Source organism: Rothia gullae (assembly GCF_024294905.1).
Lineage (GTDB): Bacteria > Actinomycetota > Actinomycetes > Actinomycetales > Micrococcaceae > Rothia.
This window is the reverse complement of record NZ_JANCOC010000011.1, coordinates 4355-62025: the sequence shown is the minus strand read 5'-3', so window position 1 is coordinate 62025 and position 57671 is coordinate 4355. Positions and strand designations below refer to the sequence as shown.

Below are 57671 nucleotides of genomic sequence, written 5' to 3'. Positions count from 1 at the left end.
GTGGACTGTTCTGCGTTCGCGTGCGCCGTTCATGTACGACGAACTGGTTCAGGAGAGCTTCAACTTCTACGGCAAGACCCTTTCCGGTACTCAGCAGATTCGTGAGCGCTGGAAGCGCGGCGTGGGCGCAGTCGAGAAGGCTCTGGGTGAAGAGATTGGCCAGGAGTACGTGGCTGTGCACTTCCCGCCTTCGCATAAGGAGAAGATGCTGGTTCTGGTCGGCAACCTCCTGGAGGCGTACCGCGAGTCTATTGAGTCGCTGGACTGGATGACTGAGGCAACCCGTCAGAAAGCGCTGGAGAAGCTGTCGAAATTCGTCACCAAGATCGGTTACCCCGATAAGTGGCGTGACTTCTCCGCACTGGAGCTGGTGCCCGGTGACCTGTTTGAGAACCTGCGCCGTACCGGTGCGTTTGATGCTGACTGGCTGATTGCCCGTAAGGGTCAGCCGGTGGATAAGTCGGAGTGGCTGATGACTCCGCAGACCGTGAACGCGTACTACATGCCGCCGGCGAATGAGATTGTGTTCCCGGCAGCGATTCTGCAGCCGCCGTACTTCAACCCGGATGCTGACGATGCGGCAAACTACGGCAATATCGGCATGATTATTGGCCACGAAATTGGTCACGGTTTTGACGATCAGGGTTCCCGCTATGACGGTGACGGCAAGCTGGAGAGCTGGTGGACTGAGGAGGATTACGCGAAGTTCAAGGAGCGCACCTCCGCGCTGGTGGAGCAGTACAACGCGTACGTTCCGGTGGGTCTGGACCCGAAGTTCCACGTGAACGGTGAGCTGACTTTGGGCGAGAACATTGGCGACCTGGCTGGCATGTCGATTGCGTTGAAGGCGTACCGTCTGGCTTTGAAGAAGCAGGGCATTGAGTCGCTGGCTGACGCGCCGGTGATTGACGGTATGACCGGTATTCAGCGTTTCTTCTTCTCGAATGCTCGCGGCTGGTGCACGAAGTCCCGCCGGCAGCATGCTGAGGTGATGATTTCGGTGGATCCGCATTCGCCGGATGAGTTCCGTGTGAACGGTGTGGTGCGCAATATTGATGAGTTCTATGAGGCGTTTGGTGTCTCTGAGGGCGATGCACTGTACCTGGCTCCAGAGGAGCGCGTGCGCATCTGGTAGCACCCCGATAAGGGTATATGCTTTATTGCGTATACAAGAAAGGCGCCCGCCTCGTGGTTTCTAGCCACGGGGCGGGCGCCTTTTAGATGTAGAAGCTACACGCTTCTAGGCTGAAGTTTTTAGGAAGCAGAAGCCGAGGACGAAGAGGAATAAACACGCATACCGGTCAGCTTCCACGCACCGTTCTCGTAAACACCGTGCAGGGTGCGCTCCACCTCGGCCTTACGTTCCGATTCAGAGGGCGCTTCCTGCACGCGATCCTTACTTGCAATGAACTCGCCAGGATCCGAGGTCAGGCGGATATCCCAGTTGTAGGTGTCACCCTCACGTTCGGGCTGAGCGGAAAGCATGGTGATGGTGACAGCCGCGTCGTGCATCCAGGCTTCACCCTTAATCAGCTTCTCACTAATGGTGCCCTCTTCCGGCTCAATCAGGTTCTTCAGCTCGGACTTATCGAGTGCACATTCACGCAGCGGCTCAGTCTTACCGGTGCGCATGTAGTATTCCATGGCTGCGCCAAAGAACGCGATGGACTGATACAGGCCCTCCACGCTGTTCTCATTGACGACGGCAGGCTTCACGGGCACGGGTGCATTCTTAGAGGGCTCAGTGCGAGTTCCAGGCTGGTAGTCAGCAGGTTTGGAGGTGTAGCCCTCCAGGACTGCAACGCCAGAGTAGTCGCTACGTACACTCTTAGATGCGGATGCGGAAGCAGATGCGCTACCGGATGCGTTGCCGCTGGTTGCCTGGGGCTGAGCACCGCACGCTGCCAGGAGGGTTGCGCCACCGGCGGCTACAACCAGGCCGAGGGCGGATCGGCGGGTTACGTTCTTCATGGGTTCTCTCTATCTGTGGTGTATTTTCCGCACCGTGGTGCGGGTGATGCCTGCGGCATCTAACGGGAAGACGGCGCTACGTGAGTGTAGCGCCGTCTTCCAGTATATGTTGATTGGGCTTGGTATTCTTTTAGCCGCCGTAATAGTAGTAGTGGCTGTAGGAGCTGCCGTAGTAGTCGCTGATGACGATGCGGGTGCGACGGCCGTAACGGTCGGAGTAGTAGCGGTTGTAGGGGGTGCGGCGCACGGTGGGGCGGTAGGTGGTTGCCTGTGCGGGCTAGTCCACGTTTTTCCGGCAGAAAAATTGCGGAAATATTGGTTGAGAAACACGCCGGGCACGCACTCAATACGGGCTGAATCGCGGGCTACATGTCTACTTCGGCGAGGCCCGAAATCTTGCCGTAGCTGAAGTACCGGAGGGTAGAGCGGCGGTTCGCCCAGGTATCAATCTGGGCAATGTCGTCAGGGTTGCTCATGTCTGGCCAGCGCTCGTTTTCGATCCTGAATCGGGTCATTGCGAGGAGGGGGTAGCTGCCGAAAACGGGGCAGAATTCTGCGACCAGCTTGCCGGACTTTGTGTAGAAATGGAGGGAGTCTGCATATTCACGGTCGGTGTTGTTGTCGTATGAGACCGTGTTAATCGCGTTGAGCGGGAAAAAGACCGTATCGTTGCACGGCTCTCCCCTTTCGATTCCTTCGGGCGAGATTTTAGTGTAGGTACCGGCGGCGTTCCAGAAGAAGAACATAAAAAAGCCGATCATGCCGAGGCCAATAAAGTCGAATGCGAAGTGGAACCCTACGTCTTTCCATAGGTGAATGAGGAAGGCTCCTATTGAGAACGGGAGAATTACTAGGGCGTATAGAAGGATTTCGTAGCGGTTCGTTCGCATGACGTATACAGCTTCGGCGCGTAGCTTCTTTTCGCGGTGTCGGTTGAATTCGTATGTGACTACGGTGCGGAGGACCTTGTAAATCAGCAGGGAGTCAAGTGCGCCCCATATGAAAATCATGATGGTGTTGATCATGGTCGCTCACCAGCCTTTCTATCTATCGGTGACCGGCAACCTCCCAGCAACGGCGCGGAGGGTGAGGGTTCGTTCTCAGAGTAGCCGAGGAAATTGGGTGGTTGAGCACGGATTCGCGTTATCTGCGGAGTGGTTGCCGAGTCTTCACCGGAGCATTGCGTCGAGTTAACCTCCCGTCCAGATTGGGTGCGATAGGCTAAGGATGTGCCCGCCACCTCGCCGTAGCGAGCACGATTCACCAACCACTACCGCACAAGGACGTACACACCATGAGCGCTGTTGAAGATGGACTCCTCGGGGGACTCATCGTCGCCCTAATACCGGGCTACCGCATTAAGCTCGGCAAACCCACCCTAAACAAAAGGCAGAAAAGACCCATTGCGGCGTTTATTTTCTTCTGGCTTGTATCTATCCTTGGGTTTGTTGGTGCGCCGATATTTCTCTTTTCGACAGGGACACACGAAGGCCTCGCGGATGAGTCACAAGCGGGGGTGGTCATTGCCGCTTTCCTGATTGGTGTCTTAGGCATAGGCCTGCTGGGTGCCATACCTCTAAACCACTGCTACGCCTTCTACCTCGAACTATGCGAAGACTGTGTACGATGGCGAAACTGGCGATGGAAAGAACGAACCTTCACCTACCCTTCCATCACCTTCGCCCACGTGGAAAACAACGGCAAAAACGGGTTCCTACGCTTCGGCAGCACCGAAATGGGTAAACGCACCTGTAGCTTCGACCCCTACCAGTTCGACGCGACCATCCTCATGGCGCAGGTGCTGTACCGTGACGATCACGGACGCTGGGCGGAGGAGGACGGCCTGGATGTGATGAGTGTGGTGGGGATGTATGGTTCCTCGCGTGATATTTATGCCCAGTTTTATGACTTGTGTGAAACGAAGTATGTTGTTGGGCAGACGAAGAGTGAGCGTCAGAAGCGCCGCCGTAGGGCTGCTCGTAATGAGGCGCGCAGGCTGGAGCGTCAGCAGGCGCGTGAGGAGGCGCGCCGCGGAAAAGAATGAGTTAGTGAAGCTGTATATTTCTACGCTGGGAAGAGGTGATTCACCGTGAAAAATAATGTTTCGAAGAAAAGGAAGAGAGATTTGGTATGACCGTGAAGCCATCATATTTTGTGTAGGGGTTATCGCCGTATTTGGTTTTTTATATTTCATGACTCATTACAACTCGAATAATGACTCTGAAATATGCACTATCGAGTCGGTTGAAATTATTGAGCACGAGGACCCTTACGCAATCTTCGGTGTCTTTGAGACGGAAGAGTGCGGAACCATCACAATGCGGCACGCTCCCGATGGGGAACGTATCTACCCCTACCTCCAGAACTTCAAGACGGGCAAGAAATACAGGGCATATAAGTCTCTGCTGACCCGAAACGATGAATTCGACTTCAGCGTCCTCCGCTTTGAAGAGATCAAAGAGTAACCCCTCCCCCGCAGAAAGGATCCCACCGTGAGCTTTATCGGCGAATTTATTATCGGCTTTATTGGAGAGGCCATCGCGTCCTCACCCACACTGCAGCGAGTACTCCTGTGGATTCTGTTCTCTGCATCCGTGCTCCTCCTGTTTGTCCCCGTCATGACGGGCGAGTACGCGTGGAGTATCCTGGCTATCTCCACGATGCTGTTTTCCGTCGTGATGATTGACGGCACGCACAAGCACAGTGTGCACGATTCAAAGAACGGCGGCGCGTACCATTACTTTCTGCTGACGGTGGGCACGTTCTGCGTTGCCGCGATTGCTCTGCTCGCCGCTCTCTCCCTGGCGGGTGTCCCGCAGGTTGCCTCCACCCCGCAGGTGGACGGCATCAATTTCGCGCCTTGGTATGTGGCGGCGTCTGCGCTGGTTCTTCTGCTGTTCTTCTACAATGCTGCGCAGCCGAGCGACGAGGTCCCTAACCTGCACCGTATGGAGCGCATCAACCGGTATGTGCGCACCGTGGTGTTGGGTGTGAGTGCCCTGATGGTGTTCTTCTGCCTGGTTATTCCGGTGGCTTCTTTCGCTGTTGCCGGTTATGAGCCTGTGGGTGTTTCGGTGGTGCTGTGCCTGGTGCCGGTTTTCCTGATTTTTGTGCCCCGCACCCTGTTCAAGCTGTGGGCGGCGACTTTTGAGGAGGGTACTGCCGGGTATGGCGTGTTGCGTGGCTTCTGCGTAGCCCTGGTGGGTTTGGGTGGATGTTTGGCGGCGGTCCGTCTTGCCGTTGATGTTGTGCAGTCCGGTAGCGGGTTGTCGCTGGTGTATGTGGTGCCGGTGATTGCCTCGTACCTGCTGGTGAAGAGGTACCTGACCATGGGCGTCGCTATCCCCGAGAAGGATGACGAGGAGGACCCGGAGGCTGAACCTGCAGCCAGCTAAACTGTGGAACCCCGCGGGTTGAGGAGCCTTGTGCGCCAAAGCGCACAGTCTAGGATGATTCACGCACCGGGGTATCCTTGGGGACGGTACGCCACCTGCCGGTGGCCCACTTCCGGATATTCACCAACCACACGAAACGAGAACCCGTCATGCGCACTTTCCTGATTATTATCTGGGGCATCCTGGCCTTCATCTCGGTACCCGGGACACTCTACATCATTACCAACTATGAGATTCAGCGCTGGAAGGATATAGCACGCCGCCGCCAAGGCGCGTATATCCGACGAGTTAATCAGGCCGAGGCTCTTCTAACAATATTTACCCCTGGGTTCCCGTGTCTTGGTTTCTTTCTCCATCTTGTTGAGGAGGGGTCTCCAGGTTTTTGGTATGAACTGGGTGGGATACTTATGTCAATTATGTTCATGCTGTACGCCTGGTATGTCCATGTTGCCTATGTGAAGATTTCCCCTGAAGGTATTGAGCAGCGTATGTGGTCGGCGCGTACAACCGTGTACCCGGTCAACGCTATTGACGGAATCGAATACTATAAGGCACTTGCTGTAGATAGTCAGGACCTCGTCTCTTTCTATAGCAAGTCTGGGAAGTTGATTGCTGCTTTCTCTCCGATTATTCACAAGAATTATCGTCTGATGGCGATTGTGCGGTTCAGGATTGATAATGACCGCTGGCCTGATATGAATAATCCGAGTGATATTGCTCGGGTGGATGCTCTAGATAGTGGCCCTGATACAGTCCCGTACTTCAGGGAAAAGGAGAAAGTCACCGGCCTCGCCGACGTTGATATGTAGCACCGCATAGAGAAAGCCCCTGGGCTGAGAGATTAACGCTCAGCCCAGGGGCTTTCTGCATACCAGCGGCTACTCACCTGAGCACCGTCACCACCTGCTGGTGAATGGTCGCCTAGTCTTCACCCGAGCCTCGCACCGAGTTAACCTTCTGGTCGATTAGCCCATAGAGCATCATATTGCTTTATATTTCTGCTTATCAGAGCTTTCAAGCACATAGAGTATCCTTGGGGAAGGTACGTCACCTGCGGGTGGCGCGCTTCCGGATATTCACCAACCACACGGAACGAGAACCCGTCATGCGCATTTTCCTGACTATCTTCTGGGGTGTTGATGCGTTTGGTGCTCCCGTGGTGACCGTCGAGTCTTATGACCGTTTGGGTCGTCTGGTCCGTCAGCGCCGTGAGTTTGGTACTCAGATTCCGGAGTCTTTCCGCACCGCGTACATGGACGAGACTGGCGGCTATGAGCTGTCCTACGCTTACGACGCTGATGGTCTGCGCACTGAGTTTGCTTCTGCTGTTGAGGATGCTCAGGTGTGGCTGGGCCAGTGCCCGGAGTCTGTGGAACTTGAGGGCGTTACTTTGGTGCCGGTTTCGACGAGCGTGTTCTCGTATGACGGTAATGATTCGCGTCTTCTGCAGGTTTCTTCGGATGGTTCCGGCTCGTCGCTGACTTATGGTGCGGCTGGGTTTGTGAGCTCGGTGGCCTCGTGGGGTTCTGCTGACGATTCTGCTGTGTGCTTCTCGCTGTTGTGTGCTTCTGCTGATGGTCGTGTGCTTGCTGCTGGTGGTGCGTCTGTTGGTGTACCCGAGTTTGGTATACCCTCAACCGGCGCTAATGCTGGTTCTGTGGCTGGTTTTGATGCTTCGGTGATGCACCCGCTGGTGTGGGATGAGAATTTGTTTGTTCCGCGTGTGCTGGGTGTGGCTGGTTCGTCGTTGCCTTCTGTGGGCTCACTGGTTCCTGGTGCTGGTTCTGGTGCTGGTTTGTTGGATCCGTATGGTTGGGCTTCTTTGGGTGTTGTGGCGCCTGCTGTGCCGTCTGCTCAGGGCGCTTCTGCTACTGGTGGTGTGCCTGTGTTGCCGGATTTGTTGGTTGGTGTTTCTGCGGCTTCGGGTGTGGTGTTGGGTTCTTCTGGTTTTGAGGTGTTGGGTGCCCGCGTGGTGGATTCGCGTGTGGCTCGTTTTACGGCGCCTAATCCCCTGAGCGCACCGGTGGGTGCTGGTTGGGGTGCTGACCGGTTCTCGTTGGTGGGTGGTAACCCGGTTTTGTTGGTGGATCCGTGGGGTTTGTCGCCAGTGTCGGTGGAGGAGTATGAGAAGTATCGCGAGTCCTGTGCTGATAGGGGTGTGAATGGATGGCTGAATCGTAATTCAAATTGGATTCAGGCAGGTCTTACCGTGGTAGGTATAGTTGCATCTGCCGTTGCTTTCCTGTCCCTCGGACCTGTGGCTCTTATTGTCGCTGGAGTTGTTGCTGGCGCATCTCTTGCCGCGGCTTCCTCAATCTCAAGTAACCGAGATGAGAATGGCCGTGTGAACTGGGGCCGTGTTGGAATTGATGCGGCAATTGGTGGAGCTTTTGGTGCTATCGGTGGTGGTATTGCAGGGCAGGGTCGTAATATGATGGTTGCCCTGGGCCGCACCAAAGCTGTTGGTGCTCTAGAGCAAGCTGTAACCAGTGGATGGTCGAAGGGTGCGCAGGTATTCGCGACCAGGGCGAGCGTGCATGGAATTCCCGAGGTTGTAGCCAACTTTGTGGGTGGTTTTGAGAACCTTGCCCATGATGCTGTGAACGGCAAGATTGGTGATAAGGGGCAGTATTCTATTCGCGAGCATGTGGTTTCTACCGTCAGTGGTGGTATCTTTGGAGGTTTGTCCAATGCTGCTCCCCGTGCACTCGCTGGTTCGTTAGCTAAAAAGGCATCTCCAACCCTCATTTCGACGATGGAAAAAACATATCAAAAAACATATGATAGTGCGCGAAAAGTAAAGAATAAGATAACCCCTTATGTTCAAAAGATAAATAATGAAAAGATTACTAATGTATTTGATGTTACCTCTGAAAAAGTGAGTAACTTGATCAAAAAGAGTAAGGTTGATGAGCCGCGTCCTCTAATTCAGAGTGCTTTTGATACCTTAACTCCCGCTGTTTTGAAGACTAGCCAGGATCTCATTGAGACCTGGGGGAAAAAGGGAGAAATAGGTCTAACCGATATAATTTGGAGCGGCGCTAATGGTTTCAAGGTAGGTATTTCAGGGAGGAGTAAATATCATGAGGGGTCTTCCGTTAAAGACCCGCGCACCATTGCACAGCTTGGCATGAGCCATGATACGAGTTTGTCTCGGATTACGTATGTTCGTAACCCAGAGAAAAATAAAGCCCGGTTAGACCAGAAAAAGCAGGAGTTGGATCAAATTATGATGGAAATAGGTCGAGATAATGTATTTTTAAAGGGAAAGGATGAATTGAAAGATATGGCTTCTTATATTAAAGATCATCGAGAAGAAGTAGTTAATAACTCGGATAAATCTTTTTCTGAATTTATAGCTGGTTATCAAAATTCTAAGGGTGAGAAGTAAGTATATGTTGAATAGATTTATATCTGCAACTGTAACTAATGGTTCAATTGGTTTGGTGCGACCTAAAGGTTATATTCCTTTGGGTCAGCGGCAGAAAAAGCCGCTTTTGGCTGTCCTGGTTGCAGATTCTTTTGTTGTGATAATCTGCATTTTATTTCCTCTAACTTTTCCGGCTGAACACCCATTGGACTATATTCCTGCATATATTTTCATGAATATTATTGGTTTATTCTTCTGGTTCTTAGCCATAAATTCTCATGTTTTCTATGTCCAGCAGAATGAAACCTCCGTGAAATGGCGGAACTGGCGGTTAAAGACCCGCGAGTTCGACTACAGTAGCATCACCAAAATAAACATGCAGGTCAACAACAGAGGTGGCTATCTTGTCATCAATAGTAGCCAAATGGGTAAACGCTGGCTGGGGGTCAGCCCTGTCCTCTTTGACATTACCTATATCTACCAGATGATTCTCTTCCGTGAGCGTTACGGTGTTTGGCCACCTAAATATATACCGGAACTTTTCGTAGAGTTCGGTGACTATGAGGAGATGGATACCCTTATCAAAATCCTCTGCTACGCCCGCAAGTATGAGATTGGCTCGCTTGTTGGTAGGGAAGGATACCTGCCGATTCCGGAGCATCTGCAGCGCATCCTTGATGCCTCATCTAAATAGTGTCATTCAGATGTAGCACCGCATAGAGAAAGCCCCTGGGCTGAGGATTGTCTCTCAGCCCAGGGGTCTTCTGTATATCTAGGGTCAGCCAAGAAACTCAGGTGGATACGGGTCCAATCCCACCCGTTGATGAATGGTCGCCTAGTCTTCACCCGAGCCTTGCGCCTAGTTAACTTTCTAGTCGATTAGCCCATAGAGCATCATATTGCTCTATATTTCTGCTTATCATAGCTTTTATCTGCATAGAGTATCCTTGGGGAAGGTACGCCACCTGCCGGTGGCGCGCTTCCGGATATTCACCAACCACACGAAACGAGAACCCGTCATGCGTAGTTTCCTGACTGTCTTCTGGGGTGCCGTCGCTTTACCTACAACAGTTGCGACATTCTACGTCATCATCAATTACGAGGTGCAGCGATGGAAAGATAAAAAGCGGCGGCGTGAGGGTATTTATATCCGACGAGCTAATCAGGCCGAAGCTCTCTTGATGATATTTACCCCCGCCTTCCCCTGTCTTTCGTTTGTAGCCCACATATACGGTCCTGAATCATTAGATATAGCGACTGAAATAGTGATTTTATTAGTATCGGCTATGTTCATTTCCTTTTTGCGTTATGTGCATGTCGCTTATGTGAAGCTTTCTCCTGAAGGTATCGAGCAGCGTGTCTGGTCAGCTAACCCAACGGTCTACCCGATAGGTGCGATTGATAGCGTTACCTATTACGAGACTGTGGATGTTGAAGACCAGGATATGGTGGGTTTTTATACGAAGTCGGGTAAGCAGATTGCTGCTTTTGGTCCGACGACTCATAAAAATTACCGGCTCTTGGCGATTGTGCGGTTTAGGATTGAGAACGAACGTTGGCCTGATATGGATAATCCGGATGATGTGGCTCAGGTGGACGCGCTTGATAAGAGGGGTATGACAATTTCTTATTTCAAAGGTTTAAAGGAAGTCACTGGCCTCGCCGACGTTGACATGTAGCACCCTATAGAGAAAGCCCCTGGGCTGAGATACCATCCTCTCAACCCAGGGGCTTTCTGTGTACCAGCGGCTACTCACCTGAGCACCACCGTTAGCGCGTGATAATCGCGAAGTCGCCACTGGACAGGTTCGTGAAATTACCAATCTGCGCGTTCAGGCGGCACTTAGACGTCACCGACAGTGCCGTCACCACCCGCTGATCCTCAGACACCAACACGTGCCCCGAACAACCATCCGAAAAACTAATCAACTGCGCATCCGGAGAAATCGCCTGAACCAGCGTCGAAAACTCACCCGTACGCGGCAAAACCATCAACGGATTCAACTCATCCGCACCACTGGGCCACACCGGAACCACCGTCACCGGCAAAACACTCTGATTCACCACACGAGAAGGAACCCGCAACTCAATCGACCGCAAACGCTGAATCGGGTACGCCGTCGAACGAACCTCCCTGTCAGAAATAGCCTTCGACGTCTCAGAATCAATACGGTTCACCCACTCCTTAAAAGCACGCGAATCCTTAAACTCAGCAGACACATTCGCCCGAACCTGCACCACACCATTAGCCGGGGTACTCCCCTTCCGAAGCCGAGAAAATCGGGCGGATACGGGCCCAATCCCACCTGCCGGTGAATGGTCGCCCAGCCTTCACCCGAGCCTTGCACCGAGTTAACTTTTTAGCCATCTAACCCATAGACCATCAAAGTACTCGACAATTCAACTTGTCAGAGCGTTCAAGCACATAGAGTATCCTTGGGAAAGGTACGCCACCTGCGGGTGGTGCGCCTCCGGATATTCACCAACCACATACGAAACGAGGGCTTTCATGTCTGAAAACACCCCGCAGCCGGTTGCACCGCAGCAGCCGCAGTTCACCCAGCAGGCACCCGCCGCACAGCCCGCATACGGCACGCCCGTCGAGGCACCGAAAAAGAAGAAGTGGGCGGCAGTAACCGCACTGGTTCTGGGCATTATTTCCGCCCTGACGGGCATCTTTGTCATTGGTTCGTTCCTGACCATCCCGACCATTATTTTCGCCGTAATCGCTCTGGTCATGGTCAAGAATGGCACCGGCAAGGGTAAGGGCATGGCGATTGCTGCTCTCGTGCTGGTTCTGGTGGCGTACCTTGCTACGTTTGCTTTCTTCCAGATTCGTTCCGCAAACCTCCAGAAGTCTGAGCAGCAGGCTCGCGAAGTTATCCAGAAGTGCGAGAACCACGAGCCTGGTTACTACATCACTGAGAAGGACGGTAAGCGTTACTGCAACGCTGGCGGCTGGGTCTACGAGATGGATAAGTAAACCGGTTTATTTGGTTCCATGATTAGCCGTCGCTGATGGAGGGGCGTTCGTTCACGCGGTAGCCGCCGTGCCTGCGAGCGCCCCTCAACCATATCTTTAGTGAGCACTACGCATCTGAATCGTCCAGATAACTTCTGGAGCACCGAATAGAGAAAGCCCCCGCGGCCGAGAGTCATCCTCTCAGCCGCGGGGGCTTTATCGTATCAGCGCATCCTCACGCGGCAAGCACTAGGAGGCGCGGCGGCGAGAACGCAGCACCATCGCAGTGCCGGCACCGAGCACCAGCGTACCGCCCAGAGCCACAGACACCGCACCGAAACCAGTACGCGCCAGGCCGCCCTGCTGGGAGCTCACGCCACCCGACGCGGCAGACACACCGGACTGACCCAAAGAGCCGCCAGCAGAACCACCAGCCGAACCCCCAGAGGAGCCCTGCGCGTTCACGTTACCGGTAGCACCGGAAGCACCAGCCTGACCGGACTGACCACCCTGTGCGGCACCAGACTGTGCGGAGCCGGGCTGGTTAGCACCAGCGGTACCGCCCGGGGTTGCCGAATCCACACGGCGCACACCACTGAAGTCGTCCGCAGCCGCGTTCGGGTCCATCGGCACGGCAGTCTCAAACGAGCACGCATCCGACGCCTTCTTACCCACAGCAACCGCAAGCTGCTGCACCGGACTGCTCACCTCAGTACCATCAGCCAGGGTCGCAGAATAGTGCACATCGAACATGTACTGGCCGGGCTCAGAGAACACCCAGTTCGCGTGCGCGTGCGTCGCGTAATCGATGTCGATTGTGGTCTTGCCGGTCGTCGAATCCAGCAGCACATCCGCACCGTTCAGCGACTCAGTGAACATGCCGAAACGCGCACCCTCAGGCATAACCTTCGGCACCACGTGCAGGCGCACGGGGCCGCGCAACTGCGAGTAGTCGATGTCCTGCGTGTTGTAGCCGGGCCAGGGCAGGCCGCTCTGCTGGGTCTGCGGCAGGCCATAGAAGGCGGTGCCGACCGGGCCCATGAAGTTCAGCTTCTCGTCAGCCATGCGTTCGGTGCGTACACGGCGGGCGTTCTCGCTGATGGTCCACACGACCGAATCGAGCGGGCGCACCGTCGAATCAGCGTCAATGATGCCGCTGTCGTCACGCAGACCCACGGACAGCTGGCGGTCCTTCAGGGTCGCCTGGATGTCCAGGTGGCCGTGCGAAATCTTGGCGCGGCCGTCAATCTGGCCGGGCACGCACTGGTGACCCGGGGTTCCGGGGGTGGACGGCTGCGCAGACGGTGCCGAGCTAGTCGGAGCAGGTGCACTCGGGGTCGGGTTCGCGGGCGCAGGGCTAGACGGTGCCGGAGTGGAGGGTGCCGGAGCAGGTACGCTCGGCTCTGCGGAGGCGGTCGGCACCGCAGGCACGGTCGGAACCTCGCTGGGGGACACCGACGGAACGGTGCTGGGCTCAGCGGTCGGAGCCTCACTCGGCTTAGCAGAAGGCTCAGCAGAGGGCGCGGCGGTAGGCTCAGCGCTCGGCGACGGATCCACCGGAGCAGGCTTCGACGCATCGTTAATGGGTGCGCTATCGGGAGCCAAAGCACCGTGCGCAGTGTACTTGGTGCCCGGCTCGTACTTCGCCGCAACCTCAGTGGTGGAGGCGGAAGCATTCATATCCGGGTGGGTCAGCATCTTCACGCGCAGCGCCGTGCCCTTGTAGAACGACTCGTCACGGAAGGTAAAGCGTGCCACACCATCCTGAACGGAGCCTTCCAGGTCGAGGTACGGGTAGACCGGGTCGTCCTGGGCGTAGAAGCCGCCGCGCAGGAAGCCGCGCACCTTCGGGTCCTTGAAGCGGACCTCAACGGTGCTGAAGCCGTTGCCGTTCGGGGTGACGGTCACGTCGTAGTCCATGCTGGTCGGCGTGTACTGCTGGGTGCTGAGTACGGTGTTCGCCTGATCTGGGATTTCTTCGGGCCAGGAGCCGTTACCGTCATCGCTGTACACGCTCTCAGCCTTGCCGGGTTCGTAGGTGAGCTTGTGCGAGATCCAGCGGGACGCCTCCGCACTGTTTGCGTCGGAGGTGTCGGGGGTGAAGACAGCCTGCAGCTGGGAACCCTCGCTACCGAGCATTTCAGACCAGGTGGCGGTACCGTTCACGACCGGCAGGTCGGTCAGGAAGTAGCCGTTGTTGTACAGGGTCAAGGTGCCCTTGAGGTTCTTGTTCGCGGCGGTGAAGGTGATATCGCTGAGTTTGTCGTCAGCATCCTTATTCTTTGCCGGGTCGGCATCCAGGCGGTGCGGTGCCACGGACAGCACGTACTTTGCGGCATCCAGGTCACCGACGGGTGCCGCGTTGTAGCGATCAACAGTGGGCACGGCGGTGGGGGTGCCGTCACCGAGCACGGGCTGCATGCCGCCAACCTGCCAGACCAGCTTCGACGGCTTGGAGCTAATGATGCGGCCGTCAGTGGAGCGCGCCACGGTGCGGTAGGTGACCACGTAGCGGCCGGGGCGGGTGAAGGTCGTGGTGTTGTGGGTATGGCTACCCTTGTCGAGCAGCCAGGAGTGCCAGCCGGTGGAGCTGCTGGAGAGCATGCGGTACACGTCGGCGGGGGCGTCGTCCGGATTGTAGCGGAAGAGCTCCATGCGGCCGGGGCCTTCAACGGAGAGAATGTCGGTAGCGAACACGCCGTCACGGAAACGCTCAGTGGGTACCTTCGTGGATGCGCCCAGGCCAGCCCAGATGGGGTCCTGGTTGCCGTAGGTCAGGTGCGGTGCCATGTAGAGGGTCTGGCCGGGTTCGCCGAGGAATGCCAGGGAGGGCGAGTCGCCCAGGGTCATGGTGTACTGCGACTTGCCGTCACGGCCGCTGTAGCCCTTGCCGACCCAGTTGACGGTCTTGTCCAGTTCGTAGGTGTCTGCGCCGGTCTTGTAGGGGTTCGCCTCGTTCATGAGGACGAAGGTGCCGTTCTGCTCGTCCCAGTATGCCTTGGGGGCGTCAACGTGGCCCTTGGTGGTGACGATTTTGCCGTCGTCGGGGCCTGCTACGGCGGGCAGGGAGGGGGCAGCGCCGGCGAGCGCGAGCAGCGCTGCGGCGGAGAGGAATGCGGCTGCACGGCGAAGGGCGGGCTTACCGCCGGGGATGAAGAGTGCGGGGGTGTGTGTGGTGACCCGTCGTTGGGTCTGTTTCCGAGAGTTCATGACAACCTTTCTCATTTTTTCTATTTCTTAGAGTAGCTCTTTTGCAAATAATTGTCATTTAGAGCATAACTGAGTATAGTGATTCTCAGAAACACGTGTGCGCCGAGGTCCGCCCAAAAACGCACACCGCATACATCCACAAAGAGAAAAACACGGCAGAGCGCACCCCGGACGCAGGGGAGAAAACGGCAACAGGCCGCCGGACCCAGCACCGGGTAAGCCCCGAAAACATCGGGCAACGCGCTAGCCAACGAGCAGTCATCCAAGGAGCCACCATGCAAGGACGCACCAAACCCCTGAGCCTACTCAGCGCAACCACCCTCGGATGCACGCTCGCACTCGGGGCACCCCTCGCCCTCCCCCAGGTCGGCACCTTCACCGCCGCACAGGCGCAGGAAAACCAGACCGGCACCCAGGCAGGCACCGAGTCGCGCGGTTACGTCAACTACGAAGGTGACTATGTCATCGCGGGCGTACACACCGAAATGCTCAACGCCTTCCTCGACGGCAACCAGTTTACCCTCGGCACCCTCGCAGACACCGCCCCCGGCAAGCAGGGACGATTCAACCCCGCCCGCACCGTCTTCCACCTGCCCGACGTCGAGGATGCACACACCAACGTCGTAGCAGGCTACGACTACATTGCCCCCGAAGGCACCGACATCTTCTACATTCCCTCCACCCGCACCCGCGGCCTGCTCTACCCCGGTCTCGGTGCGGAAGGAATCCGCCCCGGCGCGCTCAAGAACAACACCATCAACCTTGAACTCGTGCGCAGCAGCGTACCCGAAGGCGGCCGTGCCGAAGTCTTCACCGAATCCGGCCGCGACAACCCGCGCGTCTTCAGCACCAACGACCAGCTCGCACCGCACACCATCACCGCTGGCGGCCACGAGCACCTCAGTTGGGCATTCACCCGCGCAGGCATCTACCAGCTGACGTTCCGCGCCACCGCAACCCTTGCCGACGGCACCCCGGTCAGCTCCGAGGCGACCTACACCATCGCCGTGGGCACTAACGCTGAGGACGGCTTCAAGCTCCTGAACGAGCAGAATGCCGCAAAGGAAGCAACCAAGGACGCCACGAGCGAGGCAAGCACCACCGCCACCGAGAGCGCCACCAGCAGCCCCAGTGCATCTACCTCCGCAAGTGCTGAGGCGAGCGCTTCTGCACAGGCGAGCGCATCCACCGGTATTCGCCGCGTGGATGGATCCGTGAACGGTCAGAACGCCGCGCAGGTGACCGACCCGAACGGCGCAAAGGCGGCAGCGAATGGTGAGCAGGCATCCCAGGGCGGATCCGGTGTAACCGCTATTATCGGCACCAACAACACCAATAACGGCTCTGCCAAGGGTGAAAACAAGGACGGCAATGCCACCAGCGCGAAGGGATCCAGTGTGAAGGGCTCCAACGCCCAGAACATCAGCGCACCCAGCAACGGCGGCGGCATTACCGGCAACGGTGTGCTGTCCTCCGGCCTGCCCGGCAGCATGAACCAGCAGTGCATCCCCACCGAGGTTCCCGCCGAAGATGCCAAGGACAGCAAGGACGCTCAGAAGGACAACAAGCAGAGCAACCAGGCAGCCCAGGCACCGACCAGCATCCCCACCCTCGCCGTGGTCAACACCGCCGAGCACAGCGGCCGTGAAGAAGTCACCCACGGCCACTTCGACGTAGGCCCGATCCTCAACGGCGGCAACCTCACCAGTAGCGTGAAGGACGACCGCACCAGCCCCGCCCGCCACGTCTCCCCCGGCGCTCTCGAGTTCGTACTCAACGACGCCGCGAAGATCAACTTGCCCGCAGGCATGGAGAACATCGCCCCGGCAGGCACCCCCGTGCACATGATCGGTGCAACCCAGCAGCAGGGCGTGCCCTGGCTCGGCTGGAGCACCCAGGACCCCGAACTGCTTAAGCAGCTCGACGGCCCCGTCACCATGAGTCTCAACGGTTTTGAGGGCCCCGGCACGATGTTCACCTTCCTCTCCGGCAACTTCGGTTCCGCCGGTCAGCAGGTCTTCAATTCGCGTAGCGGCGGCTCCTTCCAGGTGCCCGCAAACACCCACCAGCACAGCAACTGGGTGTTCACCGCTGAGGGTCGCTACACCGTGACCATCGGCTGGACGGCACGCCTGAAAAATGGCCAGCAGGTCAGTAGCGAATCGGTTCTGCACTTCACCGTCGGCAACCCCGATAACGCCCCGGCAAGCAACAACGTGCAGGGTGGGGCAGAAGCCAAGCAGGACGGCGGCGGGAAGAGCACTGCAAAGAACCCCGTCAACGGCACCGTCGACGAAGCCACCGGCATCGTCACCAAACCCGACGGATCCAAGGTGCGCATCGTCGGTAAGACCGCCTCCGGTGAGGATTGCGCCCTGACCAGTCAGGAACTCGCCAACGCCCAGAAGGCAGCCGCGGCAGGTAAGTTGCCGAACACCGGTGTGGTTATCGACCCGTTCGTGGTCAGCACCTCCATTCTGGCGTTGGCACTCGGTGCCATGATTCTGCGTTCGGCACGTCGAAAGGGCCGCAGCGGTGACACCGCATAGCGGGCATACCGGCAACCGCGCACACGCTTATAGTCGGCGAACTGCCCTCACCCTCGCCTCCCGTATCGTGGTGGGTGCGGGGGTGGGGGCTGGTGCCTTCGCCTTGAGCGGATGCGCCAGCACCGTGAACGCCTCCTCCGACCGGATGCGCGTGGTCGCCACGACCCCAATCCTGGCGGACTTGGCGCAGCAGATTGCCGGCGACCGCGCCAGCGTGCACTCCCTGGTGCCTGCCGGTGCTGATCCGCACTCGTATGAGCCTAGCCTGCGCGATATCCGCGATGTCGCCTACGCCCGCTGCGCTCTGACGAACGGTCTGCTTCTGGAGCAGCGTAAGCTCAGCAAAATGGTTGAGGCGAACCTGCCCGCAGGTGTTGTGTCCGTGGCGGTTGCAGAGAAGATTGAGCAGTACGGCGGCAAGCTGGAAGCCATTGTTGAGGATGCCTCCCTGGACTCCATCTGGCTGGGTTTGCGCGTTGAAGAGGGCGGGCAGAATGAGTCCGCCCCCGTTGACTCTTCGGATGCAGGCATGCGCTTTGAAGTGCAGAGCGTGCGGGCGCGCACCTCTACCGATTCGTCGAATGCGCAGTTGGCGGCGTTCATTACGCAGACCTTCGGCGCGGTGGAGATGCTGTGCGATTCGCATGCGCGCGGCGTGAACCTCACCCGTGAGGGGGACACCGCGATCCGTACCGGCGATATGGGTTCGCTGGAGCTTCCGTTGCAGGCGCATACGCACCTATCGTGGGCGTTTAGTGATGCCGGCGAGTACGCCATCGAGCTGAGCGCCACAGCGGTCAATGCGCCGGAGTCGGTGCGTTCTTCGCGCGGCACCCTGTACTGCGCGGTCGGTCGTGACCCGCAACAGCTGGTGGACCGTCTGGCGAAGGAACAGAACGTTTCAGCCTCAGACATCAAGGTTCTTTCCGCAGGTCACGCCGATATTACGGCACGCACCGGCGACGGCAGGCTCGTGCTTCGCGCGGATTCCTCCCAGGGCGCCGTAGAGTACGAACTGAACCGCACCGTGGTCGCGGTTCCCTCCCGCACTCTGCAGGAGGTGCCCGCCGGCGGCAGCTACCGTTTCCTGCGTTCGGGTGCTTCGGAGCATCGCGGTCAAGTGTATCTGCTGGCGCAGGCCGTTCTGGGCAAGCACGTGCACGGCGAAATCGACCCGCACATTTGGCATTCGGTGCCGAACACGAAAGCAAGCGTGCAGGTCATCCGTGACGCACTCACCTCCGCCGACCCGGGGGGTGCGAGCGAGTACGCGACCCGCACCGAGCAGGTCATGAAGGAGCTTGACTCCCTGGACGCTCAGCTGCGTCAGGTCTACGGAGGCCTGCCGGAGTCGGCACGCAACCTGGTCACCACGCACGACGGCTACCGCTACCTGGCGAGCACCTACGGGTTGCACATTGCCGGTTTTGTGAGTGCCAGCGCCAGCGGCGAGCCGAGCATTCAGCAGCGTCAGCGTCTGCGTCGCACGGTCGAGGATTTGAAGGTTCCAGCGATTTATCTGGATAAGTCCACGGCGATGCGTTCACCAGTTCTGACGGAGCTGGCTCGGGAGGCTCAGGTGCGTACCGGGGTGCTCTATTCGGATACCCTGGATGCGCAGGCTCCTCACTACGCGCAGATGATGCTGGCGAATGCTCACACGATTGCGCTGTGCTCGGGGGCTAGTTCTGGCGGCGATTCTTCGGATGCTAGCTGCTCGGAGGCAAGCACTTCATAACCCGGTTTTAGGCTCCCCACAAGTTCATATAGCCGCATCAGCATATAGATAATCTTTCACACACCGTTTCGGTCAGGATCCAAGGAAGTCCTCATGATGAACCCAACCACCCCCTCCCGCTCCTCACGTAGCCGCGCGCTGCCCGCCCTGGCTCTGGGCGTCAGCCTCATGCTCGCACCCCAGGGTGTAGCACACGCGGAGACCACCCCGGCAACCACTGAGAGCGCATCGGCTCAGCCGAGCGACAGCAACCTCAGCCGCGGCGAGCGTGCCCTCACCCAGACCCTGTCTGCGGAGCAGCCGGTCGCATCCGGCCGCACCGAAATTTCTGCCGGTCACGTGGATATGGGCCCTCGTTTCAACAACGGCAAGTTTGAGCTCATGCTCCACGACGACCACCGCGAAACCCCCGTATGGCGCAGCATGGACGAGGTCATCTACCGCGGTAGCGATCAGGCGATCCTTGAGGTGCCGAACGACCCGCGCTACTCCTTCGTGGGTGCGCCCGCCGGCTCTAAGGTGTACGTGATTCCGCAGACCGAAGCTAAGGGCGTGATCTGGCCGGGTTGGACCACTCAGGATCCGTATCTGGTGTCCAAGCTGAACCGCGGCGTGAACCTGACCCTGGAGCAGGTGAGCGGCCCCGGCACGTTCAGCCTGTACCTGGAGAACGGCAACTTCTCGGCACCGCAGGTGCTGTGGTCCTCGACCAAGAGTGAGCCGCAGAAGCTATGGGTGGAGAAGAACACTCACACCCACGCGAACTGGGTGTTCACCGCCCCCGGAGAGTACCTGCTGAAGGTCACCGCAAGCGCTGAGCTGTCTGACGGTTCGACCGTGTCTGATACTCGCTACCTGAAGTTTGCGGTGGGTGATTCTGCGAGCGCTGATGCCCTGTACGCGATGGAGGCGCAGGCCCGCGGTTCCTCGGGTTCTGCATCCTCGGGTTCGGCTTCTTCTACTTCTCAGGCGTCCGGTTCTTCTTCTGCCGCCGCAGCGAGTGACCAGAGCGGTTACAAGGCAGAGTTCACTATCCCCTGGGGTGCTATTGCCGCAGGCGTGGCAGCCGTGATTGCCGTGGGCGCGTTCCTTTCGTTCCGTCGCCGCTCCTCCGCACAGCGTGAGGCTCTGGATGAAGTGCGCGGTGACCGTTCGTGAGCGCATCGGTAACAGCGGGTACTGAACCTGTTCTTGAAATTTCGAACCTGTACGCCGGCTACGCGCGCCGTTCCATCCTCAAGGATCTGTCCCTGACCCTGGAGCGCGGCGAGTTTGCGGGTCTGATTGGTGCTAATGGTGCCGGTAAGACCACGCTGCTGCGCACCATTTTGGGTCTGATTCGCCCGGCGTCCGGTCAGGTTCGGGTGCTGGGTGAGTCGCCGCGTGTGGCCCGTGCGCATATTGGTTATGTGCCGCAGAAGCACCAGTTTCAGTGGGATTTTCCGCTGACCATTAAGGATACGGTGATGACCGGTCGCGTGCGTGAGATTGGGTTCTTCCGCCGCCCGGCGAAGAAGGATTGGGTGCAGGTTTTTTCGGCAATGGAACGCACCGATGTTCTGCACCTGCAGGATGCTTCCATTGCGGAGCTTTCCGGTGGTCAGCGTCAGAGGGTTCTTTTGGCGCGCGCTTTGGCGGCGAACCCCTCCCTGCTGCTGTTGGATGAGCCGTTTACGGGTGTAGACGCGCCGACCCAGACCACCCTGACTCGCCTGTACCGTGAGTTGGCTGGTGAGGGTATCACGATTCTGATGTCTACGCACGACATGCTGGCGGCGCGTGAGTCCTGCTCGCGTCTGTGCGGTGTGCGCGGCAATATTCACCTGGATGGTCCGGCGGACTCCTTTAGCTTGGATCAGCTGCATACGTGGTTGCACGGTCACGATATTGAGGAGGCGCAGGGCCACGCCCGCACGGGCTTCATTTGTGCCGGTGGTGCGTTAGATGAGTACGGCCACGAGCTGCCGGATTCCTGCGCTTCTGACTCTTCTCTCTCCCCCACCCATACTGCTTCTACCGGGGGTGCCCGTTGATTACTCCTATCGATTTTCTTGCCGACCTGTTCAACCCGTCTCTGGCGTTCCTTCCGCGCGCCCTGGCGGCGGTGCTGCTCGCGTCGGTGGTTACCGGTGTGGTGGGCTGCCACGTGCTGATGCGCGGCATGGTCTTCATTGGCGATGCGGTAGCGCACTCGGTGTTTCCGGGTCTTGCGGTGGCGTTCGTGCTGGGCGGCAACCTGGTCATGGGCGGTCTAACTGCGGGCGTGATGACGGCTATTCTGGTGGCTATTTTTAGCCAGAATCAGCGGCTACGCGAGGATTCTGTGATTGGTATTTTCTTCGCGGCGTCTTTTGCGTTGGGTATTGTGATTATTTCGTTGGCTCCGGGCTATTCGGGGTCGGTGCAGGATTTCTTGTTCGGCTCGATCGTGGGTGTTTCGAATGAGGACATTACCCAGGCCGCGATTATGGGTGCCGTTATTCTGCTGGTGTTGTGGCTGTTCCACCGCCAGATTGTGACGGTCAGCCTGGACCGTGAGAGTGCCCGCGCGATGGGCCTGCCGGTGCTTGCCCTGGACATTGTGCTGTACGTTCTGGTGACCATTTCTGTGGTGATGGGTTTGCAGACGCTCGGTAATGTGCTGGTGTTGGCGCTTCTGGTGATTCCGGCGTCGGCTGCCCGCCTGGCGTGCCGCCGTCTGGGGTCGATGATGGTGTTCTCGCCGGTGTTTGGCGGTATCTGTTCGATTGTTGGCTTGTACCTGTCGTGGGCGTTTAACCTGCCGACCGGTGGCACGATTGTGCTGTCGATGGTGGCGGCTTTTGTGCTGGTGTGGGCGGTGACGGCGGTTCGTTCGCGAGCGCGTGCCCAGCTGAAGAATTAAACCCAGCTCAACCCGGGTTCAATACAACTTTCCTCGATTAAACGCACGAGTAAACGCACGAGGCGCATCCCTGTTTAGGGGGTGCGCCTCGTGCGTTTTTCACAGGTCTTAAATACCCAAAGTGAATCATGTTCATGTTTAAAGAACCAAAAGATACACTCCGCGTAATAAAAGCGCATAATTCAACACGTCGGGTTTAATGAAAATACAACCTATCAAATATTTCTTATGGGTTGATACATGTAGTGATAAAGCAGTCACTGCACCCTCATTAGAGCTTCAAAGAAGGAGTCATCATGAAGGCATATGTATACCACGGCCCCGACCAGAAGAGTGCCTGGGAGGAAGTCCCGAACCCCACCATTCTTGAGCCCACGGACGTTATCGCCCGTGTCGACACCACCACCATTTGCGGTACTGACCTGCACATCCTAAAGGGTGACTGCCCCGAGGTGGACCACGGACGCATCCTGGGCCACGAGGCTGTCGGTACCATTACCGAGGTTGGCTCCGCGGTGACTGATCTGAAAGTCGGCGACCGCATCATCATTCCCGCCGTGACCAGCTGCGGTAAGTGCTCCTACTGTAAGGCAAACCAGCCTTCGCACTGCCAGACCGTTGGTGGTGTCGGCTGGATTTTCGGTTACATGATTGACGGCACCCAAGCAGAGTACGTGCGTGTTCCCTACGCAGAGACCTCGGTCCACCTGGTTCCGGAGGGCCTGACCGATGAGGACGTCCTCTTCCTCACCGACGCACTGCCCACCGGCTTCGAGATTGGTATTCTGAACGGCAACACCAAGCCCGGTGACACCGTCGCTGTCGTGGGTGCAGGCCCCGTGGGGCTGGGCGCGATTATGACCGCTAACCTCTGCGGTGCCGGCCGAGTCATCACCGTCGACTTCGACGACAACCGCATGAACAAGGCACTGGAGCTGGGCGCAACCGATAAGGTCAATGCGGGCGACCCAGACTTCATCGAGAAGATTAAGGCCCTCTCCCCCGACGGTCTGGGCGTGGACGTGGCAATTGAGGCTGTGGGTATTCCGCAGACCTTCAATACCTGCACCAAGATTGTTCGCCCCTACGGCAACATCGCTAACGCCGGCGTGCACGGCAAGCCTGTTGAGCTGCCCCTGAACACCATGTGGATCTCTAACGTTCGCATCAACATGGGTCTGGTCAACTGCAACACCGTCGGCAACCTGCTGAACATGGTCCGCTCCGGTCGCCTGAACGCTAAGGCAATGGCAACCCACCGCTTCACTTTCGACCAGTTCGAGGAAGCCTACGACCTGTTCACCCACGCTGCCGAGCACAACGTGGTGAAGGTTGTTATCTCCCGTAACCCCGAGGTTACGGCATAGACTGCGGTAGGCTCATATACCGCTCATACAGAAACCCCGAACTTTCGTTAGGGATTTCGGTGGGATGTCTTCATTACACTGCGAACATCCCCACGATTCGTCTCCGGGTGGGAGAGGGTAGGTGCCACCCGGAGCGCGAATCGTCCTCCCCCCTACCCCGAGATGTAGTTATTTTCTGAAGAGACAAGATCGTCTGAAGATACAGGATTTTCTGAAGATACAGGAGATACGCCAGCTCGGGGTTTTCTGTTGCCTCAACCCATTCTTTGGCGGGCTCAACCTGTTCTTTGGTGGGGTGAGGGGCGGTTCCTCAAGCGTGATGCCTCCTCTGCCGGGCGCTCTGCCGACCCGCTCTTGCGGGTTCTTCTGCCAGGCAACCTCTACTGGTGGAGGGGCGCATCATTTAGCTCTTCTTGGTCGGGCGGTACCTCCGATTCTGCTCTTCCTTGAAGGGAAAGGAAAAGGGTCGTACGCTTACGATTCAATGGCGATTCGTAGGCTGCGACCCTTTTCTCATGCCGGATTCTGGTGCTCCGGGGATTTCCTGCGCTCCGGGCGGCTATTTAGTTTTTGGGCTTCTCAGCGCCAGGTTCCTCACTGGCGGCATCGTGCGGGATGCGGGTGAACACCTCCGTGGGGTCGTCTGCCCCAGATACGGCAATTGCGGCAGAAGGTTCGGTGGCATTTCCGGTGACGGGCTCGGTAGGTGCATCAGCTAGATCCCCAGCAAGCACGTCAGTAGGATGATCGGCAGGCGCGTCAACGGGCACCTCCGCGACGATGGGCTCATCCGAGGCGGACTCCGCAGAGGCGGGCGCCTCCGGAGCCTTCTGCGCATCCTCCTGCTTATCCTGAGCCAGAGTCTCTACAGGCTGCTCAGAAACACCCTGCTCAGTAGCTACCGGCTCACCGTGCGCGGATTCCTTCTTCGCATCCTTGTGCGCGTCCTTATGTTCGAGCCTGTAGATGATGCGCGGTTCCAGGCGCTCAAAACCAATCTTGGAGCGCACCCAGTTCACGAAGCGGTCGATACGGTCCTCACCCTCGGTGGTTTCCGCAACCCGGTAGTTGCGCGGCAGCATCACGCTGTCGCTGAGCACGCGCGGGTACTCATCAATCTCCTGAATACCCGCCATGTACATGTTCTCGCGGAACTGGTGAGCGAACTCCTGCTGACCGAGGAACAGCTGGTCGGCGTAGGTTTTAGCCGCCAGGCGCTCGCTGTAGGCGTCCTTGGAGTCGCGAGCGCCCTTCTTGGAGCCGTAAATATCCCAGAAGTAAAAGTACACATTGTTCGCGATAATGGCGGAGATAATGCGGTTCTGCAGGTACACGAGGGCACCGACGGCGACCGCACCAACAATCAGGAGCACCACGGCGAGCGGGGAGAGTGCAAAGTCAGACAGATTGCCGCGGTGGTTCGTGAACAGGCCAATCAGGTAGGCGATGGTGACCACGATGATGGGCACGCCGATGAAAATCACGGCCAGCGGAACCCAAATGTACAGCAGGGCACGTAGAATCAGGCGGTAGTAGCTAATCGAGTCGCCAATGGGGATGGGCGTAGGCTTCACGGAAGAGTGCGCACGCTTCATGAGCAGGCTGAAGATACGGTTGCTGTCGATGCCAACTTTACGCAGCTTCGATTCGAGGGACGCACGCTTGAGGAAGACCCGGTAGTTTTCGAGGACGACGCGCTGGTCGGAGGTGAGCTTTTCGGGGTCGGGTAGGGCGTTGAGGTCCAAGCCGGCTTCGGTGAGGAGCTTGCTCCACAGTTCCAGTCGCGCCAGTTCGGAGGGTTTTGCCGCCGCCTGCGCCTGGTAGTTCTTGTAGGAGATGAAGATGGTGCTGGCACCAATCAGCAGTGTAATGAAGGGTGCAATCCAGTCTTTGAGTCCCATGGTGGCGTTCCTCCTTGAGTGTGTGGAGCCGTTGGTTCCTCTGTCTTTTTCGGGCGACTTTTTCGGGCGTGAGCCTACTGTTTTTACCGTACCACCGGCACCTGTGCTGAACCTTTAAATGCGCAGGTGGGTGCGTAAAAATAGCCCCGCCTCCCGGCGCTCAAGAGCAACGGGAGACGGAGCTTATCTATGAGGTTTAGTGCGCTGTATTAGTGTTCTGCGGGCTTCATTTCGCGCGGTGCCTTACGAATCATGAGGTAGCTGATGACAGCCATAACACCCATGAGCACGGCACTGAATGCGGAGCTCAGCACCACGCCCGAGTCGAAGGCAGCGAATGCGGAGGAGAGCAGCTGGTTCGCCTGCTCGCCACCTACATGGCTGGCGACGGACACGGCACCGCCGAGGGTTTCGTGGGCGTGGTCGGCGAGAGTCTCATCCAGGCCGTCGGGTACAACCACATTTGCGCGGTAGACGGCGGTGAGCATGCCACCAATGATGACGGTGCCGAGCACCGTACCTGTCTCGTAGGAGGTCTCCGAGATCGCGGATGCCGCACCAGCCTTACGCGGCGGCACGCTGGAGAGCATCAGGTCGTTCGAAATGGTCTGCGCAATACCGATGCCGGTACCGAGCACAATGAAGATCAGGATAATCACCAAGTCGTTGTGCGCACCCAGGAAGGCGAGCACCGCGAACGCGGCAGCGTGGAGCGCCAGACCGAAAGACACCACCTGCGCCGGGTGGAAGTGCACCGCCACGCGCGCAATCACCAGACCGGCGATAATGATCGCCAGGGTACCGGGAATCAGCAGCATACCGGCGTACATGGGCGGCAGACCGGAGACCAACTGCAGGTGCTGGGAGGCGAAGTAGATGAAGCCAACGTCCACCATCATGGAGATGAGGTTTGCGGTAATCGCGCCGGTGAACACGGTGTTGCGGAAGAGGCGCACATCCAGCATGGGCTGAATATCGTTCTTCTCGCGGTTGAGCTGACGCAGCACGAACAGGACGATGAAGCACAGGCCGGCAAGGATGGTGCTGATAGCCACCGCATCGAACCCGGTTTCGGAGGTGTGAGTCAGACCGAAGGTAATGCCGGTCATGCCGGTCATAATCAGCAGGATGCTCAGCGGATCCACCGGGCTGGGGTTCGGGTCCTTCGACTCGGGAACCATAATCGGGGCGAGAATCAGCAGAGGAATCAGAATCGGCACAGCGAGCAGGAACACCGAACCCCAGTCGAAGTGCTCCAGCAGGAAACCACCCACAATCGGGCCCAGCGCCGCACCCGCCGAGAAGCCCGAAGCCCACACGGCAATAGCGATGCGGCGCTCGGTCGCATCCACAAAGATATTGCGAATAATCGACAGGGTTGCCGGCATGAGCATGGCGCCAAAAATGCCAAGCAGGGCGCGGGCAACCACGAGCATCAGCGCGGAGGGCGCGAATGCCGCGAGCGCAGAGATTGCCGCGAAGCCGGTCGAGCCGATGAGCAGCAGCTTGCGGCGACCGATGCGGTCACCGATAGCGCCCATGGGCACGAGCAGGGCGGAGAGCACCAGGGAGTAGGAGTCAACGATCCACAGCTGCTCCGCGGAGGAGGGGCTCAGCGCCTTAGCGATTGCGGGCACCGCGAAGGCAAGCACTGTGTTGTCGATGGAGACCAGGAGCACCGGGAGCATGAGCACACCGAGTGCCGCCCAGCGCTTGGTCTTCTGGTCGGGGGCGTGAATGGGCAGAGCCGTGGTGTGCGGATTGTGATTCGTCATGGGTTGTTTTCGTGCGTCTATAAGGTGTCGGCTGATGCGGCGGACGCGGCGGCATCAGCTCGGCCTGTCTTTTGGGCTAGGTCTTTTAGTGAGGTTTTAGGGGTCCGGACGGGGCCATAAACGAAGATTAACTATACCAACTGGACGGTATAGTTTCAAGCGGTTAGACTGGTACCCATGACCACCCCCAACCACCGCAAACAGCGCGCCAACAACTCCCGCGAACACATCCTCGACACCTACGTCGACCTGCTGATTCGCTCGGGAGAACGCGCCGCAACCCTCAACGCCGTCGCCACCCCCGCCAAGGTTTCCAAGGGCGGGCTACTCTACCACTTCTCATCCAAGAAGGCGCTCCTTGAAGCGCTCGCAGAACGCACCCTCACCCTGGCTGAAGAGGACTTCGCGGCAATGGAGCAGGCACCCGAGGGGGCAAGCGCCTACTACATCAATTCCTCCACGCCGGATAACACCCCGTTCGACCGTGCCCTCATTGCCCTCAGCCGCCTGGCGCAGAACAATAATGAGCTCGCCCAGCAGACCATGAGTCGCGTACAGGATGGCTGGCATGCGCTCGTTCTCGCTGAGCTGGGTGATGAACAGATTGCCCGCACCGTGCTGCTTCTGGGTGATGGCATGTACTACAACGCGGCATTCGGAGGCGACTCCGCCAGCCCGCAGAGGGCTGCAGCCATCGCGGCAGACCGTGCGGCACTCGAACGCGCCCTGCAGGTACTCAAGGCGGCGGCTCGTTAAACCACAAAAGCCACTCGACACAGCGGTTAAAGCCACAAGCTAAAACCGCTACCTCAAACCCTATTCTTCAGCGCCGGCGAGCACCCGGGGCTTAAACTGGAAGGGTACGTATCTACTCTTCAACCAAGGAGTTCCGATGATTTTCATTGCTGTAAAGTTCCCCGTCAAGCCCGAATACGCTGACCAGTGGATTGAGAAGACCCGCGCTTTCACCGAGGCAACCCGCGCCGAGGAAGGCAATAAGTTCTTCGAGTGGTCCCGCAGTGTTGAGGACCCGAACGAGTTCGTTCTGCTCGAGGCTTTCAACGACGATGCAGCTGGCCCGCACGTGAACTCTGACCACTTCCAGCAGGCTCTGAAGGACATGCGTCCGCTGCTGACTGCAACCCCGAAGATTATTTCTCGCCTGGTTGACGGCGACGGCTGGGACGCTATGGGCGAGCTGCAGATCGACTAGTCTGCACCCCTGATATGCACCTAAAACTGCATAGTTAGATGTTGCATAAGTAGACGCTAAAGCGCCTCTCCTGCCTGTTCTATTGGACAGGCAGGAGGGGTGCTTTGGCGTGTCCGGTACCTGAACTTTTCCCCTTGACACGACGCGGATGGTACCGGTTTTCGGGTCAGCGGGTGCCTTGCGTGCATTTTTACCCTATTAACCCCTTAAAATGGGTAGAGTATGCACACCTATCGATACCCATTCGCACAGGAGGTCTGAATGAGCATCGCATCCCAGCCTCTTCCCGGCGCAGTCGCCGCTGAAGAGCACAACGACGTGGACCACACCTCTGTATCCCTCGCCGTCTCGACCGTTATTCTGGCACTGCGCCCCAAGGAAAACGAAACCCACCCGACCCTGTGGCTACCGCTGGTTCGCCGCCTCCGCGAGCCCTATAAGGGCCAGTGGGCGCTTCCTGGCGGTCCGCTCAACCCGAATCTTTCCCTCGAGGAGGCGGCGGCTTCGACCCTGAAGCGCGCAACCAACCTGCAGCCCGGCTACCTGGAGCAGCTCTACGCATTCGGTGACGTTCTGCGCACCCCCGAGGCGCGCGCCGCCCGCGTTGTGGGCGAGCCTGAACCGGCACCCGGCACTGATCACGAGCGCGTGGTTTCCGTGGTGTACTGGGCGTCGATTCCCGCCACCGAGGTCGCGAACACTCGCGTACACGAGAACATCCGCTGGTTCCCGGTGGATGAGCTGCCCGAGCTCGCCTTCGACCACAACGAAATCATTGAGTATGCGCTCTACCGCCTGCAGAACAAGGTCGAGTACTCGCGTATTGCGCACTCTTTCTTGGGTGAGGAGTTCACCCTGGCGCAGCTGCGTGAGGTGTACGAGGCGATTCTGGGTCGCACCCTGGATCCGGCGAACTTCCGCCGCCAGATTGCAGCGTCGAAGTCGATTATTGACACCGGCCGCCGCGTGGAGGGTACCCGTCACCGCCCGCCGCGCCTGTACCGTTACAACGACGCTCAGGCGTACGCGGATGCGGGCCCGCTGGGTATGTACCGTGAGCGCCACGAGGCGTAATGGTGTTTCGCGTGTTGTACGCGCGCAGATTTAATGCCTAAAAGGAGGGGCGGCACCGATTGGTGTCGCCCTTCCTTTTGCGTTGTCTAGGGGATATCGGCACTTGGCAGGCGGTTTTGCGGGAGGGTGTTTGACTCAGCACCCGTACGCTCCCTATGCTGGAGTCCTCAGCTCTCTATCCGTGTTACCCCACCGTGGGGGGGTAGTTGGCGGAGCTGAACGTATCGTTTGACCGAAGCCACCCAAGGCGCGACCGGGGCGGTATTCGGAATCTAGGAGGCATCAAAGAAATGACCCACCGAGCATAAGCCCGGACCTCACAGAATTTTTCGCGCACTCACGCAGCTATTTGTGCAGGCATATTCCCCTGCACACTTCCATTTTTCTGTGTGTCTTTATTAGCGCGCACGCACCCGGGCACAGATACATCCACCGTTACGCTCGGGTTTTTTCGCGCCCTTTTTGGGGCGAGCCTCTTACCGCTGCGCACTCAGTGCAGGTAGCCAAACCGCCGACACACTGCCGCAACGCAGCACCGTCGGAGCTTGAGGGCACCCGAGCATCCATGACTCGTATCCATGATTCGCGTCGATTCAAGGAGCTCGTATGACACACGTACTTCAGCCGCAGGCGACCCTTCCCCATTCCACATCTTCCCGCGATGCCCGTTCCCACGCGGCTTCCCACATGGTTTCCCATGCAGCGGCGCACGTTAGTATCGCTCATCTACACTTTGCACACCCGAGCCAGCCTCCGCTTTTTGCGGATCTTTCGGCAGTGTTTTCGGCACCTCTGACCGGGCTCATTGGTGACAATGGCCGCGGAAAAACCACCCTTATGAGGTTGATTTTGGGAGATTTAACCCCGGATTCCGGTTCTTTGGCGGCGCCGGCACGCATGGCATATCTACCTCAGGATTTGGGTCTGGACCGAAAGCAGACTCTCGCTAAGCTCTGCGGAATCTCTGAGATTCTGCGGGCGCTGCAGGCAATGGAGTCCGGCGAGTATTCCCCCGAACTCTATGAGATTATCGGGGACAGTTGGGACGTTGAGGAGCGCACCCTCGCGGCTCTTGCGACCTACGGATTCACCCCGGCGGCCCTGGTTAACCGTGACGACCCGCAGGCGGTTCGCGCACTCTTTGCCCGCAGCATGCGCAGTTTCTCCGGTGGCGAGGCGGTCATTGCCGCGCTTGCCTCACTGATGATTTCTGACCCCGAGTTCATTCTGCTCGATGAGCCGACGAACAACCTGGACTCCGCGGCGAAGGCTCAGCTCTTCACCGCGTTGGAGGCACTGCCCTGCCCGGCGCTCATTATTAGCCATGACCGCGACCTGCTGGAGCGTGTAAATGTGATTGCGGAGCTTCACGCCAATCGCCAGGGGCTGGCGCATCTGCGCCTCTTCGAGGGTAACTACAGCACCTACCGGCAGGCACTGGACACCGAGCAGCAGGCGGCTCAGCGTCGCGTGAGTGAGGCGAAGAACCGGGTGCGTTCGGCGCATCGTGAGTGGGTGCAGGCGCAGGAGATTATCTCGAAGAACATGGCGCAGGTCTGGAAGGACGACCAGCCGGACACGATTCTCGCCCTCGCCAAGGACGCCTCACGGCAGGCGGCTGTGAAGCTTCGAGTTCTGCGCATCGGCAAGCAGGAGCAGGCTCAGGAGGCATATCAGAAGGCTCAGGATGAGGTGCGCGTGCAGGAGAAGATCTACGCCGAATTGAGCCAGCAGCCCCTACCCGCGGGGCGCAAGATACTGGAGCTGAGCAGAGATACTACCCACCAGGTTTCACGTGAAACATTTACCGCTCAGCAACCCACTAAGGTTGATTCTCTGCATTTTTCACCCACTGAGACTGATAGTGAGAGCCAGCAGGGAACACCGGCGGAACGCCCAGAACACCTGATTCTCAGCGGTCCCGAGCATCTGCGCATCACCGGTGCGAACGGCAGCGGCAAGACCACCCTCCTTGAGGCAATTGCCCACGCAAAAGACCCGGAGTACCACTCCCCCGTGCAGCCCGCCTACCGGGTCGACTATTGCCTCGAGGGGGCGTACATTCCGCAGCGCATCACCCTCGACCCGCAGCTCACCCTCCTGCAGAGCGTGCAGCGGGCTAACCCCGGCGTGAGCGAACAGCACCTGCGTGACCAGTTGGCGCGCCTGCTTTTCCGCCGCGAGAGCGTGCACCATAAGACCGGTGAGCTCTCTGGTGGTGAGCGTTTCCGCGCAGCGGTGGCGCAGGTGCTTCTGGCAGATCCGATGCCGCAGCTACTCATGCTGGATGAGCCGACGAATAACCTCGATATTTCTTCGGTGGATTGGCTGGTGCAGGCGCTCGAAGCCTATACCGGCGCGCTCATCCTGGTGAGCCATGATGAGGATTTCTGCCGACGCATCCGCATTGACCGTACGCTGGCACTCTAGGGTTTACCGTATCTCCGGGACAGGAAACCAGCACCACCCAGGACGAAGTGACGTAATAATCATGCATGTACTCCTGTGTGAACTTTACATTTTGAGTGACAAAATCTGCTGGAAAGTTACATTTTGTCACTCGAAATCTCTATATTCATAAATTTCACGCCTGATACCCCCGTTATCGCGCTTAAAACTACAGGTGCATCTCGACTAATTCTCTAAAGCGCCGGGTGCCCGGCACCTCCTAAGGGGGCGGCGCGGGGCACCCGCCATAGCAACAGCCACATACATTCGCCTAAGTTCGCAGACCACCGCCTATTTACATGACAAATTATCGCCAATAGTTACATATTTGTCACAAAAATCGCCCTCATTTGTAACTAACATTCCGCGATGAGGCCCAAAATGTCGCTCCAGGAATTACAATATGTACATGTATACGCCTGAAGAACTAACACAAACACTCAATGAGCTACGACTTCTAGGCAGGGACAGCCTGACTGTGGAAGTTAAGTCAGCCCACATGGGTTACCCCTCCTCCATTGCCGAAACTATCTGTAGCTTTGCTAATCGTCCAGACGGAGGCATCATCATATGCGGTGTGGATGAATCCCAAGATTTCACTCCAGTAGGTGTCTATGACGTCGAAGACTTACGAGCAAAAATTATTGATGCTGCACAGAATCTCAAACCAAAAATTGCAGTAGAAACCAGTGACATGGTCCTGGACGACCATCAGCTACTTATTGTGTCTGTTCCAGGGTTGCCGGTTCAGGAACGTCCCTGTTTCAAAGGCAATGTAGCGTATCAACGGCTTGAGGATGGTGACTACCCAATGGATAGTTACGCACTAAGTCTGATGTACGCCCAACGTCACAAACCGCACAATGACCTACAAAGCATTCCTAATACGTCCATTAATGATTTAGACATTAATGAAGACAATGATGATTTAGACAAGTCCTACACCCAGGACTTCCTGCGCCAGGTACGTCTCTCCTCAGCCCGTTTACGCCAGAACTCTGACCAAGAAATTTTGTATAAACGCAACGTACTAGCGGCAGATAATCATTTAACCTTGGCTGGGGTGTGCGCTCTGGGTGACTACCCTCAGCAGTTTTATTCCGGGGCGAGTATTATCGGCATAGTATCTACAAGCGGAACAACCCGCAATGATGACCGTTTTCGAAGCGAAGGCCCTATTCCCGCCATGCTTGAAGATACCCTTGCATGGCTCATACGCAACATTAAGAACCGCACCGTCACAGCTCCCAATGGTGCCGGGCTCATCGATCAGCCAGAAATCCCCTTGGTAGCTCTCCGTGAGTTTGTAGCCAACGCACTCGTCCACCGGAGCTATGAACGGGATGCATCCGGAAAATTCATACAGATTTTTATCAAACGCAGCCGTATTGAAATCATCAGCCCCGGCGGTTTTTGGGGTATCCTACCGAGTCAGGTAGGCCTCGTGCATCGCCCCGCGGCTGTAAACGAGGCGCTCTATGCTATCTGCCAGAATATTCGTCTCAGCGACGGTCACCGACTAATCGAAGGCGAAGGCGGCGGTATCCTAGCTGCGCAACAGACCCTGGTTGATGCTGGGTTGCGTAAGGCGCGTATTATCGACGATGGTATACAGGTGCGCGTCATTATCTACCGCCCTGCCGATGACACACAGCCTACGAGCACAATGGGGGTATCCTCTACTCCTCAGTTTGCTGAGATACCGGAAAATCTATCCCCCACGGAATCCCAGGTATACGCTGCTTTGACCCGCGGACCAGCTACAGTCGCCGATATTGTGAAAAGTACCCAGTTGACTGCACGGCAGGTACGGTATGCGTTACCCAAGCTAATCCAACGAGGTTTAGTAGAGCAAAAAGCTCGTTCGGGACGCCGCGGCTCGGTATACCACACTGTAGCCGCCTAGAGTCTCGCGTTCTCTAACGCGCCACGTGGTTCAGGGATAAACAAATGGGTGCCCGGCACCTCCGATTGTGGAGGCGCCGGGCACCCATTTCAATTACCTCACCGCGGCTACTTCACCGCGCTGACGAAAACCTAGATTAAAGGACCAGGTCCTTGGTCTGGGACACTGCGCGCTCGAAGCGAGCCTGAACGTCAGCCCAGTTCACAATGTTCCAGAATGCCTTGACGTACTCGCCCTTGACGTTCTGGTAGTCCAGGTAGAATGCGTGCTCCCACATGTCCAGCTGCAGAACGGGGATCAGCGCAACGGAGATATTGCCCTGCTGATCGTAAAGCTGCTCGATAATGAGGCGCTTGCCAACGGTGTCCCAGGCGAGGATTGCCCAGCCGGAGCCCTGAATGGTGAGTGCAACGTTGGTGAAGTGCTCACGGAACTTGTCGAAGGAGCCGAAGAATTCGTCGATTGCTGCTGCCAGCTCGCCGGTGGGCTTGTCGCCACCCTCGGGGGACAGGTTGTTCCAGAAGATGGAGTGGTTGGTGTGGCCACCCAGGTTGAACGCCAGGTCCTTGGAGAGCTTGGAGACGTTGCCGTATGCACCCTTCTCGCGTGCCTCTTCAAGCTGCTCGAGAGCTGCGTTAGCGCCTGCAACGTATGCTGCGTGGTGCTTGTCGTGGTGCAACTCCATAATCTTTGCGGAGATGTGGGGCTCGAGCACCGCGTAGTCGTAGGGGAGCTCGGGGAGAGTGTACTTTTCAGCCATGATGATGCCTTTCATTAGAAAACTTGGCTCGTATTAAAGATTACCAGCGTAGCGTTTACTTTACTTTTCATGAGTTGGGGAGCGTCACATTTATGTAAGATCTCGCTCAACCCTGTGGATTTTAGGCAAAGATTTTTCCCCACACCTGTGGATACCCCTGTGTATCAACAGGATTTTCAGGTTCGATACCCTATTATGCCTTGAAATACCGGGGTATGCGCTCATGTGAATAACAATGCTGTAAGTTCTCCACACTGTGGATAACTACTGTGGATAACATCCCATTTTGGGGATGCGCGGGGGGATAAACTGCAGAATTTTCACCCTCATTCGGGGCGTTTTTCCTTCTATTAGCCAAAATATTGAGTGCCAACAGGGCTGCCGAGTGCTCTTACGTGCCTCCTTACGCCGGAGGCGGTGGATTAAGTGCACAGGGTTATCCACAGCTGTGGAAATTTTCGGATTCCGCGGATTTATAGGTGAAAAGGTCTTCTGTTTAAGAACTTACCCTCGGTTTTAACGGCTGTGAAAGCCTGTAATTACAAGAATTTTTCTGCAGAGCTCTTAAATTGTACCCGTGGCAAGCCTTGACTCTGCTTCACCAAATCACATGGGTGTAAGTTCTCCACACTATGGATAACCCCTGTGGATATCACTCCTGACGCGATACGGCACAACAATACCGCGGACACACGGCACCACCACACAACACAAACCGCACCGCGCAGCTACACCCCACAGCTACACAGGGCAGATACACAGCACAGGTGTTTACGACTCTTCCTCCCCCAACCCTGCCCCGGCTCGTGCAGCGCTCTTGCGGCGCCGATATGAGGGCAAAGAAAAAGAGCACCCAACCGTTGGATGCTCTTAGAGTGAGTTAATAGAATTTAGAGTTAAAAAGATACGGTACGGAATGCAACCCAACCACGAACTGCATCCGCACCGCACATCCGTCGGTAGAAATACGAGTTACTCGTACACCGACGACAATCACCGATAAATAGAGAGTCGAACCTATCGAAGCGAGCTTCCGGTCTCGCCTCAGAGGCTTCCGTCGACCCCGTTATGTAATCAGTGTACACGGTTTCATTACGGCTGCAAAGCCAAAACCGAGATTTTTTAAAATTTTTGTTATCGTTTCGTTATTTTTCTTTCGACCTCGGAACACTCTTTGCCAACCTAAGAATTTTCTTCCGCCACCCAAAAAAACCTTGATATTCCGCGGAAGTTAGCATTATACGCGGGGTTGCTTCTTGGTACGGTCTTGTCTATACTTGCACCAGAAATCTTTTTAAATATGTCGCATGCCACTTACTTACCCCGGGTATTTGCAGTCACTGCGTGCAAAAAGATACGCCTGGCGCCCCTCAATAAATTAGCACCAAAGTGTCAAGCATTACTTGACCGTACAAATTTTGAGTCACCTAGTCAGGCCTTTCGCTACAATGGGTGCCAACACGCCACTTCTCTCATTAATAAGAGAGCTCCATATCTGATAAAAGAGGAACCAATCCCGTGTCCACACCAACCACGTCTGCGCAACAGCCGGAGAACACCTCGCATAGCGAGTCCACTCACTGGCTCTCCTCGCAAGAACGAGAAGGCTGGCTCTTTATTAGCTTCATCATCTTCAACCTTACCCGCAAGATGGAAAACCAGCTACAGACCGAGGCTGGTATCAGCTTCGTTGAATACATGGTGCTCGCAATGCTTTCCGAGTCCAAGGATCATTCCCTCACCATGACCGAGCTGGCAATCACTACGAACACTCTTCCCGCACGCCTCTCACGAGTTGTAGCGCGTTTGGAGAAGGATGGATACGTCCACCGCTCCCTCAGTGCTGAAGACCGACGTGTGAGCATCTGCCATCTGCTCCCGGCAGGTGAGCAGAAGATCCATGAAGTCGCCCCCAGCCACGTTGGCGAAGTACGCCACCAGATTTTCGATCACCTCACTCCCGAACAGGTTGAGCAGCTTGCCGAGATCGGTAAGGCTGTTCTGGGTGATACTCCTTCAAACGTCATCTCGATTGATGCGCTGAAGCGTGGGCATTACCCTACACACTAACCTCCTCCACCCCGGGTGAGAGTTGAGAGAACCAGAGATAAGGCACATTCCCCGCCGGGAACGTGCCTTATCTCTTTAAGGGCGTGTGCAGAACAACCTTTACGGAGGCGATTGGGGCGCATCGGGGTTCTGGCCACATCAGTTTCGCCGCATTTTCGAGAGATTTTTAAGATTTTTTTGCGCCCTCTAGCCCCGTGCGCAGGCACCCAACATGGCGTCTCTATGTTTACCTTGAGTCGTAGGTTTGTGGTTTTTAAACCCACTGTCTATCCCTGTTAAACCGCGAAATCTCAAGGAAAAACACCCAATACCACACAACCCAAAGAAAGTATTCAGGGCATCCACACTAAGGGTTATGGTGACAATATGTCAGGGATACCTTATCTGATTCACCGATTAGCCTTTTCTCTCTGTACATGACGCATCCCACCCCTTACGATAAATATCAACAGGTTGCACCGCGCCATCCCGGCACCCAAAAGCAACCCCCCATATAAGGAGAAACCATATGTCTAAGTCTTTCTACGACCTTCTGAACGAGCAGATCGGCCACGAGTTCGCAGCATCTCACCAGTACCTGTCCATGGCTATCTGGCTCGACGGCGAGGACCTGCCCCAGCTGGCTAAGTTCTTCTACCAGCAGTCCCTCGAAGAGCGCGAACACGCACTCATGATGGTTCAGTACAAGCTGGACCGCGGCCACAAGGTCGAGATCCCCGCTGTTCCCACTGTCAAGAACGACTTCGAGAACGTTCAGGAAATCGTTGACATGTCCCTGGCACAGGAGAAGGTTGTCACCGGTCAGATCGAGGCTCTGTTCTCCGCGGCACGCGCTGAGAACTACGCACTGGGCGAGCAGTTCATCCTCTGGTTCCTGAAGGAGCAGGTTGAGGAAGTTGCAACCATGGAGACCCTGGTGACCATCGTGAAGCGCGCAAACGGCAACCTCTTCGACCTGGAGAACTACGTTGCACGCGAGCTGGCACACGACCACGGCCAGGAGTCCGGCGCACCCGCAATCGCTGGTTCCTAATCTTGCATTCAGGCGGCTAGACACCTAGTCGACCACGCAGAATATCTGCAAAAAATATTAAACGTTCCGCCCTCCCCACACGCAGTGGAGAAGGCGGAACGTTTATGTATATACGCCATGAAAGCACACCATGGGGCACCGTCCAGGCGCTAAAAGCCGCCAGAAGCTACTCGAATACTCATACAGTGCGGAGTAAACTTAAGAGCCTTAGATGCCGCATAATATCGCGGCAGAAAGAGGAGAGAATGACTCACACCAATCCAGATACCCTCAGCCGCGGCTCATATAGCAACTCACGCCGCGTAGCCGATATTCTGCGTGCAGAATCCGTCGGCGGTACCGTGCTGTTGATTGCGACGGTGCTGGCAGTAGTACTCGCTAACACCCCCGCATCCACCCTCTATTTTGGTCTTCGAGACACCGTTGTTGGCCCGGTCATCCCCGGCTTCAACCACCTGCAGATGAGCATCGGAACCTGGGCAGCAGACGGTCTGCTCGTCGTTTTCTTCTTTCTCACCGGCCTGGAGCTGAAGAAGGAATTCGTGATTGGTGACCTCAAGTCGCCGTCCACCGCTATTGTGCCGATTGCGGCTGCTTTCGGTGGCGTTGCGGTGCCCGCTATTATCTACACGGCGCTGAACTTCACCAGCCCCACCGCTCTGCACGGTTGGGCTATCCCCACCGCAACCGATATTGCGTTCGCGGTGTCTGTTCTCGCCGCCGTGGGTACTTTCCTCCCCTCGGCAATGCGTGTCTTCCTGCTGACCCTGGCTGTGGTCGACGACCTGATTGCAATCTGCATTATCGCGATCTTCTACACCAATAACTTCCACGGCGAGTACCTGCTCTTCGCGCTGATTCCCCTCGCTCTATTCGCATTTATTGCCTACCGCGGTGAGACCATGCTGCACCTGAAGCCGCTGGCTGCCTGGCTGCTGCTTCTACCCCTGGGTATTATCACCTGGGCACTCTTCCTCGAGTCCGGTATTCACGCGACTATTTCTGGTGTGGTTCTCGGCTTCCTGGTGCCCGTGAAGATGTCCGCTCGCTCTGAGGCGGCACAGGCTGAACACGGTCTTGCAGAGGTGCTGGAGCACCGCTTCCGTCCCCTCTCTACCGGCATCTGCGTGCCGATTTTCGCGTTCTTCAGCGCGGGTGTGGCTGTGGGCGGTTTTGAAGGCCTCGGACGCGCCCTCACCGACTCGGTGGCGGTCGGCATTATGGTCGCACTGGTTGCCGGTAAGACCTTTGGTATTTTCGGCACCACCTGGCTTGTGACTCGCTTCAAGAACGCTAACCTCGACCCGGACGTCGCTTGGATTGACGTGGTCGGTCTGGCTGCAACTGGAGGTATCGGCTTCACCGTGTCCCTGCTGGTCGCTGAGCTGTCCTTCCCGCACGGCTCGGCGCACACCGAAGACGCCAAGATTGCGATTCTCGTCGGCTCTGTTCTGGCTGCCATTGTGGGCGCGGCTATCCTGTCTCGCCGTAACAAGCACTACCGTGCCCTGGCTGAGAAGGAAAGCGTGGATGCTGACGACAACGGCATCCCCGACGTCTTCGAGGGCACCTACCATGACCCGAAGGCTGAAGCCTAGCCAGAACCTCTCAGGTCTAGCACCTTCCCTACACCCTAATCCCCGCTGATAATGATGTCTCACCGCACTACCTCACGTCGCCGTACAGCACGAGCAGGGCAGGCGCCTGCACCTCCTTCAAGGTATGCAGAGATATCAGCACGCGTGGTGATTGGGGTGTATTCTTTTGCCGCGCTACTGACCACGTTCGCGTGGATTATTTCTCCTCTGCGGCACGGTCGCAGCTTCACTTGGTGGGAAGTCACCGCTGACCTGCTGAATATTCCCTCCACACACACGCTACCCAGCGCCATTACGATGATTGTGCTGGTGTCCGGGCTGATTGTGCGCAAGCGCGCTGCTCTCATTGCAGCCATAGTTTTTCAGGTGCTTGGCGCGCTGATTGCAACCCATAGCGCCTTCACGCTGGTGTTTCCCGCGGGGATTATGCCGAAGGACCGTATTTTCTCCTCAACGGTCGATACACTCTCCATCGTGTTTGCGTGTGCGCTGGTGCCTTTCCTTTTCTCAATTCGTTCGGCGTTCCCGGCGCGTATTGGTCGCCTCTCGTGGGTGAGTGCGGCGTCGACGGCTGTTGGCGGCATCCTGCTGACTACCCTGGTGCTCTGGTACCTCTGCCGTATTGGCGTGTGGGAGCCGTTGCGTTCGGTGACCCCGTGGGAGTTGCTGATGCACGGCATGGGTATTGAGCGTACCCATCCTGGCGTGTGGTCTGCCGATGTGGTCGCTTTCTTGGCTTCTTTCGGTTACGGTGCCTCGCTGGTTGCGGCACTGTACCTATTGGCGCGCGGTTACCGTGCCCCGGATGCATGGACCGGCGAGAAGGAGCTGAAGATTCGCGCTCTGCTACAGCAGTACGGTGCCAATGATTCGCTCTCCTATTTTGCGACGCGTCGCGATAAGCAGGTGATTTTCTCTCCGGATCAGAGGGCGGCAATTACATACCGTTCGGTGGGTTCGGTGTGTTTGGCGTCGAGCGACCCGGTGGGTGACCCTGATTCATGGGATGCCGCGATCGAACAGTGGATGCTGCAGGCGCGTAGCTATGGTTGGGTTCCTGCGGCGCTGAGCGTGAGTGAGGCGGGTGCGCGCGCCTATAACCGTGCGGGTTTGTCGATTATTCAGATGGGTGAAGAGGCGGTCCTTGAGGCGGACCGTTTCACGCTCAATGACACGTCGATGCTACCGGTGCGTCAGACGGTTCAGCGTGTGCGTCGCGGCGGGTACACGGCGCAGATGCGTCGCTTTGCGGAGCTGGATGAGCAGCAGTGTCAGCAGGTTGCGGAGAATATTTCAGCGTGGCGTCATGGGCGTGTGGAGCGCGGCTTCTCGATGGCTCTGAATCGTGTGAATGATCCGGCGGATTCTTCGTCTGTTCTGGTGTCGGCTCATGATGAGGCTGGTCAGATGGTGGCTCTGCTGTCGTTCGTCCCGTGGGGTCCTACGGGGCTATCGCTGGATGTTATGCGCCGCTCCCCTGATGCGCCTAATGGTGTGGTGGAGTTTATGGTGGCGTCGCTGATGGAGCAGGCGACGTCTTTGGGTGTGCGGCGGGTGTCGCTGAATTTTGCGATGTTTGGCCATATTTTTGAGGCTGCTGATCAGGTGGGTGCATCAGCGTGGAACCGTTTTGCTTCCCGCTCTTTGGGTGTGCTGGATCGTTTTCTGCAGTTGCGCCGCCTGTATCGTTTCAATCTAAAGTTTGCCCCGCTGTGGGTTCCTCGTTTTTTGGCGACGGAGCCGACGTTGGCGATGGCGAATGTTGTGCTTGCATCGGGTATGGCAGAGGGCTTTTTGCCGAATTTGTCGGCGCGCCGTTTGCAGGATCAGGAGCTGGTTCTTTCTGTAGATGAGCTGGAGGCTCTTCACCAGATGCACCTCGCTACTGTGGAAAAGCTTCCTGAGGTGCCGCGTAGCGATCAGACTCAGCACCGTCTGCGCCATCTGGAGGCGCTGCGTGCAGCGGGTATGGAGCCTTATCCGCTGAGTAGTTCTTTGGGCAGTACCAGTGCTCCTGTACTGGGCGTGAAGGATGCCCTGCGTATATTCTCTTCTGAAAATATTCCAGATTCGGAATTCATGGTTTCGGGGCGTCTTCGCGCGCTTCGCAACCACGGTGGAGTCCTCTTTGCAACGCTGATTGAAGGGGGTGAAACTCTGCAGGCCGTCATGGAACGCAGCCTGGTGGGCGAGCGTCCACTGAGCCTCGCCTCCCGCAACCTGGATATTGGTGACATCATCACCGTGCAGGGCACCTACGGGGTGAGCCGTAATGGCACCCAATCGCTGATTGCTACCTCCTGGCGCATAGCGTCGAAGAGCCTGCACCCCATCCCCTTTGACTCCTTTACTGACCCGGAGGCACGTCTGCGTCGCCGTTCCACGGATCTGTTGGTGCATCCGGATCAGATGCAGAATCTGCGTCTGCGTACCGCGGTCATTAAGGCACTGCGTGCCCGACTGGATGCGGAGGGTTTCCTTGAGGTGGAGACCCCGATTCTGCATACTGTGCATGGTGGTGCGAGCGCGCGCCCGTTCCGCACATATATCAATGCGTACGGTGAGGATTTGACGCTGCGTATTGCGCCGGAGCTGTACCTGAAGCGTCTGGTGGTGGGCGGCAGCGGTCCAGTGTATGAGCTGGGTCGTGATTTCCGTAATGAGGGTGCCGATGCGACCCATAATCCGGAGTTTACGGTGCTTGAGGCGTATCGTCCGTATGCGGATTATGTGCAGATGCGCGAGTTGACGGAGCGTCTGATTAAAGATGCCGCTCAGGCGGTATTTGGTTCGGTGTCTTTGCCGCTGGGTCGTAAGGCTTCGAACGAGCGCACGGTATCTGATGTGTCGAATCCGTGGCGTGTGGTGTCGGTGTGTGATGCTCTGTCGGAGGCGCTGGGTCGCCCCGTGGATGTGCAGACAGATTTTGAGGAGTTGCTGGCTTTGGCGCAGCAGCACGGTGTGCGTGTTCACGAGGGTATGGGTCCGGGTGCCGTCGTTGAGGAGCTGTATGGTGAGCTGGTTGAGGCGCATACGGTGGAGCCGACGTTCTATACGGACTTCCCGGCGGAGACGAGTCCGCTTGCGGCGCCGCATCGTAGTGTTCCGGGTTTGGCGGAGCGTTGGGATTTGGTGATTAACGGCATGGAGATGGGCTGTGCTTATTCTGAGCTGACGGACCCGCTGGTGCAGCGTGAGCGTTTGACGGAGCAGTCGTTGAAGGCGGCTTCGGGTGACTTGGAGGCGATGGAGGTGGATGAGGAGTTCCTGTACGCTTTGGAGACGGGTATGCCGCCGACGGGTGGTTTGGGTCTGGGTGTGGACCGTCTGGTGATGTTGTTGGCTCAGACTCAGATTCGTGGGGTGTTGTCGTTCCCGTTTGTGAAGCCTGAACGTTCATAGCCCGGCCGATATCCCCGCTTATTCGCTATGCCCGGTGCGAGGTTTTGTGCCTTGTGCCGGGCTTTTTGTGCCCGCCCTGCCGGTACCGTCAACACCTCCGCGGAGCCTATATTTACTCTGCCCATATATTAAGTATTCGTTACATTTTGGTTTGGGCCCCTTTTTAAGTTGCTCTGTGAGGGTTGCGCACCCCACAATGAGGTGACTAATTATACGGAGCGTATGTGCCTCCGTTACGCGGCGTGAGTCCGCACCACCCAGCAATGTAGCCCCACGTTGTCCGTCTTCCGGGTTTGAGCGTGCGGGCTTTTTGCTTTCAAGATTGGAGTGCCAAGTGGATTTTCTTCTGAATATCATCGGGGACATTAATACGCATACTGCGGGGCTGACTTCCTCCGTGGATGCCGTGCAGAACTGGATGTGGAGTAATTTCCTCTACTACGCTCTGATTGCGGCTGGTTTGTACATTACGATCCGTACTCGCGGTGTGCAGTGGCGTTCCATTAAGGAAATGGTCCGTGTCCTGGGTGACCCGGTTGCTCGTGAGGCTGACGGCAAGAAGAGCATTTCTTCGTTCCGTGCGTTTACTGTTTCAGCGGCTTCTCGTGTGGGTACCGGTACTGTTGCGGGTGTTGCTTTGGCTATTGCTATGGGCGGCCCGGGGGCTGTGTTCTGGATGTGGGTTATTGCCGCTGTTGGTGCGGCTTCTGCTTTCGCGGAGTCCCTTCTGGGTCAGCTGTATAAGGAGCGCGGTAAGGATTCCTATATTGGTGGTCCGGCGTACTACATGAAGCGCGGCCTGAATGCTCCGTGGATGGGTTACATCTTTGTGGCGTTCATTGTGATCACTTACGCGTTTGTGTTTGTGGCGGTTCAGACGAATGCCGTGGTGGATGCTGCGGCGAACTCGTTCAATATTGATGTTTCGGGTACTAACTCTATGGGTTTCCGCATCACTATTGGTCTGATTATGGTGGCGCTGACTGCGGCTATTATTTTCGGTGGTATTCGCGCGATTTCTTCTGTGACTGAGTGGTTGGTGCCGATTATGGCGGTGCTGTATCTGCTGTTGGGTCTGCTGGTTGTTCTGCTGAACATTACCGAGGTTCCGCATATGCTGCTGATAATCTTCCAGGGTGCTTTTGGCATTAAGGAGTTTGTGACCGGTGGCGTGATGGGTGCCGTGATTTGGGGTATGAAGCGTGGCCTGCTGACTAATGAGGCGGGTATGGGTACTGCTCCGAACGCTGGTGCGACCGCTACTATTTCTCACCCGGCTAAGCAGGGTTACGTGCAGACTTTGGGTGTTTACTTTGACACCATGATGGCGTGTACTGTGACTGCGTTTATTGTTCTTCTGTCGAACCCGACCTATGGTGATCGTTCTCGTGGTGCGTCGCTGACTCAGTCGGCGCTGGCTATGCAGCTGGGCGATTGGGCTGTTCACTTCCTGACTATCGCTATTTTCATGTTTGCGTTCTCGACTGTGATTGGTAACTACTACTACGGCGAGTCGAATATGCGTTTCGTGACTGAGCGTAAGCTACCGATGAATATTTTCCGTGTGCTGGTTCTGGTGTTCGTGTTCTTCGGTGCGATTTCTTCGCTGGATCTGGTGTGGACTACCGCGGATATGTTGAATGCCGGCATGGTGATTGTGAACTTGACGGCGGTTCTGTTGATGACTCCGCAGGTTGTTGCGGTGTTGAAGAACTATGAGGCTCAGCGTAAGGCTGGTTTGGAGCCGATTTTCAAGGCTTCAGATATGCCTGAGTTGAAGAATCTTGCGGCGTGGGATGGTACCGATGCGGTGACTACTCGTGAGTTCTGGGCTGAGTATGATGCGAAGACTGCTGAGCGGCGTGCGGCGAAGAAGGTTAAGAAGGTTAGCCACTAGTTTGTGAGCTACACGCTGGTTTCTGCGTAAGGCTTTGTGGAGGGCCCGTCCTGCTGTGTTGCGGGGCGGGCCCTTTTGCGTACCTGAGGTGAATGGTGGAGGGCGTCCTTGCTGCGGTAGGCTCTGAACGCCTCTCGGACTATTCTGAGGGTCTGCGAGCTCCTAATGGGTCTGTATGCTTAGGAAGGATATTAGGAGGGTTTATGGATTGGCGTGCCGTACTGGAGCTGGTGGTCACGGTCGTGTTTCTGGCTGGTATTGCCTTGGCGCTATTGTGCTTGGTGACGATTCATCGGAACCCGCATTTTTCGGAGGTGCAGAAGCTGAAGTGGCTTCTGCTGGTGCTGTGCCTGCCGTATGTGGGTCCGGTGGCATGGTTGTTGCGTGCGCGTTTGGAGCGTATTGACCGGGAGCGTGCTGAACACGAGCGTACGGCGCAGGGTTCTGCGGTTGCATCCGATGTGGATGCTTCCGGCGGAGTGACTGATAGTGCCCCCGATAGTGCCTCGGAGGCGCTTTCTGACACCCCCACCACCAAGTAACAAAGGTCACACAATCTCGATTGGACAGCGCCGCGCGCAGCCCGTATAGTTTTATGTGTTGCCTGCGGTGATACACCGTAAGACACATGCGCGAGTGGCGGAATAGGCAGACGCGCACGGTTCAGGTCCGTGTGCCCGTGAGGGCGTGGGGGTTCAACTCCCCCCTCGCGCACCAACGATCCCCGGTTCAAAAGAACCGGGGATTTTTTCATATCCATAACCAATTCCCCGCTAAATGACGGGGTTCCAGAGCGATGGCAAGTGCATCACCTAAAATAGAATCGGGTATGTTCATTCACAGAGCACACAGCTAACGCACAGACACGCTCGTTAAACTGAGCCTTTCGGATAAAGACCGTGTGCGCGGTCTGTTGCTCGGAATGGTCGTTGAGAAGGAGGCGGCATGAAGTTTTTCGACAAGCTGGGCAAGCTGGAGCAAGGCATCGGCCGAACTGTCGGCCTTTCCAAGGGCTTCGGCACCTTTGCGAAGGCGGATGTCGCTAACCGCGTCCGCATTATGATGGATGACGAGTCCTACGTGGACGGCAGTGGCCGCACTATGGCTCCTAATGTCTATACTCTCCGTTTCGCACCGGTTGATTTCCCTCGCGTACGCGAGTGGGGCAACCCGTTCGCTGTTGAGCTGTGCGATTTGGCGATTTCGCACGCCCGCGCGCAGGGTTACACCCTCATTGGTGCGGTTCGCGTGACGTTCAACGTTCTTGATTCTCTCTCTGAGGGCGAGTTTGAGGTTGTTGTGACCTTCGAGCCGTTCTCTGTACCGGAGGCTCCGGCGTCCCCCTCTCTGCGCGGTGCCACTAACTACGCGCCGGTGCGTCCGCCGCGTGAGTCTTCTTTGCCGACCCGCATTACGAAGCCGGCTGCTCAGCCTGCGCCTCAGCAGGCTCCTGCGGCTCGCCTGAATATGCCTATAGCGCCCCCCGCGGCGGGTGCTCCCCGTTTCTTCTTGGAGATTGAGGGACGCATGCACCCGGTGAACCACCTGCCGTTTGTGTTGGGCCGCGGTTCTGATGCCGATTTTCGTCTGGACGATAAGGGTGTTTCTCGCCGTCACCTGCAGCTTTCGATGCAGGGTGGTGCGGTGGTCGCCACCGATATGGGTTCTACCAACGGCACGTTGATTAATGGTGTGCCTCTGCGTGCGCCGGTGGTGCTGGCGAACGGTTCGCTGCTTCGCATGGGTAATACCCGCATCATCTTCCATAGTTTGACCGGAGGTGTCCGTTAATGGCGTCTGAATTGACCGTTACTATCCTTCGTTACGCTTTTCTGGCTCTGATTTGGTTCTTTGTTTTCCTGGTGGTTTCGGCAGCTCGCCGTGACCTTGGTTTGGGTAAGAACTATCGTGCGGCACCGGTTGATGCGGTTCCGGAGGCTACCCATATTGCGCCTCCGCCAACTCGCCCTTCGCAGCTTGTGATTACTGCCGGTGCGCAGGCTGGCGCGATGATGCAGTTGGGTAATCACCCGATTACTCTTGGCCGCGCTAATGACATTGAGGTGTCCCTGCAGGATGATTACGCCTCGGGCCGCCATGCGCGCCTGTTCCCTCAGGGTTCCCGTTGGTTCCTTGAGGATTTGAATTCTACTAATGGTACGTTCGTCAATGGTGAGCGTCTGACTCGTGCGACCCCGATTGAGCCCGGTGATGATTTCCGCGTTGGCGGTACCACCATGCAGTTGAGGGGCTAGTGTATGAAGATTGCTTTTCGTTTTGAGGCCCGCTCTGATACGGGTCTGAAACGCTCGAAGAATGATGACTCCGGCTACGGTGGTCGTTTCCTTGCTGTCGTTGCTGATGGCATGGGCGGCCACGTGGGTGGCGATGTTGCGTCTGCTACGACGGTTCTGAATCTGACTCCGCTTGACCATCCTGACTTTGAGGATGGTACCGGTAGCGTTTATCTGGCTGATGAGATTCAGAGCGCGAACCTGATTATTAATGAGCTGGCTGCTAATGACCCTCAGCTGGCGGGTATGGGTACGACCTGTACTGCCTTGCTGATTGATGGTGATTGCATTGAGTTCGCCCATATTGGTGATTCGCGGGCATATCGTCTGCGTCCTGGTGCTGATGGCGAGTTTGAGCAGATTTCTACTGATCATACATTTGTGCAGCGCCTGCTCAATGAGGGTCGTATTACCCCGCAGGAGGCGGAGAACCACCCGCATAAGAACGTGATTATGCGTGTTCTGGGTGATGTTGATGCGTCCCCTGAGTTGGAGTTGAAGACTCTGGACGCTGTTCCCGGCGAGCGCTGGGTGCTCTCTTCGGATGGCTTGGATGCAGTGGTATATCTCTCGGAGATTGAGCAGGTGATGCGTTCTACCGATGACCTGTCTGAGATTGCTGACACTCTGGTTGCGCTGACGTTGGAGCGCGGCGCACCGGATAACGTCACGGTTGTGTCCTTGCAGGTGATTGACCGTGAGGTTCTGCCGGTGGATGAGCCGGTGGGTCCTTCGAGCCTGCCTGAGTCTGCTCTGCCTGATTCGATTGTGGCGGGGCAGGAAGTCAGCACGAATACTCAGAAACTTCCCGAGGTTGCTACCACGACTGAGGCTGCTGAGGCTATTTTGGGTGTGCATCATGATGAGGGCTCTGAGGAGCATCGTCGTCAGTCATTGCGCCGTTTCCGTCGTGCTCGTGACTTCTCTGGAACGCTGTTGCATAGCGGTTCTGGGGCGGTTCATCATCATATTGGTAGATACGATAACGCCGTGGATGCGGCTCTTACGAACGCTGCAATTTTACGTAGCGAGTTGGGTTCCCGCCCGCATCAGCTGGTTGGTGCCGCTTCGGTAGCTACTGAGACCGGCATGATTCCGGCAGTTACTTCTCGCACCCTGGAGCACCGTGCGACGGTGGCTCAGCGCATGCCTTTGAAGGTTGAGTCTGATGAGGCGGCTCTGCCGGCTGAGCTGGAGGAGCTGATTGCTGAGGATACTGTGGAGCGTTCGCGCCCGCGGTCTTGGTCGATTCGCTTGTTCGTTACTCTGCTGGTTGCGGCTATTTTGACGCTGGTTGCGTGGACTGGTCTGCACTATGTGGAGCGTAGCTACTATGTGGGTGAGAGTGACGGCACGGTTGCGGTGTACAACGGTATTCCACATGCGTTGGGTCCGATTCGCCTTTCTCACGTGGTGGAGAATACCGATATTCAGACGAGTGAGCTGAGCGATCATACTCGTTCTTTGTTGCGTAATGCGATTACGGCGAAGGACCTGGAGGATGCGCATCAGATTGTATCTCGTTTGAAGACTCAGGCGAATCAGTCTCGCGAGAAGGCGGAGCAGGCCGCTGCTTCTGCTTCGGCGTCTGTGTCGCCGTCTGCTTCTGCGGTTCCGAGCACCGATTCAGCTTCCGTGCCTCCTGTAGCGCCTGGGCAGGCTTCTTGGCAGGCCTCCGAGGGTGGTGCATCTAATGGCTAATAAGTTCTTCTTGTTCCACCGTGAGCCGGATGCGCCTCGTGCACGCCGTTTCACGGAGCTTTTCCTGCTGGTTTTGGCGGTGTGTATCAGCTCCTTCGGCATGTACCTGATTAATCCGGAGCATGCTTTTGATACGTCGAAGAGCCAATGGCTGCCATGCACGGTGGTGCTGGGGGCTGGCGCTCTTCTGATTCACTTGGTCATGCAGTTCCGTGCCCGTTACGCTGATCCGTTTATTCTGCCGCTGGTGGTGGCGCTGAACGGTATTGGTTTGACCATGATTTATCGTCTGGATCCGCAGATTGCGGCTCCGGTGGGTGATGGTCAGCTGATGTGGACCGGCATGTCTATGGTGCTGTGCGCGATTATCGTGTTTGTGCTCAGGGATTACCGTGTGCTACGTAAGGTCACGTACACCTCCTTAGTGCTGTCGATGGTTCTGCTCATCATGCCGCTGGTGCCGGGTCTGGGTATGGAGCTCAATGGTGCTCGTATTTGGATTCATATCGGTAACCGTACGTTCCAGCCAGGTGAGGTCGCGAAGATTACTTTGGCGATCTTCTTCGCCGGCTATTTGGCGACGCACCGTGACCTGATTTTGGTGGCTGGCCGCCGTATTGGTCCTATCAATCTGCCGCGTCTGCGTGATTTGGCGCCGGTGTTCTTGGCGTGGATTGTGAGCTTGGGTGTTCTGGTGTTCCAGAAGGACCTTGGTTCGGCAATTATGTTCTTTGGTCTGTTCATGGCGATGCTGTACCTTTCGACCGGCAGAGTTTCTTGGCTGGTAGTTGCGGGTGTCGGCATGGCTGTGGGTGGCTATTTTGCGTACCACTATGTCTCGCATGTTCACGCCCGTATTTATGCGTGGGTGCATGCTTTTGATCCGGAGATTTACCAGGCGTCTCCTGGCGGTTCGGGTCAGATTCTGCAGGGCGTTTTCGGTCTGGCTTATGGCGGTCTTTTTGGCCGCGGTTGGGGCCAGGGCCGCGCAAACCTTGTTCCGTACGCTAACTCGGACATGATTATTTCCTCGTTGGGTGAGGAACTGGGCCTGGTGGGTCTGGGTGCCATCCTGATGATTTTCATGCTCCTGGTTTCGCGTGGTTACCGTGCGGCGTTGGGTACTCGTGATGGTTTCGGCAAGCTGTTGGCTGCCGGTCTGTCTACGGTCATGGTTCTGCAGCTGTTCGTGGTGATTGGCGGTGTGACTCGTCTGATTCCGCTGACTGGCCTGACGACTCCTTTCATGTCTGCCGGTGGCTCCTCTTTGGTGGCTAACTGGATTATTGTGGCACTGTGGTTGTCTATTTCTCATAGTGCCCGCGCACCTCACCTGGTGGCTGGTTATGATGCTCCGCAGGGTATTGACCATGCGGACACTAGCTACGAGCCGGAGGGTGCTACTAGCGTTCTGGCGCGTATTACGGCTAAGGATTCTGGAGGTGAGAAGAATGGATAGGGCTATTCGCCGCATGTGGATGTCTGCCGCGTGCGTGTTTGTCCTGCTGATGGGCACCCTCAGCTATATTCAGTTCTTCGATTCGAAGACTCTGATGAATAATCAGTGGAATTCCCGAGCTCTCTACGATAATTACGGTTCGGCACGTGGCTCAATCGTGGTTGATGGTACGGAGATCGCTTCGTCGGTGAAGTCTGATGATGAGTACAACTACCAGCGTGTGTATAACCACCCGCTCAAGTACGCGGCTCTGACGGGTTACTTCTCCACGATTTATGGCGCAACTGGTTTGGAAGCTGCTATGGATAAGGAGCTTGCCGGCACGAGTGATAGCCAGTTCTACGATCGTGTGGCGCAGCTTTTCACTGGTTCTTCCGCTCAGGGCGCTAGCGTGGAGCTGACGATTAATTCGAAGCTTCAGGATATTGCGTATAGCGCTCTGCAGGGCCGTAAGGGCGCTGTGGTGGCGATGAACCCGAAGACCGGTGAGATTCTGGCGATGGCTTCTTCGCCGTCGTATGATCCGAATCTTCTGTCGGCTCATACGAGCTCTTCGGTTTTGGCGAATTATCAGGCACTGACTTCTGATGAGGACAGCCCCCTGTTCAACCGTGCGATTGCCGGTAATACTTATTCGCCGGGTTCGACGTTCAAGATTATTGATGCGGTGGCGGCGCTGGAGTCCGGCAAGTACAACGCATCTTCGGTGATTGCGAACCCCGCACAGTTGCCGTTGCCGGGCACGAACATTAGCCTGCCGAACTATACAGGCGGTCAGTGTGGAACCCGCACTCAGGCGACGATTGAGTGGGCTTTGGCTCAGTCCTGTAATACGCCTTTTGCGCAGATTGCGATGGATTTGGGTCAGGAGCGTATCGCGAAAACTGCAGAGAATTTTGGTTACGGCCAGGATTTGAAGATTCCGTTGACGGTTTCTAAGTCTTCTTTCCCGTCAAATCTGACGCAGAGCCAGTTGGCTCAGTCGGCGATTGGTCAGTATGACGTGAAGACTACTCCGCTGCAAGTGGCGATGACTTCTGCGGCGATTGCGAATGGCGGTGTGCAGATGAAGCCGAATCTGATTCGTTCGGTGAAGACCAGCAACCTGAGCACTTTGCAGGAGTTCTCTCCTGAGAAGCTGCGTACGTCCACTAGTCCTGAAATTGCTAACCAGGTCAAGCGGTGGATGGTCAATTCGGTTGATAATGGTATTGCACGCAATGCTGGTGTCCCCGGTGTGAAGGTGGCGGGTAAGACCGGTACCGCGGAGACGACGGCAGGTTTGAATAATTCTTGGTTTACCGGTTTTGCTCCGGCTGATGATCCTCAGATTGCGATTGCTGTGGTTTATGAGGATATTGACGCGGCAACCGGTGCCCAGTTGGCAACCAGTACTAGTAAGCAACTCTTTGAGGCGGTGTTGAACAAGTGAGGCCTACGGCTGATATCACTTTGGGCGGGCGCTACACCCTGACCGAACGTATCGCGATTGGCGGTATGGGTGAGGTGTGGAAGGCCCGTGACAAGGTGCTTGGTCGCATCGTTGCGGTCAAGATCCTCAAGGAGGAGTACACCGGTGACCCGGGGTTCTTGGAGCGTTTCCGGGCTGAGGCCCGCAATACGGCGCTGTTGAACCACCCCGGCGTGGCGAATGTTTTCGACTACGGCGAGGAGGACAACTCCGCGTACCTGGTGATGGAGCTGGTGCCAGGTAATCCGCTCTCGAGCATCATTGAGCACGAGACTACCTTGCCGCCGGACCGTATTCTGAACTTCATTGCTCAGACTGCTCGCGCGTTGGCTGCGGCTCATTCGCAGGGTCTGGTGCATCGTGACGTGAAGCCGGGTAACCTTATCATCACCCCGGACGATCGCGTGAAGGTGACTGATTTCGGTATTGCTCGTCTGGCTAATCAGGTGCCGTTGACGGCTACCGGCCAGGTGATGGGCACTGCCCAGTATTTGGCTCCGGAGCAGGCAACCGGTCAGGCGGCTACCGCGTCTTCGGATATGTACTCTTTGGGCATTATTGGTTATGAGTGTCTGGTGGGTCGTCGTCCGTTTACGGGTGAGTCGCAGATTGCGATTGCTTTGGCTCAGGTGAATGATCCGCCGCCGCCGCTTCCGGAGACCATTCCGGCTGTTGCTCGCGCGCTGATTATGTGTTTGTTGGCTAAGGATCCGGCTCAGCGTCCTAAGGATGCGACCGCTCTGGCGTCTGCGGTGGATGCGATTCGTCGCCGCGATCTGAAGGCAGCGGTGAAGGCTGTTCCTCCGCTGGCGCAGTTCTTGGCTGAGGAGAATACTGACGACGCTACTGTCGCTATGACTGCGATGGATGTGGCGGCGGAGCCGATTAGAGCTTCTGCTACTCCGCGTTTTGGTTCTGGTGGTCGTTTTTCGCCGGAGCCGACGACGGCTCCTATTCCTCGTACGAGTGAGCAGACCATGCGTCCGGCTTCGGGCCGTGTGAAGGCTGCTGTTGCCCCTCCGGCTAAGCGTGGATCGAACGTGTGGATGTGGGTTGCGCTGCTGTTGGCGGTTGTGCTGATTACTGGCGGTATTTGGGCGGTTCTTTCCTCTAATAATAGAGGTTCAGCTGATCCGGTTCCGAGCACTTCGGCTTCTGCTGCTCCGACGAATACGGGTACTGTTTCTACGGTGGAGCCGACTGACTCTGCTTCTGCTCGTACTACGAAGCAGAAGGTGACCGTCAATTCAATCAACTACGAGGGCCGTGAGTTGCAGGATGCGGTGAACGAGCTGAAGAACCTTGGCCTGTCCCCCAAGACTGAGGGTGTTGAGTCTACTCAGCCGGAGAACACGGTGATTTCGGTTTCTCCGACGGGTATTTTGGAGCAGGGTAATAGCGTGACTGTTCGCTATTCGACCGGTCCGAAGTCGGTGACTTTGCCGTCGAACCTTGAGGGTAAGAACGTTGATGAGGCGTCGAAGGCTGTTGCCGCTTTGGGTGTGAATGTTTCTCTGCATTATGAGGATTCGGACACTGCGGCCCCCGGTACGGTGCTTCGTACTACCCCCTCATCTGGCACCAAGGTTACGGTTGGTAGTAATGTAGACATGTATGTGGCCTCTTCCAGTTCGGGTAGGGGATCTAGTGCAAGCGCTTCCGCTTCACGGTCTGCGTCGGCTTCTGCTTCCGTCTCGGCGCGTTAGCCCCTACATTTTGATTTAGTTTTAGTCTTAGTAATCCAGGAGAACTTATGGACCTGTCGGTTCCCGACACGGTTGATAACCGTTACAAGGTACTTGAGGTAATCGGTACCGGTGCAATGGCAACCGTTTATGCTGCTGAGGATACTCGCCTCGGCCGCAAGGTTGCGCTTAAGATTCTGCGCCCGGAGCAGGCCCAGGACGATACGTTCCGCGCACGCTTTAAGCGTGAGGCGGAGGCTGTCGCGTCTCTGAACAATCCTGCGATTGTTGCGGTATACGACACCGGTTCGTATAACCCCTCGCAGAACGATGGTGAAGAGTCTTCTTCGGAAGATAGCGCCGCGATTCCTTATATCGTGATGGAGTACGTGGAGGGTCATACTCTGCGTTCTATCCTGTCTCGTGGCGGCCACCTGCCGGTTCGTGATGCTTTGGGTTATTCCAAGCAGCTTCTGGGCGCTTTGCAGTACAGCCACTCCATGGGCATCATTCACCGCGATATTAAGCCGGCAAATATTATGGTGCTGGAGCGTACCAGCGAGGACATCGCTAAGGGTCAGCCCGGCCAGGTTAAGGTCATGGATTTCGGTATTTCCCGTGCCATTGAGGAAGCTGGCGAGGCACTGACCAAGGCTAATGTGGTGATGGGTAGCGCACGCTACATGTCCCCGGAGCAGGTGAGCGGCAAGGATGTTGACGCCCGTAGTGATCTGTACTCTGCTGCTTGTGTTATCTACGAGATAATTGCTGGTCGTTCTCCGTTCGATGCTGAGTCGAATGTTGATTTGGCGGCTAAGCATCTTTCGGATACCCCTGAACCTCCAAGCAAGTTCACCCCGCTTGAGGCTCCGGCTGGTCTAGATGAGGTCATTTTGAAGGGCCTGGCGAAGAACCCGGATGAGCGTTACCAGAGTGCTGCTGAGTTCGCTCAGGCTATGGTGTCGGTTGTTCGCCCGGGTGAAGAGACCGTGGTGCAGGATGCAGCGATGACTACTGCTTTCATACCTGAGGTAGCTACCGCCTCTTTAGATGGGGATTACGCTTCGTACACCACCTCGATTACTGAGGCTTCGGTGGAGGACGGTGGCCTCAACGGCTTCTTCGAGTACGAAGACGATGAGGAACTGTACGAGGATGAGGAGTACGCGGAGTACGATGAGTCTTCACCGCGTAAGCATGCGTGGGTTCGCTTCCTCGTGGGCACTTTGATTGCTGCTCTGCTGGTTTTCAGTGTCGGCTCGGTTCTGTACTATCAAAACAAGCTCAATGAGGTTCCGCAGGTTCAAGTTCCGGCTGTGGTGAATACTTCCCGCGATGATGCCGATAACCAGCTGCGTAACCGAGGCTTCGTGGTGGAGTACCGTCAGGGCTACTCAGACAACATCAAAAAGGGCGACGTTATCAACGTTGAACCGAGTGTCGGTTCTACGGTTGATAAGGGCTCGACCGTTATTGTGACTGTTTCGAACGGTCCGGAGAAGGTCAAGCTGCCCGGTAACCTGCAAGGTCAGAGTGAGGCGTATGTCCGTAACACTCTGAAGGACTTAGGTCTGGTGGATGGTCGTGTCTCCACTGTGGAGAGCGCTTCCGTTCCTGCGGGTATGGTTGTGGAGCTTTCCCCGGAGAAGGGCTCGACCGATGATAAGGGTGTTCAGACCGTTGAGGCTGGTAGCACCGTGAACATTGTCCTGTCTTCCGGTAAGGTGAAGGTCCCCTCGCTAGTGGGTCTGACCAAGGATCAGGCGATTGCTGCTCTGACCGCTCAGGATGTTCTGCTGAACACTAACATTGAGACTGTTCAGACTAACGAGCGTCCTGCGGGCACTGTGCTTTCGCAGAGCTCTGCGGCGGGTACTCTGGTGGCTCAAAACAGCACGGTGACGATCCGTGTGGCTGCTACTCCGACTCAGACGACCGCTCCGACTACTGCGGCAACGACTGGCAATCAGAATTCTGGTGCGACCACTAACAAGCAGCGTTCTACCGCTACGGCTACTCCGGCACCGGCTGCGTCCGCTACTGCGGGTACCCGTACGATTCAAGGTACTGACGCGAATACCAATGCGAACAAAGCAAACTCTAATGCCCGCTAAGGGGTTCTAGCGGCTATCAAAAGGGGCGGCGCTCCACACCGTTGGGTGTGGGGTGCCGCCCCTTTTTGTGTACCTGGGTTTGGGTTAGGAAGTGTGGGGGGGTAGAGATATCGCCTCCAGTTTCCCTGTAGCGTGTCTGCTACGGGGCTTCTGAAGGCGATATAAGCCATTGAGGGCGTCTAAGGCTAAAATTACTAAGCCATGAGGGGTGAGAGGCTCTTAGCGCACTCTGCGGCTCCCTGCAGGCCGGTTTCTTCGAGCCAGTTGCCTAGCATGAGGTATCCGCTTTCGGTCAAGACCGATTCGGGGTGGAACTGCACTCCGTGCATGGGGGCTTCGCGGTGGCGCAGACCCATGATGATGCCGTTGTCGGTGGTGGAGGTGGTTTCCAGGACCTCGGGCATGGTTTCGGGTACGACTGCCAGGGAATGGTAACGGGTCGCGGTGAAGGGGTTGGGCACGTCATTGAACACGGAGACGTTCTCATGCACGAGGCGGGAGGTCTTGCCGTGCATGAGTTCGGGGGCGTGGGTGACGGTTCCGCCGAATGCTTCTGCGATGGCCTGGTGGCCGAGACATACGCCCAATAGCGGCTTCTTCGCTTCGGCTGCCCAGCGGATGGTGTCAATGATGACGCCTGCTTCTGCGGGGGCGCCGGGGCCCGGGGAGACGAGCACGCCGTCGTGTTCTTCGGCGAGCTTGATGACGGCGTCGAGTTCGTATTCGTCGTTACGGATGACGGTGGTTTCAGCGCCGAGCTGCTGGATGTATCCGACGAGGGTGAAGACGAAGCTGTCGTAGTTGTCAATGACAAGGATGCGGGTCATGGCACGTCCTTAGCGCTAATGGTTGATGGTGACGTTCAGGTTGAAGGGGCCGTACTCTGCGAAGTGGGGGAAGACGAATTCCATAAGCAGGTAGACTACGGCGAGTATCAGCACGATGGCGATGATGATGCGAACCCACAGGGGGCCGGGGAGGTGGCGGAAAATCCATGCGTACATCTTGCTTTTCCTCTCTGATTTAGGATCCTGCTACGGAGGCGGCAATTTCTGCGGGCGCTCCGGCTGCGGCGGGCCGCCAGGATTCGAGGCGGGCGTGGACAATGTATCGTTCGGTGTCGCCGTAGCGCGGGTGGCAGGTGGTGAGCGTTAGGAGGCGCTCGGTGGGTGCTACGCCGGGCTGTCCGGGGACGGGTTCGATGACTTCTACCTGGTCGGGCTGCACGATTTCGTGGCTGTAGACGGTGTAGGTGTAGTAGCCGTCTTTGGTGCGCACGTAGATGTGGTCGCCTTCGGTGAGCAGGTCAATGTCGTTGAGGACTTTACCGCGGGTTTGGCGGTGGCCTGCGAGGGAGAAGTTGCCGACCTGTCCGGGCATGGCACTTCCTTCGTAGTGGCCGAGTCCGAGGGAGTCGAGTACGTCGGAGCTGGTGCCCTGGGTGGCGGGGCGCTGGTAGTCGGATCCGAACTTGGGGATGTAGACGATGCCGAAGACTTCACCGTGGCCGGGTTCGCTCAGACCGGCGGGAGGGGTATTGGGATCCCAGTTGGGGAGGGGCTCGGCGGGGGTGGAGTTGAATTCCTGGACCAGGGTACTGACGGCTTGGGATTGGGTGCGGTCGGCGTCGATGTTGGTCCACCAGAGCTGCCATGCGACGAAGAGCAGTAGAAGGAGGCCGACGGTGATAAGGAGTTCGCCTGTAATCTGGATGATCCAGTGCAACACAGTGCGGGGGCGGCGTTCTGCGGTGGGTGCCGTTCCTTGGCTCATGCGTTCTCCTTTGTCCTTTGGGTTGTGTATGTTCTTGGGTGCCGGGTGGCGTTCCTTATCTTTCAACGCACGGAGAAGGTGAAATCATCCCGTAAGTCTGCAAAGATAGGTGTGAACATATATTTTTAGGTTACCCATACAACAATAAGCGGAGGAAGTATGTCGACCAACTCGGCTAAGGTATCGTCCAAGAAGAAGTCTCAGAAGTCTGCTAAGTCTGAGGTGGAGGATGCGAGCGAGCTGCGTCTGCGTGAGATTGCTCGTGAGATGGAGAGCGGCACGCAGCTGAAGGAGCAGACTCCGTTGTGGTACCGCGTGATTATGTTCTCGCTGTTGGCGGTGGGCATTCTGTGGATTATTGTTTTCTACATTACGCAGGGCCTGTTCCCGATTCCTGATTTGGGTATGTGGAATGTGAGTGTTGGTGTGGGCGCCATGATGGTGAGCATGCTGATGATGACTCGTTGGCGCTAGAGTTTAGGCGTTATGACTTAGACGTTAGAGCTTATAGAGAGGCGGGGGGGCCCGGGGGGGGGGGGGGGGGGGGGTGGGGGGGGGGGGGGTTTTTTGTGTTTTTTAATGGGTTTTTTTTTTTTTTTTTTAAAAAAATTTTTATGAAGATAATTTTTTTTTATTTTTTTTTTATTAAGG

At 56.9% G+C, this 57671-nt stretch carries 44 protein-coding genes and 1 tRNA gene (1 of these 45 cut by a window edge); 35 read left to right on the top strand and 10 right to left on the bottom strand.

The genetic code is table 11. The annotated features are described in order from the left end of the window. Positions 1–1135 carry the 3' portion of a M13 family metallopeptidase gene (locus tag NML54_RS07410; protein ID WP_254757110.1) on the top strand. The gene continues 848 nt to the left of window position 1, outside the view, so 1135 of the gene's 1983 nt are visible here — the last part of the coding sequence; the start codon falls outside the window, past its left edge; the stop codon is at positions 1133–1135. Positions 1136–1254: 119 nt separating this feature from the next. Here the strand turns inward: NML54_RS07410 and NML54_RS07405 are convergent, their stop codons facing one another. Both NML54_RS07405 and NML54_RS07400 read right to left on the bottom strand, forming a co-directional pair. Continuing rightward, positions 1255–1971, bottom strand: a complete 717-nt coding sequence (locus tag NML54_RS07405; RefSeq protein WP_254757108.1) for a DUF6318 family protein — start codon at positions 1969–1971, stop codon at positions 1255–1257. A gap of 365 nt (positions 1972–2336) precedes the next feature. Beyond that, positions 2337–2996 carry an ATP pyrophosphatase gene (locus NML54_RS07400; RefSeq protein WP_254757106.1) on the bottom strand — a complete coding sequence of 220 codons (660 nt, stop codon included), beginning with the start codon at positions 2994–2996 and terminating at the stop codon, positions 2337–2339. 269 nt (positions 2997–3265) lie between these two features. Between NML54_RS07400 and NML54_RS07395 the strand changes: the two genes are divergently transcribed. The 7 genes from NML54_RS07395 to NML54_RS07365 all read left to right on the top strand — a co-directional run bounded on the left by NML54_RS07395 (position 3266) and on the right by NML54_RS07365 (position 10415). Beyond that, entirely contained in the window at positions 3266–4015 is a 750-nt protein-coding gene (locus NML54_RS07395) for an ECF transporter S component (RefSeq protein ID WP_254757104.1), read from the top strand. Between the two features lie 148 nt (positions 4016–4163). After that, positions 4164–4436: a hypothetical protein gene (locus tag NML54_RS07390; RefSeq protein ID WP_254757102.1), complete on the top strand. Its 273-nt coding sequence runs from the start codon at positions 4164–4166 to the stop codon at positions 4434–4436. A 27-nt stretch (positions 4437–4463) separates the two neighbouring features. Continuing rightward, entirely contained in the window at positions 4464–5366 is a 903-nt protein-coding gene (locus tag NML54_RS07385) for a hypothetical protein (RefSeq protein ID WP_254757100.1), read from the top strand. Positions 5367–5515: 149 nt separating this feature from the next. Continuing rightward, complete coding sequence (locus tag NML54_RS07380; RefSeq protein WP_254757097.1) at positions 5516–6175, top strand: hypothetical protein; 660 nt, start codon at positions 5516–5518, stop codon at positions 6173–6175. Positions 6176–6471: 296 nt separating this feature from the next. Beyond that, positions 6472–8757, top strand: a complete 2286-nt coding sequence (locus NML54_RS07375; RefSeq protein WP_254757095.1) for an RHS repeat domain-containing protein — start codon at positions 6472–6474, stop codon at positions 8755–8757. A gap of 4 nt (positions 8758–8761) precedes the next feature. Beyond that, complete coding sequence (locus tag NML54_RS07370; RefSeq protein ID WP_254757093.1) at positions 8762–9430, top strand: hypothetical protein; 669 nt, start codon at positions 8762–8764, stop codon at positions 9428–9430. 205 nt (positions 9431–9635) lie between these two features. Further along, on the top strand, positions 9636–10415 hold the full coding sequence (locus NML54_RS07365) for a hypothetical protein (RefSeq protein ID WP_254757091.1): 780 nt from the start codon (positions 9636–9638) through the stop codon (positions 10413–10415). Positions 10416–10506: 91 nt separating this feature from the next. On the opposite strand, the gene NML54_RS07360 is transcribed toward NML54_RS07365, so the two are convergent. Beyond that, on the bottom strand, positions 10507–10914 hold the full coding sequence (locus NML54_RS07360; RefSeq protein ID WP_254757089.1) for a hypothetical protein: 408 nt from the start codon (positions 10912–10914) through the stop codon (positions 10507–10509). Positions 10915–11245: 331 nt separating this feature from the next. On the opposite strand from NML54_RS07360, the gene NML54_RS07355 reads away from it, so the two are divergent. Continuing rightward, positions 11246–11719: a DUF4190 domain-containing protein gene (locus tag NML54_RS07355; protein ID WP_254757087.1), complete on the top strand. Its 474-nt coding sequence runs from the start codon at positions 11246–11248 to the stop codon at positions 11717–11719. 228 nt (positions 11720–11947) lie between these two features. Here NML54_RS07355 and NML54_RS07350 read toward each other — a convergent pair whose 3' ends face one another. Continuing rightward, a complete protein-coding gene (locus NML54_RS07350) occupies positions 11948–14908 on the bottom strand; it encodes a choice-of-anchor M domain-containing protein (RefSeq protein ID WP_254757085.1) in 2961 nt (986 codons plus the stop codon). 275 nt (positions 14909–15183) lie between these two features. Here NML54_RS07350 and NML54_RS07345 point away from each other — a divergent pair, with 275 nt between their 5' ends. The 6 genes from NML54_RS07345 (at position 15184) to NML54_RS07320 (ending at position 23446) form a co-directional block, all read left to right on the top strand. Then, positions 15184–17457 carry a TIGR03773 family transporter-associated surface protein gene (locus tag NML54_RS07345; protein ID WP_254757083.1) on the top strand — a complete coding sequence of 758 codons (2274 nt, stop codon included), beginning with the start codon at positions 15184–15186 and terminating at the stop codon, positions 17455–17457. Beyond that, positions 17444–19195, top strand: coding sequence for an anchored repeat ABC transporter, substrate-binding protein (locus NML54_RS07340; protein ID WP_254757081.1), 1752 nt, complete (start codon positions 17444–17446; stop codon positions 19193–19195). The genes NML54_RS07345 and NML54_RS07340 overlap by 14 nt, the downstream gene beginning before the upstream one ends. 93 nt (positions 19196–19288) lie before the next feature. Next, positions 19289–20353: a choice-of-anchor M domain-containing protein gene (locus NML54_RS07335; protein ID WP_254757079.1), complete on the top strand. Its 1065-nt coding sequence runs from the start codon at positions 19289–19291 to the stop codon at positions 20351–20353. Then, positions 20350–21228: a metal ABC transporter ATP-binding protein gene (locus tag NML54_RS07330; protein WP_254757077.1), complete on the top strand. Its 879-nt coding sequence runs from the start codon at positions 20350–20352 to the stop codon at positions 21226–21228. Before NML54_RS07335 ends, NML54_RS07330 begins: the two co-directional genes overlap by 4 nt. Then, positions 21225–22079 carry an anchored repeat-type ABC transporter permease subunit gene (locus NML54_RS07325; protein ID WP_254757075.1) on the top strand — a complete coding sequence of 285 codons (855 nt, stop codon included), beginning with the start codon at positions 21225–21227 and terminating at the stop codon, positions 22077–22079. The genes NML54_RS07330 and NML54_RS07325 overlap by 4 nt, the downstream gene beginning before the upstream one ends. 296 nt (positions 22080–22375) lie before the next feature. Continuing rightward, positions 22376–23446 (top strand): alcohol dehydrogenase catalytic domain-containing protein, encoded by a 1071-nt coding sequence (locus NML54_RS07320; protein WP_254757074.1) that lies wholly within the window; start codon positions 22376–22378, stop codon positions 23444–23446. Positions 23447–24009: 563 nt separating this feature from the next. Here the strand turns inward: NML54_RS07320 and NML54_RS07315 are convergent. Further along, positions 24010–25347 carry a CoA-disulfide reductase gene (locus tag NML54_RS07315; RefSeq protein ID WP_254757072.1) on the bottom strand — a complete coding sequence of 446 codons (1338 nt, stop codon included), beginning with the start codon at positions 25345–25347 and terminating at the stop codon, positions 24010–24012. Positions 25348–25556: 209 nt separating this feature from the next. Then, positions 25557–27122, bottom strand: coding sequence for an MFS transporter (locus NML54_RS07310; protein ID WP_012904341.1), 1566 nt, complete (start codon positions 27120–27122; stop codon positions 25557–25559). 177 nt (positions 27123–27299) lie between these two features. Here NML54_RS07310 and NML54_RS07305 point away from each other — a divergent pair, with 177 nt between their 5' ends. The 5 genes from NML54_RS07305 to NML54_RS07285 all read left to right on the top strand — a co-directional run bounded on the left by NML54_RS07305 (position 27300) and on the right by NML54_RS07285 (position 33763). Beyond that, a complete protein-coding gene (locus NML54_RS07305) occupies positions 27300–27878 on the top strand; it encodes a TetR/AcrR family transcriptional regulator (protein ID WP_012904343.1) in 579 nt (192 codons plus the stop codon). Between the two features lie 136 nt (positions 27879–28014). Beyond that, positions 28015–28335, top strand: coding sequence for a putative quinol monooxygenase (locus NML54_RS07300; protein ID WP_070824786.1), 321 nt, complete (start codon positions 28015–28017; stop codon positions 28333–28335). 261 nt (positions 28336–28596) lie between these two features. Beyond that, complete coding sequence (locus NML54_RS07295; protein WP_254757070.1) at positions 28597–29409, top strand: NUDIX hydrolase; 813 nt, start codon at positions 28597–28599, stop codon at positions 29407–29409. Between the two features lie 606 nt (positions 29410–30015). Further along, positions 30016–31839 carry an ATP-binding cassette domain-containing protein gene (locus NML54_RS07290; RefSeq protein WP_254757068.1) on the top strand — a complete coding sequence of 608 codons (1824 nt, stop codon included), beginning with the start codon at positions 30016–30018 and terminating at the stop codon, positions 31837–31839. A 421-nt stretch (positions 31840–32260) separates the two neighbouring features. Continuing rightward, positions 32261–33763 carry an ATP-binding protein gene (locus NML54_RS07285; protein WP_254757066.1) on the top strand — a complete coding sequence of 501 codons (1503 nt, stop codon included), beginning with the start codon at positions 32261–32263 and terminating at the stop codon, positions 33761–33763. Positions 33764–33899: 136 nt separating this feature from the next. Here NML54_RS07285 and NML54_RS07280 read toward each other — a convergent pair whose 3' ends face one another. After that, positions 33900–34523, bottom strand: a complete 624-nt coding sequence (locus NML54_RS07280) for a superoxide dismutase (RefSeq protein ID WP_254757064.1) — start codon at positions 34521–34523, stop codon at positions 33900–33902. Between the two features lie 1518 nt (positions 34524–36041). On the opposite strand from NML54_RS07280, the gene NML54_RS07275 reads away from it, so the two are divergent. The 14 genes from NML54_RS07275 (at position 36042) to pknB (ending at position 55247) form a co-directional block, all read left to right on the top strand. Then, positions 36042–36593, top strand: coding sequence for a MarR family winged helix-turn-helix transcriptional regulator (locus NML54_RS07275; protein ID WP_254757062.1), 552 nt, complete (start codon positions 36042–36044; stop codon positions 36591–36593). A gap of 508 nt (positions 36594–37101) precedes the next feature. Then, positions 37102–37626: a ferritin gene (locus NML54_RS07270; protein WP_254757060.1), complete on the top strand. Its 525-nt coding sequence runs from the start codon at positions 37102–37104 to the stop codon at positions 37624–37626. 245 nt (positions 37627–37871) lie between these two features. Next, positions 37872–39224: a Na+/H+ antiporter NhaA gene (gene nhaA, locus NML54_RS07265; RefSeq protein ID WP_254757058.1), complete on the top strand. Its 1353-nt coding sequence runs from the start codon at positions 37872–37874 to the stop codon at positions 39222–39224. Positions 39225–39275: 51 nt separating this feature from the next. Continuing rightward, a complete protein-coding gene (lysX, locus tag NML54_RS07260) occupies positions 39276–42626 on the top strand; it encodes a bifunctional lysylphosphatidylglycerol synthetase/lysine--tRNA ligase LysX (RefSeq protein ID WP_256500334.1) in 3351 nt (1116 codons plus the stop codon). Between the two features lie 334 nt (positions 42627–42960). After that, on the top strand, positions 42961–44523 hold the full coding sequence (locus NML54_RS07255) for an alanine/glycine:cation symporter family protein (RefSeq protein ID WP_254757054.1): 1563 nt from the start codon (positions 42961–42963) through the stop codon (positions 44521–44523). 203 nt (positions 44524–44726) lie between these two features. After that, positions 44727–45065, top strand: coding sequence for a PLDc N-terminal domain-containing protein (locus tag NML54_RS07250; protein WP_254757052.1), 339 nt, complete (start codon positions 44727–44729; stop codon positions 45063–45065). Positions 45066–45153: 88 nt separating this feature from the next. Beyond that, a tRNA-Leu gene (locus NML54_RS07245) sits at positions 45154–45240 on the top strand. 228 nt (positions 45241–45468) lie between these two features. After that, positions 45469–46314, top strand: a complete 846-nt coding sequence (locus NML54_RS07240; RefSeq protein ID WP_254757050.1) for an FHA domain-containing protein — start codon at positions 45469–45471, stop codon at positions 46312–46314. Then, positions 46314–46778, top strand: a complete 465-nt coding sequence (locus NML54_RS07235) for an FHA domain-containing protein FhaB/FipA (protein WP_254757048.1) — start codon at positions 46314–46316, stop codon at positions 46776–46778. Before NML54_RS07240 ends, NML54_RS07235 begins: the two co-directional genes overlap by 1 nt. A gap of 3 nt (positions 46779–46781) precedes the next feature. Next, entirely contained in the window at positions 46782–48518 is a 1737-nt protein-coding gene (locus NML54_RS07230) for a PP2C family protein-serine/threonine phosphatase (protein WP_254757046.1), read from the top strand. Continuing rightward, entirely contained in the window at positions 48511–49977 is a 1467-nt protein-coding gene (locus NML54_RS07225) for an FtsW/RodA/SpoVE family cell cycle protein (protein WP_254757044.1), read from the top strand. The genes NML54_RS07230 and NML54_RS07225 overlap by 8 nt, the downstream gene beginning before the upstream one ends. After that, positions 49970–51409, top strand: a complete 1440-nt coding sequence (locus tag NML54_RS07220) for a peptidoglycan D,D-transpeptidase FtsI family protein (RefSeq protein WP_254757042.1) — start codon at positions 49970–49972, stop codon at positions 51407–51409. Before NML54_RS07225 ends, NML54_RS07220 begins: the two co-directional genes overlap by 8 nt. Beyond that, complete coding sequence (locus NML54_RS07215) at positions 51406–53154, top strand: protein kinase domain-containing protein (protein WP_254757040.1); 1749 nt, start codon at positions 51406–51408, stop codon at positions 53152–53154. The genes NML54_RS07220 and NML54_RS07215 overlap by 4 nt, the downstream gene beginning before the upstream one ends. A 47-nt stretch (positions 53155–53201) precedes the next feature. After that, entirely contained in the window at positions 53202–55247 is a 2046-nt protein-coding gene (gene pknB / locus NML54_RS07210; RefSeq protein ID WP_254757038.1) for a Stk1 family PASTA domain-containing Ser/Thr kinase, read from the top strand. Between the two features lie 194 nt (positions 55248–55441). On the opposite strand, the gene NML54_RS07205 is transcribed toward pknB, so the two are convergent. Genes NML54_RS07205 through NML54_RS07195 form a run of 3 tightly spaced genes read right to left on the bottom strand, consistent with a single transcriptional unit; the run spans position 55442 to position 57020 of the window. Next, complete coding sequence (locus NML54_RS07205; RefSeq protein WP_254757037.1) at positions 55442–56074, bottom strand: aminodeoxychorismate/anthranilate synthase component II; 633 nt, start codon at positions 56072–56074, stop codon at positions 55442–55444. A gap of 15 nt (positions 56075–56089) precedes the next feature. After that, positions 56090–56251, bottom strand: coding sequence for a hypothetical protein (locus NML54_RS07200; protein ID WP_005507386.1), 162 nt, complete (start codon positions 56249–56251; stop codon positions 56090–56092). A gap of 19 nt (positions 56252–56270) precedes the next feature. Beyond that, positions 56271–57020: a class E sortase gene (locus tag NML54_RS07195; RefSeq protein ID WP_254757035.1), complete on the bottom strand. Its 750-nt coding sequence runs from the start codon at positions 57018–57020 to the stop codon at positions 56271–56273. Positions 57021–57179: 159 nt separating this feature from the next. Here NML54_RS07195 and NML54_RS07190 point away from each other — a divergent pair, with 159 nt between their 5' ends. After that, positions 57180–57494, top strand: a complete 315-nt coding sequence (locus tag NML54_RS07190; protein ID WP_254757033.1) for a cell division protein CrgA — start codon at positions 57180–57182, stop codon at positions 57492–57494. Positions 57495–57671: the final 177 nt, after the last annotated feature.

Coding starts and splice junctions, on each gene's coding strand:
- NML54_RS07405 (WP_254757108.1), bottom strand. CDS start 1,971: ATGAAGAACGTAACCCGCCGATCCGCCCTCGGCCTGGTTGTAGCCGCC.
- NML54_RS07400 (WP_254757106.1), bottom strand. CDS start 2,996: ATGATCAACACCATCATGATTTTCATATGGGGCGCACTTGACTCCCTG.
- NML54_RS07395 (WP_254757104.1), top strand. CDS start 3,266: ATGAGCGCTGTTGAAGATGGACTCCTCGGGGGACTCATCGTCGCCCTA.
- NML54_RS07390 (WP_254757102.1), top strand. CDS start 4,164: ATGACTCATTACAACTCGAATAATGACTCTGAAATATGCACTATCGAG.
- NML54_RS07380 (WP_254757097.1), top strand. CDS start 5,516: ATGCGCACTTTCCTGATTATTATCTGGGGCATCCTGGCCTTCATCTCG.
- NML54_RS07375 (WP_254757095.1), top strand. CDS start 6,472: ATGCGCATTTTCCTGACTATCTTCTGGGGTGTTGATGCGTTTGGTGCT.
- NML54_RS07370 (WP_254757093.1), top strand. CDS start 8,762: ATGTTGAATAGATTTATATCTGCAACTGTAACTAATGGTTCAATTGGT.
- NML54_RS07355 (WP_254757087.1), top strand. CDS start 11,246: ATGTCTGAAAACACCCCGCAGCCGGTTGCACCGCAGCAGCCGCAGTTC.
- NML54_RS07350 (WP_254757085.1), bottom strand. CDS start 14,908: ATGAACTCTCGGAAACAGACCCAACGACGGGTCACCACACACACCCCC.
- NML54_RS07345 (WP_254757083.1), top strand. CDS start 15,184: ATGCAAGGACGCACCAAACCCCTGAGCCTACTCAGCGCAACCACCCTC.
- NML54_RS07335 (WP_254757079.1), top strand. CDS start 19,289: ATGATGAACCCAACCACCCCCTCCCGCTCCTCACGTAGCCGCGCGCTG.
- NML54_RS07320 (WP_254757074.1), top strand. CDS start 22,376: ATGAAGGCATATGTATACCACGGCCCCGACCAGAAGAGTGCCTGGGAG.
- NML54_RS07315 (WP_254757072.1), bottom strand. CDS start 25,347: ATGGGACTCAAAGACTGGATTGCACCCTTCATTACACTGCTGATTGGT.
- NML54_RS07310 (WP_012904341.1), bottom strand. CDS start 27,122: ATGACGAATCACAATCCGCACACCACGGCTCTGCCCATTCACGCCCCC.
- NML54_RS07305 (WP_012904343.1), top strand. CDS start 27,300: ATGACCACCCCCAACCACCGCAAACAGCGCGCCAACAACTCCCGCGAA.
- NML54_RS07300 (WP_070824786.1), top strand. CDS start 28,015: ATGATTTTCATTGCTGTAAAGTTCCCCGTCAAGCCCGAATACGCTGAC.
- NML54_RS07295 (WP_254757070.1), top strand. CDS start 28,597: ATGAGCATCGCATCCCAGCCTCTTCCCGGCGCAGTCGCCGCTGAAGAG.
- NML54_RS07290 (WP_254757068.1), top strand. CDS start 30,016: ATGACACACGTACTTCAGCCGCAGGCGACCCTTCCCCATTCCACATCT.
- NML54_RS07285 (WP_254757066.1), top strand. CDS start 32,261: ATGTACATGTATACGCCTGAAGAACTAACACAAACACTCAATGAGCTA.
- NML54_RS07280 (WP_254757064.1), bottom strand. CDS start 34,523: ATGGCTGAAAAGTACACTCTCCCCGAGCTCCCCTACGACTACGCGGTG.
- NML54_RS07270 (WP_254757060.1), top strand. CDS start 37,102: ATGTCTAAGTCTTTCTACGACCTTCTGAACGAGCAGATCGGCCACGAG.
- nhaA (WP_254757058.1), top strand. CDS start 37,872: ATGACTCACACCAATCCAGATACCCTCAGCCGCGGCTCATATAGCAAC.
- lysX (WP_256500334.1), top strand. CDS start 39,276: ATGATGTCTCACCGCACTACCTCACGTCGCCGTACAGCACGAGCAGGG.
- NML54_RS07250 (WP_254757052.1), top strand. CDS start 44,727: ATGGATTGGCGTGCCGTACTGGAGCTGGTGGTCACGGTCGTGTTTCTG.
- NML54_RS07240 (WP_254757050.1), top strand. CDS start 45,469: ATGAAGTTTTTCGACAAGCTGGGCAAGCTGGAGCAAGGCATCGGCCGA.
- NML54_RS07235 (WP_254757048.1), top strand. CDS start 46,314: ATGGCGTCTGAATTGACCGTTACTATCCTTCGTTACGCTTTTCTGGCT.
- NML54_RS07230 (WP_254757046.1), top strand. CDS start 46,782: ATGAAGATTGCTTTTCGTTTTGAGGCCCGCTCTGATACGGGTCTGAAA.
- NML54_RS07225 (WP_254757044.1), top strand. CDS start 48,511: ATGGCTAATAAGTTCTTCTTGTTCCACCGTGAGCCGGATGCGCCTCGT.
- NML54_RS07220 (WP_254757042.1), top strand. CDS start 49,970: ATGGATAGGGCTATTCGCCGCATGTGGATGTCTGCCGCGTGCGTGTTT.
- pknB (WP_254757038.1), top strand. CDS start 53,202: ATGGACCTGTCGGTTCCCGACACGGTTGATAACCGTTACAAGGTACTT.
- NML54_RS07205 (WP_254757037.1), bottom strand. CDS start 56,074: ATGACCCGCATCCTTGTCATTGACAACTACGACAGCTTCGTCTTCACC.
- NML54_RS07200 (WP_005507386.1), bottom strand. CDS start 56,251: ATGTACGCATGGATTTTCCGCCACCTCCCCGGCCCCCTGTGGGTTCGC.
- NML54_RS07195 (WP_254757035.1), bottom strand. CDS start 57,020: ATGAGCCAAGGAACGGCACCCACCGCAGAACGCCGCCCCCGCACTGTG.
- NML54_RS07190 (WP_254757033.1), top strand. CDS start 57,180: ATGTCGACCAACTCGGCTAAGGTATCGTCCAAGAAGAAGTCTCAGAAG.